Below are 55,834 nucleotides of genomic sequence, written 5' to 3' on the forward strand. Positions count from 1 at the left end.
TTGTTTGCCAGCGGCCTGGCACTGCTATTCGAAGCTGCGGTCTTGAAGCTTCGCAACCGCCCATTGGGTTTCTATCTGGGTGATCTCAGCGCTGTACTGACCGCCTTTCTGCTGGCGCTGGCACTGCCGCCCTATATTCCCTGGTGGGTCACCACCATCGGCATCTTCGTAGCGATCGTGATCGCCAAGCAGCTCTACGGTGGCCTGGGGCAGAACCCGTTCAACCCGGCGATGATCGCCTATGCGCTGCTGCTGATCGCTTTCCCGGTCGAAATGACCCGTTGGAGCGCGCCGGAAACCCTGCTGGAAGGCCCGCTGCCCGGCTTTGGCGACAGTCTGGCGATCATCTTTGGTCAACTGGCCCTGCCCGATGGCGTCACCCTGGCCACACCGCTGGAGACCTTCAAGCACAAGGGTGGCCTGACCGGTGAAGAGCTGTGGGCCAGCTCGACCCTGCTGAATAACTTAGAGCCCTGGCAGGCGATCAGCCTGGCCTACCTGCTGGGCGGGGTTTACCTGCTGGTCCGCAAGGTCTACACCTGGCATATCCCGGTATCGATGCTCGGCAGCCTGCTGCTGATCGCCGGCCTGTTCTATGCCGCCGATCCGAGCAACTACGCCCCGCCGCTGTTCCATTTGACCGTGGGCGCGACCATGCTCGGTGCCTTCTTTATCGCCACCGACCCGGTCACGGCCGCCACCAGCAACAAGGGCAAACTGATCTTCGGTGCCTCCATCGGCATTCTGGTCTACCTGATCCGCAACTGGGGTAACTACCCCGATGCGATCGCGTTCGCGGTGCTACTGATGAACCTGACCGCACCGTTCCTGGATTACTACACCCGCCCCCGCACCTACGGCCATAAGCAGGCCGAGCGCGGCATTGCGAGGAAGTGAGCATGGCTATCGTTACCGCCATTCGAAATAACGCCCTGGCGCTAGGCCTGTTTGCCGTGCTCACCGCCGGTGCCATCGCGCTGACCCAGAGCGCTACCCGCGAGGCCATCGCAGACAATCGCGAACAGGCGCGGGCCAAGGCACTGTTCCAGATCGTACCGACCACGGCGCACGACAATGACCTGGTTCGTGACCGTTACACCCTCAACCGAACTCAACGCCTTGGCTACGAAGGCCCGGTCGAGGTCTACCGGGCCCGCACCGACGGCCAGGTTCATACCGTGATCCTGCCCGCCATCGCACCAGACGGCTATACCGGCAATATCGACCTGATCGTCGGCGTCAAACGCGACGGTAGCGTCGCCGGTGTTCGGATTCTGCGCCACCAGGAGACCCCGGGGCTGGGTGACAAGGTCGATGTGAAGAAGTCCGACTGGGTTCTAAGCTTTAACGATCAGCGCCTCAACGGCGAAGACGATCCTGACTGGGCGGTGAAGAAAGACGGTGGTCGCTTCGACCAATTTACCGGCGCCACCATCACCCCGCGGGCGGTGGTCGGGGCGGTCAAACAGGCGGTGCTGACCTTTGAAGCCAACCGTGCTGCCCTGTTGGAAGACACCCCGCTCAGCAGCGCCGAAGAGAGCACTATAAAGACCACTGCAGGAGACGCCAATGGCTGATTCATCGCGCCCGATCGACTGGAGCAAGATCACCTACGACGGCCTGTGGCACAACAACCCGGCACTAGTGCAACTGCTGGGCCTCTGCCCGCTGCTGGCGGTTACCGGCTCGGTGGTCAACGCCCTCGGCCTGAGCCTGGCCACTATCGCGGTACTGGTCGGTTCCAACCTATGCGTGTCACTGATCCGCAACCTGGTACCCGACACGGTCCGTCTACCGGCCTTCGTGATGATCATCGCCTCGCTGGTAACCTGCGTCGAGCTACTGATGCAGGCACTAACCTACGAGCTGTACGAAATTCTCGGCATCTTTATCCCGCTGATCGTGACCAACTGTGCCATCCTCGGCCGCGCCGATGCCTTTGCCCGCAAAAACCCACCGCTACCGGCTGTTCTCGACGGGCTGATGATGGGCCTAGGTTTCAGCGCCGTACTGGTGCTGCTGGGAGCGATGCGTGAATTGCTCGGCACCGGTACCCTGTTCGCCGATATGCAGCTGCTGTTTGGCCCGGTGGCCGAAAGCTGGAAGCTGACCCTGATCGACGACTACCGCGGCTTCCTGTTTGCGGTGCTGCCGCCAGGCGCCTTCGTCGGCATGGGACTGATCATCGCGGTCAAGAATCTGATCGACGAGCGCCTGAAACAGCGCGCCAAGCCGGTCAGCTCCGAGCCGGCCGCCAACAAGCGTGTTCGCGTTACCGGCTAAGCCGGATAGCTATCCCGTTGATACCGAGTCCGATCGATGAACAAGCAAAAGCGACAAGAGATCTTTGCCCGGCTGCGCGATGACAATCCCAACCCCAAGACCGAGCTGAACTACTCCAACCCGTTCGAGCTGCTGGTGGCGGTCACGCTGTCGGCCCAGTCCACCGATGTCGGCGTCAATAAGGCCACCGACAAACTGTTTCCGGTGGCTAACACCCCGGAAGCGATCGTCGAGTTGGGCGTTGACGGCCTGAAGTCCTATATCAAGACCCTCGGGCTCTACAACGCCAAGGCCGAGAACGTCTACAAGGCCTGCCAGATACTGGTCGAAAAGCACAACTCCGAAGTGCCGGACACCCGCGAAGCCCTCGAAGCGCTGCCCGGCGTCGGCCGCAAGACCGCCAATGTGGTCCTCAATACCGCCTTCCGTCAGCCGACCATGGCGGTGGATACCCATATCTTCCGGGTTTCAAACCGTACCAAGATCGCCCCCGGCAAGAACGTGCTCGAGGTGGAGAAAAAACTGCTCAAGTTTGTTCCCAAAGAGTTCCTGCTCGATGCCCACCACTGGCTGATCCTGTTGGGGCGCTACATCTGCACCGCCCGCAAACCCCGTTGCGGCGCCTGCCTGATCGAAGATCTGTGCGAATTCAAGGACAAAACCAGCTAGACCGGCTACCTCAGCCAATGGCCGGGATATCAGGTCTAGCAGCCTAAAGCGTTGGCGTTATCTGCAGCCACACACTGACCCCTCCAACGTTCATCGGCACCGATGCCAAAGATCGGTACTCAACGAACCCTTCGTGACACTTTGGTGAAAAATCGAGCTAATACTATAGCCGTTGGCCCCCATTTCGGCGTATAAAGGGTTTTACGCATATAAATCACAGGGGTAGTGATATGCATAAAGCTGTAGCGGTCTTTCTGGTGGCCCTGGCGCTAGCACCACTTCAAGCCAATGCCGCAACCGATGTCTATAAGTGGATCGACAAAAACGGCGTTCCCACTTTCGGTGAACACCCGCCCGAAGGGGTGCCCTACACCAAGATGAAGTTTTACGGCGTCGCCCGACCGCCATCCCGGACGCAGCAACCGGCCAAACAAGCCTATAATCCGAAACCCAGTACCGGCCTGAGCGCGCAGCCCAAGGCCAAAGCCACACCGGCAACCGATCCCGGTTCAGGTGCCGCGGGACAACAAGCCAAACCCTGATCGGTTAGCCCCCCCCTAACCCGCGAATGAGACTCCCGTCCGGTTGACCGGGCCGCTATAATAGCGGCCCCATTTGCTGTCCCGGTATCCCGATTTGACCACCTCCTCTGTTGACTACGACGCCATCATTATCGGCGCCGGTGCCTCCGGCCTGATGTGTGCTGCCCAAGCCGGCTACCGCGGTCGCCGGGTACTGGTACTGGATAAAGCCCGCAAGCCGGGTCAGAAGATTCTGATCAGCGGTGGCGGTCGCTGTAATTTCACCAATCGCAGCGTCGATCCCAACAACTACCTGTGCAGCAATCCGCACTTCGTCAAATCGGCTCTGGCACGTTTCAGTGCGCAAGACTTTATCGACCAGGTCGAACGCCACGGTATCGATTTTGAGGAGCGTGATCACGGCCAGTTGTTCTGTATCGAATCGGCCAAACAGATTGTCGAAATGCTGCTGACCGAGTGCGACTGGGCCGGGGTCGAGATTCGGTTGAACACCGACGTGCAGTCGATCCAACGAATGAGCGAGCGCTATCCGGGCCAGCCGGGCTGGTTGGTGCATACCGGCGAGCAATACCTCAAGGCTGACAAACTGGTGATCGCCAGCGGCGGCCTGTCGATTCCGAAGCTGTCCTCCGCCTTCGGCTACCGCATCGCCGAGCAGTTCGGGTTAAAGATCCAGCCGACCTCCGCCGGCCTGGTCCCCTTTACCCTGCACACCGAAGACAAAGAGCAGTTCAGCAACTTCAGTGGAATCAGCCTAGCGGTGGAAATCAAGGCGCTGAACGGCCCCACTTTCATCCGCGACCTGCTGTTTACCCACCGAGGCCTATCCGGACCGGCGGTGCTGCAGATCTCCAACTATTGGCAACCGGGTGAGCCGGTTCAGATTAACTTTCTACCCCAGCAGGATCTGGATCAACTGCTGGAGCAGCAACTCGAAGCCCACCCGCAGCAATCGCTTAAGAATGCGCTAGGGCGCTACCTTCCCAAGCGGCTGGCCGAGCTGCTAACTGCACCGCTAGCCAGCGCCTCAGAACCACTCATCCAACTGCGTCGCGATGATCGTGAGCTGCTACGCCAACGGCTGCATCACTTCGAGCTAAAACCCAACGCCACCGAAGGCTACCGCACCGCCGAAGTCACCCGCGGTGGTATCGACAGCGACGAGCTCTCATCCAAAACCTTTGAAGCCAAACGCGAACCTGGACTGTTCTTTATCGGTGAGGTTATCGATGTCACCGGCTGGCTGGGCGGCTACAACTTCCAATGGGCCTGGGCCTCCGGACATGCCTGCGGGCAAGCTCTATAGTGTATTTATAAAATTAAAACGAAGACTGTTGTAATAAAGCGAAGACAATCTATCCGCTTTTTTCTAAGCAGAAACGAAAGTAGGCGGTCTCTAAGCTCGAATTGTCTTCGTTTTTACACTTCTAGAGAGCAAGCTAACCCCAGCCACCTCAATTTCAGGCCTAGATAGCTTTAGTTAACTCCATGTGGATAGCTCAGATCGGTATTTCGGCTTAGATATCCTTGAAGCAGTGAGCTTTGACTGGCTGCATTCACCCAAGATCGGACATTGGGGCAACACTTGTTAGGAGTCCCCTAACAACACTTTCCTGCCGCTGACGATCCATCTTCCTGGGACCTCCCGAATCAATCTTATTTTCTCGTAAGCAGACGTTGGTCCGCTTGAGTCTTCTGGACTGGACGTGCCAAAGCAGCCATCAGAGCCCTTGGCATTACTGTGTATGAATACAACATATCTAGCCGTTTTTGCTAACCGCGCTCGTTTTGTCGAAATTGGTGGCACGGTTTGCTCTGGCAAGTTTCCCTCAACTCCTGCATGATCAGTGCTTTAGGGACAGCAGGCACTGAGATACTGTGCCACCCCACCAAGATATATGCGCATGCTCGTTTTCATAGGAGGAAGATGACAGGTGTTTTCCAATTCTTCTTTTTATTCAGTCGTTTGCCAACCTGTATTCAGGATATCGATATGGCAAAACGAGCGCGCTCAAGAATAAAGCTGTTATGTGTAGAAATAAAGATGAATGAAGAAGCATCAAAAATAGTTATAGATTTAGCTAAGGAATTAATCTCCTTTGTTTCTTCTCAAGAATCGAATTGGAAGACAGCATATTTTCGTTTCCATATAAACGGAAGCAATTACGGTTCTAATGGTTCCTATGAAATATCTGAATCTATCAAGCTATTTGACCCATTCGAAGATGAGTCATTCTTTGACACAATGAACACGCAAGGAAAAAAGCTTCATAATATTCTTTCTAAAAAATCAGAGCCCTTTATAGTTATGCTACTTACAATTGATCACTCAGGTAACTACAAAGTACTTTTTGAAAACAAAGACGCTGATAAATGGAAAATTTCAAAAGCAAACGGGGGTACGGGTGTGCCTAACACATAACAAGCAAAGGCAGCATCGCCCTATGGGCTGGACGCGCTAACGCGCGCCGCTGCTTTGGGCGTTAAATTGCAAGGAGCGATACGCAAGTTGGAAGCAATCAACACAGTCGGAATAGTGGCAACGGTCCTCGTATTCACAGTATCCGTTGTTCTTGCGCCTATTGCTCTAGTGCGTATCGCCAAAAGCTATTTGCGTGTCTGTGCACATGTGAAGCCTTCCGCACTAGAAAGACATTCCACACTACGGTGGAATCGCTTCAACGCTTTGTTCTTTCCTGACGCACTTGATGAGGTCGGGGCTGCAGCCAGAAGATCTGTGCTACGAAACACAGCCATTTTCTTTACGTTAATCGGCCTTACAATGGCCCTGGCGGTTACAAATGGGCTTGCAACTTAACAAGGCAATCAACTTCAGCCCTTCGGGCTCGGAACTCCGCAAGCAAGCTTGCTCCGCCCCGTTATTGCGGCGTTATGTGGCATAGATAATGAAGCTAATACTCTACTTTCTTTTGACGATTTTTATCGCTACGGGGTGTACTGAAAAGCCGATAGATAGAGTTACCGGCTTACTAATAATTAATGAATCCGGGCAGGCTTCAATCAAGGAGTGTGGAACGGATCTCATGTTTACCTTCGGGCAAAAGCTGTCACCATCTTTCTATGTATTCCTACAAGATGGTAAGCAATTAGCTAAAGCCGGAAGTATTGTGGTTTCAGTAAGCGGGGTTATCAAAGATCAGGTCATACTCGAACCACAAGAGCATGACATGACCAAAGGAGTGTGCAGCAATGCCACATAACAAGGCCGTCAACGTTCAGCCCAACTACGTTGGGCACGGAACTCAGCTGCTACGCAGCTTCGTCCCGTTACGGCGGCGTTAGCGATACTGTGTGGAAGCCCCGAGTGCAAAAGGAAATATTGGTTTGGCCGCAAAGATCTTCACAGGTTTCATTACTCTGCTGCTGGTTTTAGAAGCTATCGCAGCATCAGTCTCCGTACCAAAGTATGAAAGTATCTTTACTGGTTTTGGTGCAAAGCTCCCCTTTTTCACTGAAGTCATCGTGGCTAGTACATTTTGGATTTGGCTGCTCCCCTTAGCTGCCTTAGGCATCATCTATCAGCGAATGCCTAAGGGTAAAAGCTACGTACTCCCAGTGCTGTTTATCTTTGTCCTGGGCGTGCTATATGTACCCGCAGCACTCTATGGTCTCTATTTACCAGTCTGGGAACTAGCGGAGGCTCAAGCCTAGTGATCGCTAACAAGGCAGTCAACTTAATGCCCAACTACGTTGGGCACGGAACTCCGCCGCTACGCGGCTTCGTCCCGTTACTGCGACGTTATGTTTCAAGGAGAGATCGTGCCTTACAAAATGAATGAGCAGCAGTTCCAAGCTGTGAACGATCTCTCAGACGATGAGCGTTACCGCCACTTCATTTCCAAGGTCGCCGACTGGCAGCAAGTTTGGGGTGTCCGGAATTCCGAGGGTTGGCTTACCCCAGCAACGCCTGACGATTTAGATTACTTCCCCTTTTGGCCTCATCCTGAATATGCTCAACGCATCGCTGACGAGCACTGGCCTGGGCATGAGGCCGAAGAATTTGATTATGAGTTCTTAATCACCGAAGGTCTTGAACAACTAAGCAACGACGGCATGAAAGTCGCTGTCTTTCCAAACCTCGGTTGGCAGTGTCTGGTTTTAGATGCCAAGCAGTTGCTAAACGACTTACTGATAGAGTCTGAGAGGTACAGTTGAAACATAACAAGGCATTCAACTTCAGCCAGCAAGCTGGCTCGGAACTCAAAACCGCTGCGCGGTTTTTCGTCCCGTTAATGCGGCGTTATGTGCTCTAATGGCTGATGCTCAAAGGTAAGGTGTAATGTTTTATCCAAGGGAAGCCAAACGTGATTTTTATTACACAAGCAGAATTTGGTCATTAATTCTTACATTCCCCTTTATTGGATTAATTCTTATATCAAAGAACAGCGCCATTTCCTATGCAGCAATAAATGCTTTCCCGGTAGAAGCAACGGCAAGTGTGAGTAGCGTAAAGGATTCCGCTACACGTAGAAAAAGCATTGTCATATATTATTCATTTAGTGACAGCTCGGGAAAAACTCAAGTAGGCCAGTACATCAAGTCATACAAAAAAAGGCACTTGAAACTATACAAAACAAAAGAAATATCAATTATCTACTCATCCTTGCTGCCTAAATTTAGTACAGCAAAAGAAGGAAGATATGATAACTCAATAAGTTTTTACATATTCCTAGGTGGCTCGATTGTAATAATTCTTTGTATTGTTTTTAATTTTTACAGCTTTTATAAAACAACAAAACTTAAAAAAGAAGATATTTACTATTAATAAACAAGTTTCAATTAATGCACATAACAAAGCGTTTAACTTTACGCACTACTATGCGGGGCGCGGCGTTATATTTCCTAGAGAGCACAATGGAATACGATAAATCGAAGTTTAAGAGTATGGATGTCTCATTCGGTTACACTGGGATAAAACTATTCGATCCTAGCGAATTAGATAAAGCTCAATTAGGGTACTCCGTACATCCAAATGGAGAACCCCTTACGGGCATGGAACAAGGCGACTGGCAAGAATCCTGGGTCGTAATTGGTCACATCACCGATTGTGGTGACCCAATATTCGTAGATATTTCAACTGATGATTTGGTGGTATTTACGGCTACCCATGGTCGAGGTTTTTGGGTAGCAGAATTAATCTCTAGTTCATACTACAGCTTTCTCGCTGTAATGGATAAGTTTTTAAAGCTGTCTCAGGACAGAAGTTTTCCCGTCGAATTAGAAAACAACCCAATGACACGGGCGGAGTATGACGAATTCGTTTCTTTTGTTTCAGACACCGCAAAAATATCTGATACTTTCTTTTGGGAGCTTTTGGTTTCGGATGAAGAGTCAGGCATTGGGCCTGAAATATAACAATTACAGACAATCGGACTTCCGCAGCTGCGCTGCTCCAGCCCGTTAAGGCGGCGTTATGGCGAACTCACCTACCCCGTTAGTGGCTAACAGGTGGCGTTAAATAGGCATTCAACGCTTCAGCCTACATCCAGATAAAGCGGCTTTCACCCAGTTCATCCCCCGTTCAACATACTACGATATAGTGAGTCTGCATCGACCATTGCAGTGCTTCGTCAAGCAAAGGAATTCTGAATCATGAATGCTAAATATCTACTTATCACACTCGCATTATCGGCTTCGGTGACTAGCCTTCCTGCCGTCGCTGATTCTCATAAAAAAGCGGAACGAGAGGCTCGCTTAGAGCAACAACGAGAGGAAAGAGAATACCGCTTAGAGCAACAGCGGGATAAGCGCGAATATCGGTTAGAGCAGCGAGAAGATGAACGTGAACACGCCATGCGTGAACGCGAGCTTGAGAGGGAAGAGCGCCTTCGCTATCAGGAACAGCAACGCGAAGAACGTAAAGACTATGCAGAGCGCGAACGCGAAGAGCGGAAGCTGAGTGAGGAGATGGAGCGTGAAGATCGGAAGCTGCAAAAGGAAATGGAGCGCGAAGAGCGCAAGCTGAAAAAAGAGATGGCTCGAGAAGACCGCAAACGCCGAAAAGAGAATGGCCGTGGTCGTAGTGAGTGATAAACCCCGTTGACGCAACAAAGCTCTATTTAATTTTTTAGAATGATTTGTCCGGCGATATTATCGGGCGATCTAATTCAAACAAAGAAAGCAAGGAAGATTGCTGCGTCTGAGTTTAAGATTGACGAAATGGCGGATCAGGCCTATCTTTTTCGCCACATCAAATTAAAGTAGATCCAACTACTTAGACGTTATACCCGTAGAAAAAGGCCCACTTATGAAAAAATGTTTTATGGCATGTGCACTGGCATTCTCGGCTGTCCTTTTACAGGGCTGTTCTCCTGAAGTAGGGAGTAAAGAGTGGTGTACAGATCTCAAGGAGAAGCCGAAAGGCGAATGGACCGCAAACGAAGCCAAAGACTTCACTAAACATTGCATTCTTTAAAGACTCGCCTTTAAACCACCCGGCCGCTGATCCTGTACTGCAGGCCGGGTGAGCTTCCTGCTCAACCACCTCACCGGCAACCTTCTGCGCCTCTTACCTCTGGGTTACCCAGCCTCTTAGAACCGTGCGACAGACGATAACCACAGCCTAGCCCCCAGCGGCCCGCTTGAACTCAACGATCGACTAATCGCTGCGGTCCTTATTCATTGGAATAAAGACAAAGATAGTGGCCACAACCAAGATAACGCCCCCAGCTATATAGCCGAGACGTTCCAAGCTAATCTCCGTCATCGCGTTGGCCTGAAAGAACAGATAAAAAGCCAAGCAGATCGATATAATTGCGCCGATTATCTTCATGTTTACTCCTTTGGTTTTGAACTTTTCATGTTATGACCGGGATCCTAACATTGGCTTATCATGCCCTATTGCCGAGGTTTTAAGGCTGATAAATCTGCGGACCAATCCTAGCAGGCGTCCATCGAGCCGAAAACCGCCTTGTCAGAAGCTCTGCCTCCGGAGCAAGACTCATTCATTGCTCCATCTTCTTGTCTTTTATCTGCTCTTGCACTATCCCGTTAAGATAGCCGTCCACTATTCGCTGTCTACTAGAGATTTTTTGGCCTGATCTACCAAGAGCTGAAGTGACGCCTGAATGGCGTCCCACGAAGCAGGCCAGCAGCCCTCTAAACGCATTTGAGGGCTCTCGTGCTCTTTGTTCTCTTAATGCTGCAGTAACGAATAGAGAGGTTACCCATCCTGACAGAAGCGTCGTAAGCAGTGCCTCTGGATTGCCCACAAGAGGTGATTGATATGAGCTATCTGAACCTATTCCCAAACCGAGTGTTCTACGTAGGTGTCATTAGTGCGGCGCTACTGACCGGCTGCCATCTGCATTTCGTCAAAAATGACAACCCCATCTACCCTAATGTCAGCCCGGATCCGAACCGATTCGAGCTGAATTTCACCGTCAAAAACGGCACCAACAAAACCTATGAAGTCGGTGAACTGATCGCCAATATTGATGTGGTTTTCAACACCGATCATGCCGCACACTCCTGTATCTTCGAGTACGAAGTACCGCTGAAGCGGTTGGAGCCTGATCAGCAAGTGGTGTTTGAGGGCTTCAGTATTGATGACAATGCCGCCCCCGGTGATCCCTGTCGCTGCCTCAAGGGAAGCTGCGCCGGGCGCGTGGTGTTAAGCCTGAAAACGGCAGGAGGGTCGGTATTGAGCGGTACCGGCAAACGCTATCAGGTTACCTGGCAGAAGTCCGGCAAGCTCGAGGATGTCAGCGTCGTCCATCAGGGTTGAAGGGTCAACTGGACGCGCGCCAACCGCAGGCGGTGACCGCCACGGTCTTTGCCTTCGTCCCCGTGGCTAGTCGGCAGCGTCAAAAATCGGCGCTAGTTGGCTGAAGGTTTCAAGCTCCACAGCGGGAGAGAACAGGAAACCCTGGCCGTAATCACAGTTCGCGGCGATCAGCAGCTCCAGTTGCTGCTCGGTTTCGATCCCTTCCGCGATGACCTTGATCCCGAGTTTATGGGCCATCACGATGATCGCTTCACAAAGCGCATAGGAGTCGGAGTCGGCAGCCAGATTCTTAACAAAGGCTCGATCGATCTTGATGTAATCGATGTCATATTCCTGAATATAAGCCAGCGAAGAGTAGCCGGTGCCGAAGTCATCCAGCGCCACCTGAATTCCCCCGTCTCGGAACGCCAAGAGCTTTTCCAGACTGGCGGCATCGCTGTTCATCAGCATGCCTTCGGTGATCTCCGCCACGATCGCACTGCCGTCCAATCCCTGTTGCTGCATTTTGGGCAGCCAGTGGAGCAGATTATGGTCCGCATCGGAGAACTGTGCCGGGGAGAGATTAACGCTGATCTGAAAACTCTCCCCATATTGGGTTCGAAGGACCTTGACCGCCCGACAGGCCTCTTCGAAGACCCAGCCACCAATCGCCGAGATCAAGAAAACTTCTTCGGCCAACGGTATGAATGCATCAGGCCTGATCAACCCCTTGTCCGGATGATTCCAGCGTATCAGCGCTTCGGCTTTATGCAGGCGGCGACTCTTCAAGCAGAAAATCGGTTGGTAGTTAAGGCTGAATTGGCCCTCATCCAGCGCGATCCGTAGGTCTTTGATCATTTCCATTCGATGAATGGCACGATCCTGCATCTCCCGGGTAAAGCAATTGAAGCGATTGCGCCCGCCGGCTTTGGCGGCATACATGGCCTGGTCGGCAGACTTGATGAGTTCATTGCTGTCAGTGGCATCATCGGGATAAAACGCGATTCCGATGCTGACCGATACATAGATATTGTCCTCATCGATGCGGAAGGGTTCGCTAAGCAGTTCAATGATGGTTTCAGCGACCCGCTCGGCCGGCGCTATCGATTCGATATCCCCCATCACGATCGTAAATTCGTCGCCGCCCTGTCTGGCGACCGTGTCCTCTTCTCGAACGGCGCGAACCAGTCGTTGCGCGACCTGTTGCAGCAGCAGATCACCCTTATCGTGCCCCAGGGTGTCATTGACCTCCTTGAACAGGTCCAGATCAAGAAACAGCAGCGCCACCGAACTACCGTTGCGATGGGCCTTTTTGATCTCCTGATCGATGCGATCGCCGAGGGTATTTCGGTTAGGCAGCCCGGTCAGGTCATCGAAGTGAGCCTGACGCCATATCACCTCGGCCGCCTTCTTTTGCTCGGTGATATCTCGATACAGCGCCACATGTTGGGCAGGCTCACCGTACTCATCAAAGATCGTGTTAATGCTCAGCCATTCCGGGAACACTTCACCATTTTTCTTACGGTTAAAGATCTCACCCTGCCAGCGCCCTTCCGTTTTCAGGACGCCCCACATCTCCCGGTAGAAATCTTTGTCATGTCGGCCGGATGACAGTGCGCTGGTCTTGAGCCCGATCACCTCCTCTTTTCCATAACCAGTCACCCGGGTAAAAGCGGGATTAACGTTCAGAATGATGCCGTTTCGATCGGTGACCACCATGCACTCGCTGCTGTTATCGTGGACCAGAGCAGCCAGGCGCATGGAGCGGTCCGCTTCTTTTTGCCGGGTAACATTCCGGATCACCAGCACCGCATCATCCGAGTTATTGATGGAGCTGACCCGGGCCTCGAAGTACAGCTCCTGACCATCGATAAGCAGGGGATATTCCCAGCTGGTGAGCTGCTTGGTCTTGAAGTGCTCGGTGAGTTTGTCTTCGAACAGCTCAGCCGTGCCGGGCGGCAAGACGTCGACCATCCTGTTGCCGAGAAACTTGTCCGAACTTGTGTAGAGCTCGTCAGGGTTGTTGGCCTTATAGTCGAGGATCACCCCTTCGATATTGAGCCTGAAGTACAGATCCGGCAGAGCATTAAAGATCGAATCCAGCTCCTCGCGTTGACGATTGGATCGACTCTCGGCGGTGAGTCGTGCTCGTGCCATGGTTTCGAAGTGGGTACTGAGATCCTGGATCTCGCGAACGCCACTGAGGACCGGCTGGTGGCTGAATTCGCCCTGTTCCAGCTTCGAAGCCGCAACTGTCAGTCTTTGTAGCGGGCTGATGATACTCAGGTGCATCGCCCGGGCAGCGATCAGGGCCACAACGACCATAAACAACGCGAAATAGGACAGACTCTTATAGAAAGCGATATCGGCCTGCTCCAGCGCCTGATCGATCGGTATCCCGATACTGACGTTAACCCTGCTGCCGTCTTCCTTGGCGTAGAGGGTGTTATGGATAAACACCCGGTTGCCATCCTGGGTCTGGATAATATCGGCGCCCAGGGCGTAGTCGGTGGCGCTGTCGATTGATACGCCGTAGCTACTGGCGGGCTTCCCCTGGCGGCCCAGTTCCGGCGGGTAATTCGCCACCACCAGCCCGGTGGAATCGGTAATAAAGGCGACCGTTCCCTCAGGCAGCTTGTGTTCGGACAACTGCCGGCTCCACCAGTCCAGTGAGACCACGGCAACCGCCACCCCCGCAACCTGGTTATCGGGATCAATCACGGGATAGGAAAAGTTGACGCTGGTTTTTCCGGCCGCACGATCCAACTGATAGTTTCCGATGGCAAAGGTTCGCTTGGTCAGACTCTGCTGGAAATACTCCCGATCGAAGACGTTAACCTTTTTAGTCAATGGCAGAGCGTTACAAAGCAGTTCACCATCAGCACCGGGGACGCCGATATTGATGTAACTGGGATTGAGCTTCAATACTGAGCTCAGAAAATGGCCACAGCGTGGATGGGAAGGATTTTGTACCTGGATGGAGGAAGCGAGAAACCTAAGGTAATCGCGGGTTTCGTTGATGATTTTGGTTTGTCTGATGGAGAGATCTTCAGCCGTTTCTATCGCCTGTCGTTTACTCTGGGCAATAATCGACTGCCGCTTTTCGACAGCCGTTTGCTGAATCGTGAAAACGCCCGGTAGCGCCACCAAACAGAGTAAAAGAAATAATCGCGACTTCAGAGAACTGAGCATATGCACCGTAGCAACCCGTTACTGAATCGGGTCAGTATCGTCCATAACCCCAGCTATCTCAATGCCGCCAAGTTGGTGATTTTTCAAACCTTGTAAGCGATACTGTGGCGCTGATAAGGCGCTATTGACCTATACTCCGTGCAGGCCTTGAGGAATGAAATCCGGCGTAGCAGCTGTGGCTTCCATCCTGCACCAAGCTCAGACCCAGCAAGTGTATGATTCGATCTGATGATGAGATCTCGTATTAATATCCGTACTCTGGTGCAACAGCCACCCATGAATCCGCGCCTGCTGGGGTTGTCGCTGTTGTGCTTGGTGATACTGTTGGTCGCGCTCTCCTACCCTGCCCGGGCAGCCACACCGTCGGAACTGCTATGGCAGCAGCAACCTTTCTTCGGTGATCTGGATAAACTCCGAGAACGCCAAACCCTAAGGATACTGGTTGCCTATAGCCGCAGTAATTTCTTCACCGATCGGGAGCAGATTCGCGGCTTTGAATACGAGCATATGGAAGCCTTCAAGGATTTCTTGAACGAAAGCGATCCAACCAGGCCGGTCAAGTTTGACTACATTCCGGTGCCTTTTGCCCAGTTGATTCCGTCGTTGTTGGCAGGCAAGGGAGACCTGATCGCCGCCAACCTGACGATTACCGAACAGCGCAAGCTGCAACTCGCCTTCTCGACCCCTTACCTCAACAACGTCCAGGAGGTGCTGGTCAGTCACCGTTCCAGCCCCGCGATCAAGCAACTCGCGGACCTGGCCGGTAAATCAGTTTATGTCCGTGGCAACAGCAGCCACCTTCAACGGCTTAGCCAGCTGAATATCGACATGACCCGCCAGGGGCTGGAACCGATCGATATTCAGATCGCCGCTCCCCACCTGGCCGCCGAAGACCTGCTGGAGTTGGTCAACGCCCAAGCTATCCCGATGGTGGTGGCCGATAACCATATCGCCGAGATCTGGCGCTCGGTGTTGGAGGGGCTGCAGGTTCATAGCGCCTTCCCCCTGCTGAAAAACGGCAAGATCGCCTGGGCTACCCGTTACGACAATCCCAAACTGCTGGAGAAATTGAATCAGTTTGCGGTTCAGCTAGAGCGCAATAACAACAGCGAACTGTTCCAGCGTTACTATCAGGACACCCGTTGGATCGCCAGTCCACTGCAACCGGATAATCTCGAAACGCTCGGCCATCTGGTGGACCTGTTCACCCGCTATGCCGAACGCTACAACCAGGATTGGATCTCCCTCGCCGCCCAGGCCTACCAGGCCTCCAATATGGATCACTCTAAGCGGGGCCGCGAAGGTGAGATCGGTATTATGCAGATCCCACTCGCCTACCAACGTCGATCCGATCTGCAGGTCGGCAACACCCACGATCTGGAGAATAACGTTCACGCGGCAGCCAAGTACCTGGATTATCTGCAGCGTAGCTATTTCGCAGATCCGGGAATCTCAGAACAGGACCGGCTATTTTTCAGCTGGGCGGCCTACTTTGCCGGCCCCGATAAGATCCGCCGGGTTCGCCGCCTGGCGGAACAGCAGGGGTTGGATCCGAATCGCTGGTTCGACAATGTCGAGCTGACCACGGCTCGCTCCCTCGGTCGTCAACCGGTGGATTATGTCCTTGGCAGCTACAAGTACTACATCAGCTATCGACTCCATCTGGACTCGATCCAGCTCCAGCCGAACGACCTGAAGGGCATTCAACGGGCACTGACCGCCGGTTAAGGAACCTGCGAACAAGCCCTTGCATAGGCAATAAAAAAGGCCGCCAATCAGGCAGCCTTGGTTTTAGAGATTGTGTCGTCGATATTCAACGGCTAGCAGCTATTGCAGCCCTTCGACTATGCGCTGTGATCCCAGCCATGGTTACTTCGGCGGCTTACCTTTTTCGAACTCGTTGACCATGGTCAGAATATCGCTGCAACTCAGCATCCCGACCAGCCGCTCTCCATCCATGATCGGCACCCCATGATGCCATTGCCGCTCCACCAGCATCTCCGCCACATCGACGATGTCGTCGTCAGGACCGGCGGTTACCAGCTCGGTCTGCATAAAGTCACCGATCTGACCGCCCACTTCTTCGAAATAACTGCCATGCACCAGACTGCGCAAACAGCACCACTGTGACAGCATTCCCACCAATCGACCGTCCTTGTCCAACACCGGCGCACTGGAAACATCTCGTTGGCGCAACCCTTCGATCGCCCGGTACATGTCATCCGTCGGGCTGAACTTCAGGACATAGTCGTTCATGTAATCTTTCACTTTGATGGACTTCATGATACTTCCTCCCAAACCTTCAGATCAGTCGTCACCAGGCTCTACAGGCGCCTGAAGGCGATAGAATCTCAGCCTAATCCCAGAGCCAACAGTAAGTTTTATGGCTTCGGGAATAACCACGATTCTGCCTATAAGCCTAGCCTGAATTTTCGGCAAAGTGGCACTAATCACTCATCCGAAGCCGCACATTCCAGCAATGGCTTTAAACGCTCAAACACCTGCGGCTGGTCCGCACAAAAAGCCGCGTTGAAGCGCAGCCAGGGAGAGATCGACTGTTGCGGACTGAAGATATTGCCAGGCGCCAACATCATTTCGCTCTCCAGCGCTCGATGGGCCAGCTCCGCCGCGTTCCATTCACAGCCCGACGGTAATCGGGTCCAGAGGAAGAAGCCGTATTCCGGCTCGGCATAGAGCCCCATTCCCAGGCTTTCCAACGGCCCGATCGTCTGCTCGCGTGCGCGCTCCAAGCGGCTACGCAATCGCATCATCGATTTACGATAATGCCCTTCACTCAATATCTGATGAATCAGTCGTTCGCTGGTTTCACAACTGGTCAATTGGGTGAGCAACTTCAAATCCACCAGTTCCTGCGCCAGATCCGGATGGCAGGCCAGGTAGCCGACTCTAACGCTGGCCGAAATCGTTTTGGAGAAACTGCTGACATAGATAACCCGATTGAGTTGATCCAGCGCCGCCAGTCGGGTCGCCCGCCCGCCATGGAAGTCACCGTAGATATCATCTTCGATAATCATCAACTGGTACTTCTCCGCCAGTTGCAGCAAGCGATAGGCGACCGCCTGACTGATGCAGGTACCGGTCGGGTTATGCAGCACGGCGGTGGTAATCATCAGTTTGGGATGATGCTGCTGGATCAGTTGCTCCAGTTTTGCGGTATCGGGTCCATCCTGATTACGCGGCACGCCGATCAACTCCGCACCCAGCAGCTTCAGAGGACCGAACAGGTTGAAATAAGCCGGGTCCTCCACCAACACCTTATCGCCGGGGCGGATAAAGTAGCGAAACAACAGATCGAGCGCTTGGGAGACACCGTGGGTCGTTACGATTTGATTCGGCGATGCCGCAATCTCCAACTCCCCCAGCCGCTGCTGCAGGTCCTGACGCAGCGGCAGATAACCAAACGCATTGCCGTACTCGACCAAGGCGCGACTACGCCCCCGCGCCAGGGTGCGTAACCCCCGCTGCAAAGCACTGGCATCCTGCCACTCGGGGGGCAGCCAACCACAGCCGGGCATCAATTCGAATTGGCGCTGCTGCATCGATTGCCGCAGCAACCATAGGATATCGACGGCCCGATCCAGATCACAGGCAGCCTCATTCGCCGCTACCGCATCCACCGGCTTGCTGACGTAAAACCCGGAGCCCTGACGGGATTCCAGATATCCCGCCGCCACCAGGCGATCGTAGGCCTGCACCACGGTGAACCGGCTGACCCGGTGGTCGTTCGCAAACTGACGGATCGACGGCAAGCGAGCCCCCTGCCGCAGTACCCGTTCATCGATCTGGCGGCTGACTCCTCGAACCACCTGCTCCACCAGCGGCAGCTCATCCTGCTGGTTAATACTGATCATCACCATGGTAGTTGCCCTGTCACTTGGTCCCGACGACTGTACCGGCCACTACACCAGTACAGTTTTCAAACTTATCTTCAAAATTGTACATGTATTGTCAGATCCAGCAATCCTAGACTGCCAAGTCATAAGGAGCAAAGCCGGCGGCAACCCACAGGACATCGACCATGAACAGCATCACTCTCTACCTCACCACCGTCATGATCTGGGGATCGACCTTCTACGCGATCAAGTTCCAGCTCGGCATGGTCGATCCGCTGGTCTCGGTGGCCTACCGCTTCCTGCTTGCCGGACTGTTGCTGCTGGCATTCTGCAGATTGACGGGAATGCGTCTGTCGTTCAGCCGCCGTGAGCATCTGTTTATGCTGCTGCAGGGTCTCTGTCTGTTCGGAATCAATTACTGGCTGATGTACCAGAGCACCGCCCATCTGACCTCGGGGCTGATCGCGTTGACGTTTTCCACCATCGTGATGATGAATATCGTCAATGGCGCCCTGTTTCTGGGCCAACCGGTGCGCAAAGAGGTCGTGATCGGAGGTCTGCTGGGACTGCTCGGGATCATGCTGGTATTCCAACCGGCCGAAGGCAGTTTTGATTTCAGCGGCCCTCAGTTTCAGGCGTTGCTGATCGTTCTGCTGGGGACCTACTGTGCGTCCTTGGGCAATATCTGTTCGGCCCGCAATCAACGCAGTCAGTTACCGGTAATTCAAACCAATGCGTTCGGCATGAGTTACGGCGGCCTGGCGATGCTGGTGATCGCACTGCTGAGCGACAAGCCGTTGGTGTTTGATACCGGGCTGCCTTACCTGGCCTCGTTGGCGTACCTGACGCTGTTTGGTTCCATCGTCGCGTTCGGCTGCTATCTGACCCTGGTGGGACGTATCGGTGCCGACCGGGCAGCCTACGCCACCCTGATCTTCCCGATCGTCGCATTGCAGATCTCCACCTGGCTGGAAGGCTATCAATGGAGCCCGGAAGGGCTGGTGGGTATCGCGCTGGTACTGCTGGGTAACCTGATTATTCTGGTATCACCCCAACAACTGCGGCAATGGCACCGACGCTGGCTGGCCCGCAGCTGCTGATGTTGAATGAGTGAGGGAGTTAGACGTCGATTAGCTGGATTCTGCCTTGGGGCGATCGTTCAACCCTTTGCTCAGGCCTTGAAACCAGCGTTACTCACTTAGCAGTTCAAGCCAGTCATCCTCAGCGTTCAATCCGATAGCTATTGGTTGAGATCCAACCCTCCCTCTCGACCGTATACACCTGTGAAACGACCAAACTATATGAGGTTAGGGTCAACAATCACTCGGCTAACCGCTGAGTTCAGAGGGTAGTACCATGAAACTTCACTTATCCGATCTCCAAGCCCTGCAACCGATCCATAAGGTTGTGATCCATGCGTTTGAGCAGATGACTTATCAGGTATCGGTAACCCAAAATGACCAGGTCAGCCTGCTGTACTATGGCGACACCCCCTACTGCAGCCGTAGCCTGACGGAAATTCGCGAGCTGATGGAATCGCTCCAGGTAGAGCAATATGTTTTGCGCCATGATGGGGTCTATGAAGAGATGATCGGCATGCCGAATCCCACCGGTGATTCCGCCTTGGAAATTCCGCTGGGTTGGCATTCACGCGCTCACTGAGCACGATTGGCCTCTACTAGTATCAGCGGCGCTCGCTGGTATCGGCGCTCAGCCATGACGTAATCAGGCGGGAGTTCAGAGACGGTACTCCCGCTCGACCCGCGAAATGCGCACACTGAAGTCGGCATACCAGCGCTCTCGCCCCAGAATCTGGGCTTGCTGATGTTCGGCGTTGGCTTTCCAAGCCTTGATCGCGTCCAGATCACGCCAGTAAGAGACCGTGATACCCAGTCCGTCACGGACCGATTCCACTCCGAGAAAGCCCGGTTGCTGGGCGGCCAGCTCGACCATCCGCTCAGCCATCTCGGCATAGCCGTTATCCCCGTCGGTGCGGGTACTGGTAAAGATCACCGCGTAGTATGGCGGTTTCGGTGTCGATGCGATCTGGGTCATGACAGTGCGGCTATGCCTCTGGATGGGTGATACCTGTTTGGTCGCAAAACCGGTTGAAGCTTTGCTCAACCTGCTGCAGCTCATGGCGAACCCAGCTTTCGAAGCGCTTCACTTTCGGGCGGTTGAAATGCCGTTGCGGCGCGACCAGGTAATAATCGTAGGCACAGCGTAGCAGCATCGGCAGCGGACAGACCAGCTGACCGCGCTCCAGCAGCTCGTAACAGAGACTGTAGCGCAGCATTCCGAACCCCTGGGCACTGAGTAGCGCCTCCACCAGCATGGTGGCATCCGACACCAACAAGCGGCTGGAAGCCCGGTCCACATCGACCCCGATCTGCTCCAACACCTCCTCTCGGATATGCTCCATCTCCGGCGCCACATCCGACAGCAACGGCAGCGCCTGCAACTGCTCCGCGGCGGGTCGATCCAGATCGATCAGGGAGGGGTGGCACACCGGCAGCAGGTACTCCTTGAGCAGCAACCGTGATTCCAGCCCCGGGTACTGTCCCTGGCCGAATCGAATCGCCAGGTCCAGCTCGGTACCTTCGAAATCGGCCACCGTCAGACTCGGCGACAGCTGCAGGCTCAGCTCCGGGTTTTGCTGCTGAAAGCTACCCAGCCGGGGCACCAGCCAACGCCCGGCAAACGAGGGCAGCACGGTCAGGTTCAGCAACTCCGGCCTGGGATCCTCCCCCAGCCGCTCCACTCCCTGCTCCAGCGTTTCAAAGCCTCGACTGACATAGGGCAGCAATTGGCGTCCGGCGTCGGTCAGCACCACCTCCCGGGTTAGCCGGGTGAACAGCGTCACCCCCAGAAATTGTTCCAGCGTCTTGATCTGTTGGCTGATCGCCGCCTGGGTCACGTGCAGCTGATCGGCCGCCTGCTTGAAGCTCAGCTCCTCGGCCGCAAAGCGGAATGCCTGCAGCGATTTCAACGGAGGTAGACGTTTCACGGCGGCCCCTATGGATAAATTTTTCTTAACCATAGAGCAAAATTAGTCGTTTGTCAGATCTCGCCAATATCCAGAATATAGGCCTTGTCATCAAGACAAACGGAGATCAACACCATGCACAGCAACAACATATGCTTAAGAGAACATCTAGCAGCTGATCGTACTGAGAATGCCGTCAGCAGGGCTTGCAACCGGCGCTCACTGTCACTGACCTCTTTGCGCCTGCTGTTGCGGCACTGGCATCAGAACTGGCGCACAAGACGCCAACTGGCCCAGCTGGACAGCCATCAACTGAAGGATATCGGTGTCAGTATCGGAGACGCGCAACAGGAAGCAGACAAACCGTTCTGGCGTGATTGACCGGCCTCACTTTAGCGGCTTGATCAGCGATAACAGATCGGACAGCACTCGGAGCTCATGGATACGCCCGCTGGCATCCACAACTGGCGGCAGTTCAAGTCCTTGCGGGTTCAGCCAGCACACGGTCAAACCGGAGGCCAGTGCTGGCTCAACATCCTTGGACAACGAATCGCCAACCATCACCACATCAGCGCCCTCACACCCCAGCCGGGCCAGGATGCTGGGATAATAGTCGACCGAGTCCTTACCCAGACCCAGGTTCTGACGGCAGAAATAACCACTCAGGTAGCTATCCAATCCCTGGCGCTCGAACTCGGTTCGTATTTCCGTTTCGCTGGAATCCGCTGCACTGGTGGCCAGGTAGAGCTCCGCCCGGATCGATAAGGCCGCCAGCACCTGACGGGCACCTTCGACAAGATCCACCTTCGGCCAGTCGGCCATCTTGCCCTGGAATCGCTGCGGGTCGATGCGCGAGTGATCCACCATCAGGGTGTCGCCCCAGTCGAACAGGAATACCGGTTGGTTGAGCATGGCCATCGGGAAAGCTCTCGACGTTATCCGACTGTAAACGACAGCAGCATACTGATATGGCTAACCGGGCGGCCACTTTGCTGCTGCCAGGTGTTGAAGGCATCCTGCACCTTCTGCAGATCCCGCTTGGCGGTCGGCGCCTTATCAATCACCCCCTGCGCCTTCAGCGCGGCGATAACGTCATGACTGAGGCGGAAGGTATCTTTGCCCACCATGCGCAGGAACGAAGCCCCCGACTGTCCCCCCAACTGGGCTCCGCGCTTTTTCAACAGCGCCCAGAGGCCGATAATATCGTCCACCGGCCAATCGGCGATAAAGCGCCCAAAGCCGTCATGGGTCTGCGAGAGCTCATGCACCATCAACGCATTGGTTCGGATCGACTTGATCTTGCCCCAATGGCGAATGATCGCCTTGTTCTGCATCTGCGCCTCAAGCTGTTCGTCGCTCATATAGGTCAGCTTCAGCGGGTCAAAGCCGAAAAACGCCGTTTCGAAGGCTGGCCATTTACTGTCCACCAGCGAGTGTTTCAACCCGGCACGGAAGACCCGCCGACACATATCCGACAGATAGCGATCATCACTGATCGCTATCAGCTGTTCCGGGGTCTTGACCTCAGGAAGGCGGCTGAACGCGTAGTCAGCATCTTCCCGGTTGCTGACATGCTCCAGAATCCAGTCAAAGTTTTTCATCGTGCCCAGCCCTGCATCTAAAGGTCGACACTTTAGCGCCGCTTGGCTTTCGACGGCAAGGGATCGACCATAGACAGCAGGAAGTTCGATCCTGCCGCCAGTATCGACAAGCGCCCCTCTACACTCCTGCCCTGCTACAGCTGCTCGGCCAGAAACTCGCTGAATCGCTTCCAGGATTGCTTATCGGCCCCTTCCCGATAGCGGGGCGAACCAAACACGGTAAACGCATGGGGGGCACCGCTGTAGGTGATCATCTCATGGGGGACCGAACTGGCTTCCAGTTGTTCTCCCAGCGCGGCAAACTGGCTCAACGGAATGGCCGTATCGGCGCTGCCATGCATCACCAGCACCTTGGATCGAGTCGCGCTGTAGTTCTGCCCTTCGGGGGTTTTCAGGCCGCCATGGAAGGTCGCAAACCCCTTAAGATCAACCCCGGAACGAGCCCACTCCAGCACTGCCGCTCCACCGAAGCAATACCCAGCTGCCACCGCCTGAGTCACGTTCGCGCCCTGGCTACGAGCCACCTCCATCGCGCCGTTCATCAAGGCTCGCATCTTGGCGCGATCCTTATACAGCTCCCCGGTATGCTGACGCTTATCCTTCACTTCGGTCGGTCGAACCCCTTTACCAAACAGATCCATCGCAAACACGGCGTATCCCTGCGCCGATAGCATCTGCGCCCGTTTGACTTCGTAGTCGGTCAAGCCGTCCCAGTCATGGATCAGCAACACCAGCGGTGCGCCGTCCGATGGACTGATGTAATAGCCTTCGTAATCCTGACCATCGACCTGATAGGTCAACATGCCGCCATGATGCTGGGCCATCAGCGGCGCACTGGTTGCCAACAGCAACGCTGCCAGCAGGGGTCCGATCGTTTTCATGGGTGCGTCCTCAATTTTTTAACTCATCTGTAATCCGATCAAACTGCTCAAGCATTAAGTGTAGTCATTAGCGGGCGCTTTACTGCGGCATGATTCCAAGGCCCATCAAAGCCCCAGAAAGCCCGTACTTTGTACCTTTGCCCACTTCCCCGTCCCCAGAGCGACACGTATGATTGGAGCTTTGTACGCCAAACAGCCGGAACTCGGGATAAAGGGGAAAAGATGTCCGTCGTCAGGAAATCCAACAAGCTGATCAACGTTTGCTATGACATTCGTGGACCTGTACTGGAAGAGGCCAAACGTCTCGAAGAGGAAGGTCAGCGGATCATCAAGCTGAATATCGGCAACCCGGCGCCGTTCGGTTTTGACTCCCCCGAAGAGATCATCCAGGACGTGATCCATAATCTGCCTGCGGCCCAGGGTTACTGTGATTCCAAAGGCCTGTTTGCGGCTCGCAAGGCGGTGATGCACGAAACCCAGCGTTTGAAGATCCCCGGCGTTACCATCGACGACATCTATCTGGGCAACGGGGTCAGCGAGCTGATCGTGATGGCGATGCAGGCGTTGATCAACGACAACGATGAGATGCTGATCCCGGCGCCGGACTACCCGCTGTGGACTGCCGCCGTGAGCCTGGCCGGCGGCAATCCGGTTCACTACCAGTGCGACGAGCAGGCCGACTGGTACCCGGATATCGACGACATCCGCAGTAAGATCACCGATCGGACCCGAGGCATCGTGGTGATCAACCCCAACAACCCCACCGGGTCGGTCTACCCGCCCGAGTTGCTGGAGCAGATCATCGAACTGGCGCGCCAGCACAACCTGATCCTGTTCGCCGACGAGATCTACGACAAGATTCTGTTCGACGATGCCGTTCACACTCCGATGGCCTCACTGAGCGATGATGTGCTGACCCTGACCTTCAACGGTCTGTCCAAAACCTACCGCTCGGCCGGTTTCCGCTCCGGCTGGATGATTATCAGCGGCCCCAAGCACCGCGCCCGCGACTATGTCGAAGGGCTCGACATGCTGTCCAACATGCGACTCTGTGCCAATGTCCCGGCCCAGAACGCCATCCAGACCGCCTTGGGTGGTTACCAGAGTATTCAGGAATTGATCGTGCCCGGCGGTCGACTGCGAGATCAGCGTGACGCCGCCTACGAGATGCTGACCGAGATTCCCGGCGTCAGCTGCGTCAAGCCAAAGGGTGCGATGTACCTGTTCCCGAAACTGGATCCCAAGATGTATCCGATCCACAACGACGAAAAGCTGGCGCTGGACCTGTTGATTCAGCAGAAAATCCTGATCGTACAGGGATCTGGCTTCAACCTGCCGGATACCCAGCATTTCCGGATCGTCTTTCTCCCCCGAGAGGACGATCTGCGAGACGCCATCGGCCGGATCGGCACCTTCCTGTCCAGCTATCAGCAATAAGAATGCCCAGACGGCGCCCGCTTGCCGAGCGCCGCTTTACTCACTAGGATGGGCCTAACTTATGGAAAGTGGAGCTTCCTGATGGCACGAATCGTGGTTTTGCTACTGGCGCTGTTGTCGTTCAACAGCTATGCCGAAACCCCCAATAATATTGCCACCCTGTGCAAATCACAGTGGCCCGGCAATAAAGGGATGCAGACCTTCTGTATCAAAGAAAAGCGTAACTACCAAGACTGGATGAAGTACGTGCGCAAACGGGTTTATCGCGATGTGAGTGAGCGCGAAAAGATCGATGAATGTATCCTCGACCACAAACCGGACTACCGCGAAGCTTATGATTGCTACTTCAACGACGGCGTCTTCAACATAAGCTTCTTCTAAACGAGTGTCTGCTAAACTCGAAGAGTCGATCCAATGGATCGGCTTTTTTTTACCCCGTCAAATCTGCCTCGTAGTAACTCGATGATACTTGCTGCTGTCTTATACCGTCGTTTATTGCCGCTTGGGTTCGCCCTGATGACCGGGCTGCTGTCCGTCGGCGCCCAGGCCGACCCGATTCGAATAATCGCAAATCAGGACTTCAAGCCCTTCACCTGGTGCCAGGACGGCAAGCCCAAAGGGATCGACATCGATATTATTCAGGTCCTGTTTGAGCGGGCGCAACGCAGCTACACCCTGGAATGCCAGCCTTGGAAACGCGCCCTCAACCTGATCAAAACGGGTAGGGCCGAGATGCTACTGTCGGCCTATAAGACCGACGAGCGGCAGAAATTCGCCTACTTCTCCGCCCTGCCGATCCACCTCAGCAGTTTCCATCTGTTCACCAACCGGGGCCAGCACTTCAACTATACCGGCATCGAAAGCTTGCGCGGCCGCCGAATCGCTATCCCGGCCGGTTACAGTCTGGGCCCGGATTTTGACGCGGCCCGCGAGGCCGGCGCCTTTCAAGTCACCTTCAACTACAACACCGAAAGCGGCCTGTTGATGTTGCTCAACGGCCGCGTTGAGTTCTACATCGACGCTAAGCAGGTGGTCAACTATACCGCCAAGCAGCTGGGGCTGAGCGAAGCGATCAGCATGGTTCAGCAACCGCTGAACAAGCCCCGCCCCGCCTTCTTTATGTTTTCTAAGGCTGCGTCGGTGGCTCAGAAGCAAAGCCTGTTGTCTGTGCTCGACGAATCTCTAGCCCAGGTTTGGGCTGACGGAACCATGGAACGGATCGTCAATACCTACACGCACCCTGATCCGCATCAAGGAAGTCACCTTTTTAACTCGCTTTTACCCCAACTCTCCCACCATACTTACGCCCCGCTGATGTTCTACTAAGGTAGGATATAGCAGCGCGCCCTCGATAGGGGGCATGGCCCTAAAACAATACTTATAAGGTAGGTCAGGACCAGACCTCCCAACCTCACATAGCAAGGACACTTGAGTTAGACGTTCGTCCGTGTTGGAAATGCGGATCGGGAGAGATACATGCAAGTTACCCAAAAAGTTGCGCTGGTGGCCTCCACCATCGTGGCACTCGCCTTTACCCTGTTTTCCTGGCTCCAGTACCACTCGGTACAGCAAGCCCTTTACGAGAAAACCGAGAACAGCGTTGCTGAATCCTCGGTTGTGCTTTCACACCAGATCACCAACTGGCTTAACGGCAAGCTGTCACTGATCGACATGATGGCCGAGAGCATCGACGCTAACTTCAGCGGCGATCGCATCCAGCGGGTATTTGATACGCCGATGCTGAAGGATGAATTTATCCTGATCTTTGGCGGCCTCGATACCGATGGCGCCCGTATCACCAATGACCCCAGCTGGAATCCGACCAACTGGGATGCCCGCAAGCGTCCTTGGTACCCCTATGCCCGCTCCAACAAGCAAGCGGTGCTGACCGACCCCTACCCTGATGCCGCCAGCGGTGAGATCCTGATCTCCGCGGTGGCCAACTTTACCGACAACGGTAAGTTTATGGGTGCCTTCGGTGGCGACCTGAGCCTGAAGACCGTGTCCGATGCGGTCAACACGCTGAACTTCAATGGAACCGGCTACGCGTTCCTGTTGAATGCCAACGGCGGCATCATCAGCCACCCCGATGAAACCCTGAACGGCAAACAACTCAACGAACTGTTCAGCGGCCAGCAACCGCAGCTCAACGGCACGCTGCAGGAGCTGGAGATCAATGGCAGCAAAGTCCTCACCGCCTACAAATCTCTGGACAACCTGCACGGTAGCCAGTGGCTGATCGGCGTGGTGTTGGAGAAAGACAAAGTGATGGCAGCCGCCAACGCCTTCGGCACCCGCGCCATCATCGGCACCGTAATCAGCGTGCTGGTCTGTATCCTGGTGCTCTACTTCACCATGGGCCACCTGCTGAAACCCTTAACCGGGCTGCGCCTGTCGCTGCAGGAGATCAACAAGGGTGAAGGTGATCTGACCCGTCGACTGGATGTCAGCAGCAAGGACGAGTTCGGTCTCCTTTCCGGTGACTTCAACCAGTTTATCGAGCACCTGCAGAGGCTTATCACCGAGACCAAAGAGGTGTCGCAGGAGATCCGCAGCAACACCGATCAAACCACCGAGTCCGCCAACAGCGCCGCCGGCCTGCTGCAACAACAACTGCAGGAGCTGGATCAGTTGGCCACCGCGATGAACGAGATGGCCTCTACCGCCCAGGATGTTGCCAGCAACGCCCAGCTTGCGGCCGACTCGGCCAAAGCCGCTGACGGTGCGGCTGAGCAGGGTGTGAGTGTAGTTTCGCGCACCACCGAATCGATCCAGAAGCTCAGCACCGATATGAACGAGGCTGTCAGCACCATCAGCGAGCTGGCCAACTACAGCAACAATATCGAATCGATCCTGACGGTCATCACCGGCATTGCCGAACAGACCAACCTGCTGGCCCTGAATGCCGCCATCGAAGCGGCCCGTGCCGGCGAGCAGGGACGTGGCTTCGCGGTCGTCGCGGACGAAGTACGGGCGCTGGCATCCCGTACCCAGGAATCCACGGAAGAGATTCAGAAGATGATCGAGCAGCTGCAAAACGGCGTTCGCAAAGCCGAACATACCATTAACGAATCTCGCCAGATGGCCAGCGATACCAACGAGGTTGCGGCGGAAGCCAACCTGGCCCTAACTGAAATTCGCGAAGGTATCCGCCAGATCAACGATATGACGATTCATATCGCCACGGCGGCGGAAGAACAGAGCGCCACCAGCGAAGAGATCAATCGCAATACCACCAATATTCGCGATATCTGTCAGAACGTTTCCCATAGCGCTGAGCAGCAATCGAACCTCTGTGGAACCATGATGGAGTTGACCCGCAGTCAAGACCGGACCCTGAACCAGTTCAAGGTCTAAGGAACCTACGAATAAGTCCTTGCTAGCTTCTGGCTGTCAGCTTGGTTCGCAATCCAGACGCAGTTTTGAAGCAATGTCTAGACCTTGCGAAAAGCTGCAACGCAGGGTGCGGATCAAGCTGACAGCCCCGAAGGGCAAGGCCTGAAGTACACAATCTCGTCGTTGCAACCTTTACTAAGGGCAACGGCCATTAGCTGCAGCTTGCGCCTAGAGCTTGCACACTTCAGGCGCTTGCAGAAGCTGCAGGGACTTGTTCGCAGGTTCCCAAGCGTTACAGCAACTCGTCAAGCCCAACACCCCGGCCTTTGTGCCGGGGTGTTTTCGTATGGGGCGGCAGATTTGCCCCTGATTCAATATCATGCTGATTTTTGTCAAAAGCTTATATCTGTCAACAAAATTACCTTAATTTTCTGGATTTTAACGGCTTTGGTTGCATAGCGGTCGAGCCGATATCCCCCTAGTATTCGAACCAATAACCACAACGGATATGGGTCGATGACAACAAAAATCAAAGTACAAAAACCGCTCGTTATCCTGCACGGCGATGAGATGGCGCAGGTCGCGTTTGAGCAGATCCTGGAACAGTTTATCCACCGCTATCTGGAGATCGAGCTGGTCGAGATCGATCTGACCGCCGAGAATCGTCTGGTGACCAACGGTGACGCGGTACGCGATGCCATCGCGGCACTGAAAACCCACGGTGTCGGGATCAAAAACGCCGGCATGACCGTCAACCGCTCCCAGTTGGACGACCTGCTGGCCGAATACCCACACATCGATGAGAGCCAACTCGATAAGCTGGCCACCAAATCCCCCAATGGCGCGATCCGCAAAGGGATCGGCGGCAACATCACCCGTGAAGATATTCAGTTTCGCAACCTGCAGCAGAATCCGCCGAACTGGATCGACCGCGATATCGATGTCGACACCATGGAACATGGCGGCAACAAACACAGCGCCAACGCGCTCTCCAAGGCCACCGGCATCGTCAAACTGATGTTCGTCGGCGCCAGCGGCGATCCGGTCGAACTGCACCGGCGCAAAATCAAGAAAGGCGACCCCTGGTTGCTGTCCACCAACGATCTGGATGCCGTCCGCCGCTGGGCCCACCGCTTCTTCCAACGCGCTCTGGATGAAAAACGTGACGCCTACCTGGGACTCAAGGACACCGTTATCCCGGGCTACGATGGGGTGATGCGCGAAGCGATCGAAACCATCTATTTCGAGCAGTACCAAGCCCAATTCGAACAGGCGGGTCTGAATTACCACTACGAGCTGATCGATGCCCAGGCGGCCCGGATCATCGCCAATCCGCCCGAGCGGGCACTCTGGGGCGTGCCCGACAACACCACTGGTCGGAAACTGTTCAAACTGGTGCGGGAGCTGAAGAAATACGGCATTCCCAGCCGCGACTCCAACACCTCCATCTCGCGGATGAGCGCCGGGGGCGGCGACCAGTACGGCAGCTTCAATATGCCGGTTCCCGAAGACGGGATCGTCAAGGTAGTGATCGACGGCGTCGAAAAACACGCCCGTGAGGTCAAGGCCGGTGATCCGATCCTGTTGATGAGCAACGACCGTCGCGCCATCAAAGACTGGGTCCGGCAGGTGTTTGAGGATGCCTCGCGCAACAGCAAGGAGGTCTACTTCGGCCTCAAGCGCGAATACATGGAATACGATGACGTCTTCAGCGACGTGATCAACGAGGTTCGCACCGAGCTGGCCGCCGACAACACCGCCCCGCCCTCTTTCATGATCATGCGCCCGTCAGCCCAGCTGAAAAAGATGATCGCCGACCCGGCCCGTAGCGCCATCTACCCGGCGTTGAACCTGGACGGGGATATCTTCTCCGATATCTCCGCCGCGTTGGGCGGCAGCCTGGCCACCGCCAGTTCGATCATCCTCAGCAAGGATGGCACCCTGCTCTACGAAGCCCCCCACGGCACCGCCCACGACCTCTACCTGCGCTACCAGGAGACCGATGGCAAAGAGGCCAACTTCAACTCTTCGGCGCTGCTCTACGCAGTTGCCAACGCTCTGGAGACACTGGGGGATCGGGAGCAGAACCAGCCGCTGATCGACTACGCGCTGGGGCTGAAACAGGCTCTGATCGATACGGTTGGTCAGGGCACCATCACCGGCGACCTGAAAGGCAAGACCCTGGAGCCCGACAACGAGAAGATTGTCGACCTGTACGGTTTCCTGGATGCGATCGAAGCCAACCTGGCGTCAAGCCACTGACCGGTGCTCTGCCGGTAACGCCTCACCGGAAGCCAGCGGCAACCGGTGAGGCAGTCCGTTAACGCGAATCCTCTTCCCCATCGGGTGAGTCGATCCGATTCATCCGATTCAAGTCCGCCGCGATCGCCGAGGTGGTGGCCGCTGCAGCCAGCTTGGGATCGACCGGCGCCGATTGAGCGTCCTGCGTGCCCGAATGCCCCTCGACCTGCGCCTCCGAGTTTTCCGGCTGCGGCATCAGCACATGCACCGCCCGGTGGGCAAAGTGAATGCCGTTGGCTTCCAGTCCCTCTTTTACCCGGCGGTAGGCTTCACGCCGGATGATCCACTGCTCTCCCGGCTTGGAGGTAAATTTCATCCGGAAAATCAGCGCCGACTCCTCCACCCGCATCACCCCTTGGGACTTCAGCGGCAGGATGATATTGGGCCCCATCTCCTCATCGTCCATCATCGCCAGACCGATCTTCTTGATGATCTTACGCACCTTCTCGACATCGGTATCGTAGGGCAGTCGGAACTCCAGCTTCATCGTGACCCAGTCACGGGAGAGGTTTTTGACCGTGGCGATCTCACTGTACGGAATCGTCTGCACCGCCCCCAGATGGTGGCGCAACCGCATCGAGCGGATGGAGATATTTTCCACCGTGCCGCGCATACTCGCCGCCTCGATATATTCCCCCCGGCGGAACGCATCATCGAGCAGAAAGAACACCCCGGAGATCACATCCGCCACCAGCTTCTGAGCCCCGAAGCCGACCGCAATCCCCACAACACCGGCGCCGGCCAATAACGGACCGATCTCCACTCCCAGCGAACTCAGGATCGACAGCACCACCGTCACGACCAGGATGGCGAGGATAAAGGAGCGCATCAGCGGCAGCAGGGTTTCGGTGCGGGTCGCTCCGGCACCACCGCCCTCGCCCTCCGGAGTTTCGCTGTCCTGCTCGGGTGGCTCCGGAAGCCGTCGCTCGATCGCCGACTGAATCAACTCCCAGGCGATAAAGGCCACCAGGATGATCACCAGCATATCCACCAGCGCCTGCAACAGTTGCCGTATCCAGCCCGCCTCCATCATCGCCATGGTCTTGTAGCCCCAGCCTTCGGCCAGGAAGAACACCGCCAGCGCCAGCAGGATCAAGCGCAATCCATTTTGCAAAATGCTGCAAAAACGTTTGGCACGAAGCTCAAAGCGCGGACTCTGCAGCAACCGGATCGTCACCAGGTTGGCCAGTAATGCCGCAAACAGACGGTCTGCCAACGGGAACAGCAACGTGATCCACCAACTGATCGACAGCTGTTCGGCGGCCTGTCGGTCGCCGACGAAGATCGTATAGCCCCACAGCATCCACAGGCTCAGCAACCAGATACTGGCCAAGATAGGCCAGGACTGAACCACGACCTGCTTGAGGTTGGTATCACGGGAATCCGGATTGCTGAACATCTGGGTAATCGTGGCCCGCTGATTCCAGACGAACGCATTCACCAGCAAGTTGAGCAACAGACCTGCACTCGGCAGCAGCAACTGCACCATCACCGGCTCCATCCCCAGCGACACGGCCAGCCCCGTACCGTTGACCAGCGCCGCATAGTAGAGACTGAACGCGAATACCCACCAGTAGATGGTTGCCGCCTGCTGACAGTGCAATGCCAGCGGCCGGATCCCCTTGGCCCGTGGCGCCAACACCGCCTGTGCCAGCACCATTACCAGCCTGACCGTGACCAGCATGCTCAGTATCGCCAACAGCGCCGAGCGCCATGGCGTTTGTGCCTCGGTAACCAGCAAGGCCAACACCAGCGCTCCCAGCCCGAAGACCGCAACGCCAATCAGGTTGAATACCATCCGCAAGCTCAGGTAGCTGAGGGTGGTAACCCAGTTACTGGAGTTTTGGTGCGAGATATTGTCCGCCAAGCGCAGCAATCGCCAACCGAACAACTTCTCCGCCAACACCCCCGCCAGCAGCATCGCACCGACCAACAGCAACAGCTCGCCAATACCCAGCCAGCCCTGCTCGGCGCTGAGATTCTGCCAGATCAGCTGCTGCTGTTGGTCCCAGCGCTCGATACTGGACTTCAACAGCGCCAGACTCTGCTCGAACCGGCTGGATGACTGCTGCACCTGCTCAAGCATACTCGACGAGTCAGCGGCGGTACTCTGGGCTCCCGAACCGGAGTTTTCGTCCGGCGTTGTCATCATCTGCATCAGGGTTTGCCGCACCTCGGCGTCGGTCATGTGGGAGATGTCCGCCTCTTCAGCCACGCTGAAGCTGGAGAACAACAGCAAAACACTCACCAGTAGCCAGATAAGCGGATCGGTCAGGCGGTTGCAGCAGGGCATAGAACGTCCTCGGTACGCAATAGATCAACGGACAGGCAGTCAACAGATTCCAAAAAGTGTAGGGGCGCAGCTGCTCGGAATCAATCAGATACTTGAATAGCAGGAACCCCGAAGCACTCAGGAAAGCCAACTAAAACAGAAACCTGGAAGGCCTTTACACAGAGGAGCCGACACCCGGCATGGGAAAGAAGCTGATCAAGCCAGACGCTTGCAGCTGAGTAATTTAAGCCGCTGTCAGGCTAGAGTGGAACCGTCAATGATCACCAATCCAGATCGCGACGATCAAATTGCGACCCTGCCAATGGCTGCTGACGATAGTATCGACAGAGTCCATCGACCAACTGCTGTGCCCGCTCGCTGAGCCCCTGCTCCAGATAACGCAGAACCTGAGCGTGGACATTATCTTTGAAGTTGCTGGTGTCGGTCGCTTCACCGTTGAGGTTGTCGCAACTGATGCGGAAATGGAAACCACAGGCCCGGGCGATGATCCACTCCAGCGCCTGGGGCTTGACCTCAACCCGCTCAAACTCGGCCTGCTCGTCGGCGGTGCGACCATCGGGTCGATACCAATAGCCGAAATCTTCCAATAAGCGCCGTTCAGGCCCGGCGATCAACCAGTGACTGATCTCATGCAGCGCACTGGCAAAGTAGCCGTGGGCGAAGATGATCCGGTGGTGGGGATGCTCGGCATCCGCCGGCAGGTAGATCGGTTCATCATCGCCGCGCACCAGAACGGTGTTCTGGGTGTCGATAAACAGGCCATTAAACAGCGCGATCAGCTCGTCACAATCATGCTGAGGTGCGACAGATAGCGGCTCTTGGCTGTCGGCCACCCGAGGCTGGCACATCAGAAAGGTTCCCACTGATTGTCTTTGAGCCACCAGGAGATACCGTTATTGCGGTCGATACGAGCCGCCACAAAGCCTTTGATATCGTTAGGATTAGGTTGCATCACCACCTGGTATTCGGAGGCCGGTAATACGCCGACCTCTTGGATCTCGAGCCAGTCTGCACCGTCAGCTTTCCAGGTTGTTCCGCTCAGGCGATCCAGTTTCAACAGAATCCATCCCTTGCTGCTGTAAACCGACACCAGTTGGTACGGGGCCTGATCCGTGGTGGCGGAAGCGCTGACCGACTGCTGGGAGGACTCGGCCGACATCTGCTCGAGTCGAAACACCAGTTCGGTTAACTGATCCAGCGTCGAAGGACCGGAGTTCTGCTCCATCTGCCGCTGTACCTGCTGGGTCTGCAGCTGCTGCAAGCGCTGCAAGCCGGCCAGCTGCTGGCCGCCCTGAACGCTGAGCCGTTCGATCCGCTGGTTCAGTTCGATCAGTTTTTCCTGCATCAACACGATGCGTTGTTCGACCGACTCGAACCGCTCGGCATTGGCATCATTAACACGCTGGGCCAGCTCCGCTGCGGCTGCCGGCTGAGATGCGACAGCAGCCGCCGGTTCGGCGCTGGGCTGCACCGCATTGGCCTGGCATCCGGCCAGCCCCAGCAGGGCCATCATCATTAACAGCGGTGAAAATCTAGCCATCATCGTCTTCCATTAAACTCGGTTCGCCAGAGTCTATCAGAGCGACAGGATATCCAGCAGCTCCGGCGGCTGGGTTTCGTCGTCCGTCGCGCCTGCCAGGGTGAAATTGTCAAAATCGAACAGCTGATTGTCTACCAGATGGGACGGCACCACGTTCTTGAGACTGCGGAACATCACTTCGATCCGACCGGGGAAACGCTTATCCCAATCCTGCAACATCGCCTTGATCGCCTGGCGCTGTAGGTTTTCCTGTGAGCCGCACAGGTTACACGGAATGATCGGGAACTCGCGCAGTTCGGCGTAGCTGACAATATCTTTCTCGCGACAGTAAGCCATCGGTCGGATCACGATATTTTTGCCGTCATCGCTACGCAGTTTCGGCGGCATGGTCTTGAGCTTGCCGCCGTAGAACATATTCAGGAACAGGGTTTCCAGAATATCGTCTCGGTGATGCCCCAGGGCGATCTTGGTAAAGCCGTGCTGCTGGGCAAAACGGTACAGGGTGCCACGTCGCATCCGTGAGCAGAGCCCACAGGTGGTCTTACCCTCCGGCACCACCTCTTTAACCACCGAGTAGGTATCGCGCTCGATGATATGGAACGGGATACCCTGGCCGCTCAGGTACTCGGGCAGCACATGCTCGGGGAAGCCGGGTTGCTTCTGGTCCAGGTTGACCGCCACCACTTCGAAATTGATCGGAGCACTCTTCTGCAAGTTCAGCAGGATATCGAGCATGGCGTAGGAATCTTTGCCGCCGGACAGGCAGGCCATCACCTTATCGCCCTCTTCAATCATCGAGAAATCATCGATCGCCCGACCGACTTCTCGACGCAGCCGCTTCTGCAGCTTGTTCAGCTGAGTCTTCTGCTTCTTGCTGACGGCTTCCGGGCTATCTGTTTCCGAGCCGTTCACTTCGACAGCGGGTTCCGATAACGCCGTATCAGCGGGCTCAACGATCTCGATCGCTTGAGCGGGAATATCAACAACATCGGGGGCTTGGGGGTCAAAGGTCTGGGTCGACATTACTACGAATCCGAAACGGGGCAAACGACCCGTCAAGGAGGGCCGCCGCCAATGGCTATAACAGGCGCGCGATTGTACGCCAAAAGGGACATCCCAACCAGACAAAACGGTTAAAAAACAATCAACACAGCGGCCCGATCAAGGGCAAAATTGATCGGGGGCAAATTGAACCCTGCCGCACCGATCCTAGTGCAACTCAGAGACCCAGATAGGCCCAGGAAAGCAGTAGATAGCGCCCCAGCTTACCGGCAACGATCATCAGCGCGCAGAGCCAGAACGGCTGCCGCAGCCAGCCGCTGATCAGGCATAGGGGATCGCCGATCAGCGGCAGCCATGACAGCAGTAAAACCGGGCTACCGTGACGCTGCAGCCAATTCAAAGCCTGTTGCTGACGCGGTTTCAACGGCCGCGACGGAAAGCGACGCCCGAGCCAGTAGCCCATACCCCAGGTCACCAGCCCGCCGAGGCTGTTACCGGCACCGGCGGTCAGCACCAGCAGCCAGACCGGGTGTTGAGCCTGCTCCAACAGATAGAGCAGCAGCAGCTCCGAACCGCCGGGTAGCAGCGTCGAAGCGATAAAACCGGAGCTGAACAGCCCCCACAGCGGCAGCAAATCCATGACCTATTCCTGCAGCAGCCCTTACAACCGCTGCTGGCGTTGCAGCTCAAGCCGAACGCAGTGCAGCAGCGCCGGCTCGAAGCGATGATCCAGGCTTTCGGCCACCTGCTTCAGGTCCCGAACGCCGGCATCATGGAAGTGCAGCAATGCGGTTTCGATCTGTTGCTGCTCGGTATCGGTAAGTTCTAGCAGCTGTTCCAGCGGCACACCGTCGCGCTCAACCAGTGCCGCAATCTGCCCCATCACCTCGGACACCCCGGCCCCCAACCGCGCCGCTGCCTGCTGCGGCGTCATCCCGGCCTGCAACAGACTCCGCAACTCTGCGCGCTGCTGCTCAGCAGCCTCGGCGCTGTTGTCGGCGCTGAAATCCTGCAGCAGTTCGAGAAAATCATCGCCGTAGCGTTCCAGCTTGGTTCGACCAACCCCACTGATATGGGCGAACTGCGCCAACGTGGTCGGCTGCTGCTCAACCATCTCCATCAGGGTGGCGTCGTGGAAGATATAGAACGGCGGCACGTCCTGCTCGTCGGCCAGCCGTTTTCGAAGCTCACGTAGTGCGTCCCAGAGTTGCTGTTGCTGCGGGTTCAGACGCTGATGACTGGCCACCCGTACCTTGCGCGACTCCACCGCCCGGGCGGCACGTTTATCCTTGCGCAGCTGCAGTTGTTGCTCCCCACGCAGCACCGGCCTGCACCGCTCGGATAAACGCAGCGCGCCATAGTTATCGTGATCGACATCCAGCAGCCCATGGGCCACCAACTGGCGGAACAGCGAGCGCCACTCCTGCACGTTAAGCTCGGCACCGATACCGAAAGTCGACAGTTGTTGGTGGCGATACTGGCTGATCTTCTCGGTCTGCTTGCCGATCAGAATATCGATCACATGGCTGACCCCAAAGCGCTGACCACTGCGGTATACCGTCGACAGCGCCTTGCGCGCCGCTTCGGTGCCGTCCCAGGTCTCGACCGGTTCCAGGCAGGTATCGCAGTTGCCGCAGGGCTGGTGATCCTGCTCACCAAAATAGCTCAACAGCGCCTGACGGCGGCAACTGGTGACTTCACACAGCCCCAGCATCGCTTCCAGCCGCTGCCGCTCGACCTGCTTCTGCAGCTCCTCGGCGTCGGAGCTTTCCAGCATCTGACGCAGGAAGATCACATCCTGCAACCCATACACCATCCAGGCATCGGCCGGCTCGCCGTCGCGGCCGGCACGACCGGTCTCCTGGTAATAAGCCTCGATACTCTTGGGCAGATCCAGGTGGGCGACAAAGCGCACGTTAGGCTTGTCGATCCCCATCCCGAAGGCGATGGTGGCCACCACGATCACCCCCTCCTCGGTCAGAAAGCGGTGCTGGTGCTGGGCCCGGGTTTCGGCCGGCAGACCAGCATGGTACGGCAGCGCCTGCCAGCCCTCGGCGCACAGAAAAGCCGCGGTTTCCTCAACCTTCTTACGCGACAGACAGTAGACGATACCGGCATCGTTGGGGTGCTCGGTCTGCAGAAACTTCTTCAGCTGCTGCCGGGCGCTCTGCTTCTGGGCGATACGGTAGCGAATATTGGGGCGATCAAAGCCCTGCACGAACACCGCGGCCTGCTCCAGCGCCAGCCGGCGGATGATCTCCTCCCGGGTGCGTTGATCGGCGGTAGCGGTCAGTGCGATTCGGGGGACCTGCGGAAACTGCTCGTGCAGCACCGACAGTTTCAGGTATTCAGGGCGGAAATCATGGCCCCATTGAGAGACACAGTGGGCCTCGTCGATCGCAAACAGCGATAGTTTGACGCTCGACAGCATCCCCAGAGTGCGCGGCTGCAACAGTCGCTCGGGGGCGATATAGAGCAGCTCCAGCTCCCCATTGAGCAGCGAGTCCTCCACCCCGCGAGCCGCTTCCGGATCCAAGGTCGAGTTGAGGTAGGCGGCCCGTATCCCAAGTTGGGACAGGGCCTGGACCTGATCCTGCATCAGCGCGATCAACGGCGAAACCACCAACGCGGTGCCTTCTCGGATCAGCGCCGGCAGTTGATAGCACAACGACTTCCCGCCACCGGTCGGCATCAATACCAGCGCATCCCCTCCCTGCAACAGGTTATCGATCACCTGGTCCTGGGGGGGGCGAAATTGGTCGTATCCGAAGGTGGCGCGCAGGCGCTCAAGGGCAAGATTTAGCATGGCGGCTGATTATCCGGGATCGGCCTGCCGCTGCAAACTATTTCGTGATCCAATCGACGCGGAAACCGGGTTTTTCCGTTTCCTCAAAGGACGGTACCTTCCACCGCCCCCAACGAGTACAATGGCCGCTGTTTTCCGATCCAGGCCCTAAGAGAGACGCCATGACCGAACTAGCCAATGCCAGCCCCCTCGACGAAGCCGAAATTGATGAGCTGGAGGCTTTTCTTTTCTCAGACTCAGTTTCCGAAGAAGCGCTGGATTACCCCAGTCTCCACGGTCTGCTGAGTGCTGTCTCGATCTGTCCGTCAGCCATCGCGAAAGCCGAATGGCTTGAGGCGATCTTCGACGGCCAGCCCCGCTATGAGAACAGCGATCAACAGCAACGTATCGAGCTGCTGCTTCAACGTGAGCTGGACGGGATTCGGGCCGAGCTGGATCATGAGGAGCCGCCGGAGCTGCCCTGTGATCTGGAATTGGATGAAGACTCGCTGCTGACCCCGTGGAGCCAGGGCTTTATGGAAGGCGTCTTTATGCGTGAGGAGGACTGGTTCGGAAGCAATGAGGAGCAGGTCGCCGAGCTGCTGCTGCCGATCATGATCGCTTCCGAGCTGTTCGACGACGATGCCGAGCTGCAACAGATGCGCGCCAATCCGAAGCTGATTCAAGGTCTCTGTCAGGAGATTCCCGATCTACTGACCGATCTCTACCTGCTGTTCCGGGTACCGGAGCAGGGACAACCCAAAGGCCCCAAGGGTAAAGGCGGAAAAGCCAAATCCGGTCGCAGACGCTAAACCCGATTCCGGGTTTCGGCTAAGACGAGCGTTACTGCGGATCCGGGCAGCGTACCGGACTCCGCAGCCAGTAACAGATAGGGTTCTATACCGAGTTGCGCTGTTTGATCTTGGCGACAACCAGACCCAACACCATGCCGCCACCAAAAGCGCTTAACAGCGGCCACATTCCCCAATCCAACGCCAACACAGCCAGTGCGGCCACCAGGGCCAATACAAAGGCGATCCATTGCGCCGCCAAAAACCGCTTCGAAGGCGCCGCATAGTAGGCACTGAGCACGCCTGCCAAACCGGTCAGACCGGCAACCAACAGGAAAATCGCTTTCTCCACCGCCAGCAAGTCACCGCTGTAGCAACTACCTTCAAAGCGAGCCTGATCTGGACAGGCAATATCGAGAAACAATAGATAGCTGCCGGTACCCAGCGCCATTACCAGAGCGCCGACCGCAGCAACCACCAGAGGCAGCGCCATCCAGCGCCAGACCGAGCCTTCAGACATGTTATTCCACTCCTGAGACACTGTGAAAAACCTGCCCGTATCTCCACGTCAGGTTATGTAGCGGCAGGGTATACCAGCAACGAAGAAGTCGAATTGATATGGGTCAGAAGCCGAACGGCTTTGCAGCAACCGGGCCACATTCGCAGAGCAGATGCTCACCGGCTCTACGAGTCGGGGTCTTTCTCGGGTATCAGCTGCAGCGCCTTGAGCATCATCCGCCGACCGGTCTCCCACTTCTCCTCAGGGCTCATATCCGCGCGCTCCAGACTGATCTGGATCGAGTATGCGGCAATCAGCGCCGCTTTACAGAGCATCCGGTTGGGTTTGAGGTATCCCATCGACAACAACGGCTGCTCCAGCAGGTCGAGAATAAAATGGCGATAACCGCGGGAGTAGTCCCTAAGCTCCGGCAACCGATCCACCTCCACCAACAACGACGGTAAGCGGGAGCCCTGATCCAGAGTTAGTTTCAGGTGCGCTTCGATGGCCGCGCAAAAGAGTTCATCCGGAGAGGAAAACTGCTTACCGCTGATCGCCTCACGTAAAGCCTGGGAAGTGACTTCCACTTCGGTCTCCAGCAAACGCTTGAGAACCTCTTCCTTGCTCTTAAAAAAACGGTAGAAATGGGTTCGAGAGGTATTCGAGGCGGCCAGAATGTCCGCTACCCGACAGTCGTGATAGCCCAAGTCTGCAAAGGCCTTAGCAGCGCCCTGTAGAATCGTTCGATCTGCATTGCTGCCACGGGGCCGTCCCCGCTTTCGCTTTACCGGCAAATCCGTCGTTTCCATCTTTTGGTTCATGCTCCTTATGCCTCATCTTGCCAAGCCTGCCGGTTCCATCCGACGGGGAAAGTTGGATCTTGCTCAGCGCTGCAACGACAAGTCAGCCTGCCAATCTGCTGCACCGAACATATTAGGTAAATCTAAATGAATTATAGCCTTATCGGCTTGCTAAAGAAGCCTCTAATCGGGTGATTCGAGGGTGGCATATCTTATCCATCCGATTCCATGCTATCAAAACACTCACTTAACAGGCGGTATGGGGTATTCACCCTATTAACCTTAGAAAACGTGTGTTTATACCTTATATCCCCGGGCTCAGTAAACAGCGATAGGGGCATCTTTAGGTGAATATGGGATGGATCGACGGGATCCTGATCCCGCGGATCAGGACCGTTCAGGTTTGGATCGACAAAGTGTCGATCATTGCGTTACAGCTAGAGTCGGTTAGCCAATCCCAATCGGGCCGGATAAGGCTGCAGGTAACGCTGCGCCCGGATATAGTCGCTACCGTGTAGCTGAACATAGTGTTCCAACATCGCCAACGGTGTTGCCAGATTCACTTCACCCAGACGATAACGTTCGATCAGGTTCAAGATCTGGTGTCGAGCCTGTTGCTGCACCGAACGTTTCAGATAACCGAAGATATGCAGCAACACATTACAGTGGTTGCGACGGCTGGCAGGCTTCGCTATCGCCTGCATAAAACGATGATGATACTGGTCACGCAGCTCGGTGAGCTGGCCCGCACTGGCTTGCGCCAACAGTCTGCCTAACGCGCGATACTCTCTCTGGTTGTGCGCCATCAGTACGTACTTGTAGTCACGGTGAAACGCCATCAGGCGACCCAGGCTCAACTGACCATCGACCTGCATCCGGAAATGGTGGTGAGCATAAACCCGCAGGATAAAATTCTCCCGCAGCCGATCATCGTTGAGTCGCCCCTCCTCTTCGATCGGCAGATCCGGATAGCGCTCCTTCAACGCCTGGGTAAATAACCCCATGGTTCTCTGAGTATGGGGATGACCATTGGCCTGATAGACCTTGACCCGCTCCAGCCCGCAACTGGGAGAGTTCTTCATCAGGATGTAACCATCCAGTTGTGCCAATGCCCCCAGCATAGGTGTCACCGCTTGCTTAAAGCGATCGGTCACATCCTGCTGCTGGTCATTGGAAAATACCATTCGCGGGGAATCAGGGTCCCCCACCAGGCGTAACGTAGGACGAGGTACGCCCAGCCCGGTGGCGACTTCCGGGCAGAAACTGCGAAAGTTGAAGTGTTCCGCCAGCACGCGGGTACAGAGTTTGGAGTGACTATGACCGCCGTTGTAACGCACTTCATTGCCAAGTAGACAGCTACTGATGCCCACCGAAATTGCGCCATCATTTACTGTTGTCGCAGTGAGAGTCTCGGTGGCGGAGTTTGAGGTAGCGATAAGCTTCATCGGGCGGCCCTCCAGGAGGTAGTGGCGGTAACTGGCCCGAGCATTAGCTGCACGGCCAACTTCAATCTAGGCCACATGTTTGATTTTGTCTAAGACAAATACTACCTTTATCGATGAAAATAATTAATACTCCGGTAAACTTTAGATCTATGAACTCCCTCCCTACTGCACCTATGACAATCGATGAAGTCGCCCGCGATAGCGGCCTGGGTAAGGACACACTTCGGGTTTGGGAGAAACGCTATGGCTTTCCAGATCCGTCCCGCTCAGACAATGGCGAACGCAGCTACCCGGCCGAGCAGGTGCAACGGCTTCGGTTGATCTGTCGCCTGATCAACCAGGGCAGGCGTCCCGGGGCCGTTGTCCCCTTGCATCCCGAACAACTGGAAGTGATAGCCAGAGAAGCTCAACAAACGGCCAGCCAGGAAACCGATCCTCAAGTTGAAGCCCTGGTGGCACTGTTGCAGGCGGGAAAGACCGATCAGTTCCGCCAAGAACTCGCCCTGCGGGTTGAACAACAGGGCCCCCAGGACTTTATCCATCAAACGGCCGAACCGTTGCTGAGGCTCACCGGCACCGCCTGGGCTGACGGGCAGATCCCGATCTATCTCGAGCACTACATCACTCAGCAGCTGACCACATCGATCAATCTCGCCCTCAGCCAGGTGGCGGCACCGGCAACCGGGTTACGTATATTGCTGACCACCCTGCCCGGTGAGCCTCACGGTATGGGGATCATGATGGTCGAGCTGCTGCTGCGGTTACAGGGTGTCGAAACCATTAACATCGGCCTGGAAACCCCGATCGATCAACTCCAAGACGCTTGCCAACTCCTGCAACCCCATGCGATCGCGCTGTCGTTCAGTGCGATCCAAAAGCGCCCGCAGACCCTCAGCCAGCTGCAGGAGCTGGAGCAGAATATTCCCTCCTCGATCGCGATCCTGGCTGGAGGTCAGGGTATCACCAGGCTTCGGGCGCTTCCTGGGCGGATCCAAGTGGTCAGGCAGATGACTCATTTGAAGAAGGCGCTCAAGCCACTGCTGAAGCAGTTGAACGAGTCGCATACAAGCTGATTGGCAACCCGCCCCCCATGACAAGGAGCCGCAATGAACAGCATCAATCCCAGCAAGCTCCTCCTGTCAAAATGGACGGCGGTCAATCCTTCGGATAATGAAAAACACTTCCAGGTCACTCGGGTTTTCCCGACCGCATCACGAAATCTGATCCAGATCGAACTGCTGGCGCTCACCTCCAGTAGAAAACGCCGCATGGTCTGGACCGAACTCAAAGACGACCAACAGTGGCAGCCGGGCTGGCGCTAGTCGAATACCCTCTCCACCCGGTCTCACTGTTTTATCGCCGCAAAAGCCGCCAGTGCCTCGGCCCGACTGAGTTTCAAATCCACCATCGGACGGGGGTAATTTGTCCCCAGTTGGACGCCGGACTTTTTGAGCACGCTGACCGGGGCCTGCCAGGGGCTGTGCAGATACTTATCCGGTAGCGCCGCCAACTCCGGACAGAAGCGTCGAACATAGCCCCCCTTGGGATCAAACTTCTCTCCCTGGGTGACCGGATTGAAGATCCGGAAATAAGGCGCCGCATCCGCCCCGGATCCCGCCACCCACTGCCAACTGGCGCTGTTGTTGGCCAGGTCCGCATCCACCAGCGTATCCCAAAACCACGCTTGCCCACGATGCCAATGTTGGCGCAGGTTCTTGACCAGAAACGAGCCGACAATCATCCGTACCCGGTTGTGCATATAACCGGTCTGCCACAACTCACGCATCCCCGCATCCACCATCGGGATTCCCGTACGTCCCTGCTGCCACGCCCGGAGCGACTCGGGATCATCGGACCAGTCAAAGCGATCAAACTTGGGCTGAAAGTTGCTCTGCGGCAGTTCGGGCCAGTGATACAACAGGTAGTGGCTGAATTCCCGCCATCCCAACTCGGCCATAAAACGCTCTCGATCCGGCTCACAGGCTCGCGGCAATTCGGCGTGCCGGGCCACATACCAGATCTGATTGGGGGAAAGCTCGCCAAAATGTAGATGTGGCGATAGCCTCGACGTGGCATCCAATCCCGGATGGTCGCGACCCCGCTGGTAACTCGCCAGTCGTTGCTCGACAAAGCTCGCCAACCGATCGCCGGCACCGGGCTCTCCCGGCTGCCACTGCCGGGCGATCTGTCGGTACCACGGAGAGTCAGGCAATAACTCCAACTGCTGCAATGACAGCCCGTTCGGCGCCGATGACATAGTTTTGATCGAAGGCGGCGCGGGCAGTGGATAACGTGGTTCAGGCTGTTTCAAGCAGCCATGTCGAAAAAAGGGGGTATAGACCCGGTAGGGACTGCCATCGGATTTCAGTACCTGCGTCGGTTCCCATAACAACGAGGCGTTGAAGGTTGTTACCTGGATACCCTGTTGTTCCAGATGTTGCTGCAACCGCCTATCCCGCTGCATCTGCGCCGGTTGAAAGTCCCGATTCCAGTAAACCTTTTTGATGCCTGTCTGATGCAACAGTTCTGGTATCAGCTCCAGCGCCTCTCCTTGGAAGAGTCGTAACGCCCCACCCAATCGCTTCCCCAAAGAATCCAGCGAATGGTGAAGCCACCAGCGACTGGCTGCACCGGGAAACCAGCCGTCCTGCTGCGCCGCTGGCAGGATATAGACCGGTAAAATCCGGCCCTGTTTCGCTGCCTGATAGAGCGCCGGATTGTCATTCAGGCGCAGGTCCTGTCTAAACCAGACCAGTACTGCCTCATCAGCCATGCTTAATTCCACCATTCAAAGACTACCAATCCGCCCCGACAGAACCCTGCCCGGACACACCTCAGACAAAACCAAAACAAAACACGATTTGTCTATGACAAATATAGACAAAAACAAATAAATCTTGCGGAAAAATGATCTATTTGGCAGCACCGGGCGTACTTCTAAGTAATCGATCACTACGGAGGAATGAAGATGTCCACTCACACAGAAACCCAACACGCGGACTTTGCCCGCTGTCTACCCTGCAATCAGGTCGACACGCTCGCCGCTTTCCACTGGCTCAAACTGGCTTGGAACGATCTACGGGCCGCACCGCTGGTCAGCTTGATCTACGGGCTGGTGTTCAGCCTGATTCCGGCAACCATCCTGTATATGACTATCAACTCGGGCACACATCTGGTGATCCTGCCGGCCATCGTGGCGTTCGCTTTGGCCGGTCCTGTGTTCGCCGTGGGGCTATACGATGTTGCCTGGCAACTGGAGAAAGGCCAGCGCCCCACCCTGCTGCATAGCCTGCGATCGATGTTCCGCAACCCGGTGGGAGAATGGGGCTTTGCCATCGTGCTGACACTGGTGATGATCGCCTGGATGCGGTTGGCTACCCTGCTTCATGCGCTCTATCCCACGCTGGGACAACCCAGCCTGCTCGATATGGCACCCTTCCTAGCATTCGGCAGTCTCGTTGGCATGGTTTTGATGGTGGCCGTTTTCGCACTGTCGGCCTTTACGCCGCAGATCTGCCTGGAACGAAAAGTTGATCTGATGACCGCTATCGTCTCTTCGGTCCACGCGGTGCGCACCAACTTTCCCGCCATGCAGGTATGGGCTGCCACCATCCTGGCACTGGTCACCCTTGGGTTCGCCACCTCGGCGCTGGGCTTCATCCTGATCATGCCACTGCTGAGCTTCGCCAGTTGGCACGCCTATATCGCCGTTATCAAGACACGCACCCAACGTCACTACGAATAGGCGACGGAAATTGAAACCAGCGGCTCGGGCTTAACCGATCAGGAGTTCCCATGACCACCAACAATGCCATCATCAACATCAGCAACCTTCGGCTCAGAACCTATATTGGTTTCAACACCGAGGAGAAACGCAAACAGCAGGACATTATAGTCAATGCCGAGATTCATTATCCCGTCACACAGCAATGCCTGTCCGACCATGTCGACAACGCGCTGAACTACAAGACGTTGACCAAACGCATCATCGCCCATATCGAGCAGGGCCGTTTCCTGCTGCTGGAGAGACTGGTGGCGGACACCCTGGCGATCTGTACTGACCACCCCTGGGTGAGTTTCGCCCGAGTCACCATCGATAAGCCCCATGCACTGCGTTTTGCCGACTCGGTGTCGCTGACGTTAGAGCAGCAGGTGCAACAACCTGCGTCCCCTGAACAGGAGTGACCCTGATGATTTCACCCGAAGCAGAACGGGTCCAAGCGGCCCTGATCGAGCACCACCTGGAAACCCCGCTGGTAGAAACACCCTACACGGCCGAACAGAAATACGAGCGCATCCGGGGGCTGTTAACCGAAGTGGTCGCCACTTTAGGGCTCGATCTTGACGATGACAGCCTGTGTGAAACCCCACACCGGATCGCCAAGATGTACGTTCATGAAATTTTTGCTGGGCTCGATTACGACAACTTCCCCCGGATCGCCGTGATCGAGAATAAGATGGGGGTGGATGAGATGGTCAAGGTCAAGGGGATCGATCTGACCAGCACCTGCGAGCACCATTTTATAACCATCGATGGCTCGGCCCGGGTCGCCTATATCCCGGCCCAGAAAATCATCGGCCGTCGAAGATCAACCGCATCGTCCGCTTCTTTGCCAAGCGCCCCCAAGTGCAGGAACGGCTGACCCAGCAGGTTCTGGTGGCCCTTCAGACGCTGCTGGAAACCGACAATGTCGCCGTGTCGATAGAGGCCACCCACTACTGTGTCAAAGCCCGCGGGGTCAAAGATGTGAATTCATCCACCTCCACCACCGCCCTGGGCGGCATTTTCAAGACCAACCACCACACCCGAGCCGAATTTCTCAGCTAGACCCGGTGGGAGAATGTCATGCATACACTACAACGTCGCAACCAGGTCCAGGTTTACAGTTGGTTGGGAGTCGTGCCCTTCATCTTATTGGGAGCCCTGTTACCAGTCTGGCCCGCATCGATGCAAAGCCAAGCGATCGAGTCTTTCGGTGCCTATGGCGCAGTAATTCTGGCGTTTATGGCCGGTGCAATCTGGCTACCCGCCATCCTGACCGAAGAATCTAAGCCGCTACCCACCACCAGTATCGCGGTCCTGTTGTCACTACTGGCGTTTTTGGTGGTGTTGCTGCCGATCGAGCTGGGGCTTGGACTCAGCGGCAGCGGCTTCTTACTGTTGCTGGTCACAGAGATCCGGCTGCGCTGGAAGCTGCGCTACCCCAACTGGTACTGGTCGATGCGGATCATGCTGACGGCCACGGTGACCCTTTGCCATCTGCTCGCCGGGTTGTGGCTATGGCTATAACCGCTCTGGTAAATGGTGCCAACGGCGGTATTGGTCTGGCATTGACTCAACGGTGGCTGAGCCAAGGCCGACAGGTGGTCGCCGTCAGCCATAACGCCTCAGCAGAGCTGCAACAACTCACCCTACAGCACCCCGATCTAAGGCTCTACACGACCGCCAGCAAAGGAAATTACCAGGGCTTTGCACGATGGCTGAACCAACAGCAGCTCAAACCCAGCCAGCTGGTCTCTTGTTGTGGCCTGCTGCACCAAGGCTCCCACTCACCGGAGAAGCAGCTACGTCAGCTCACGGAGTCGTTCCTATTGGATAACATCCGGGCCAATTGCCACAGCGCTATCTCCATGGCCCAGGAGTTGGAACAGCTCTACCAACGCAAGGATACCTTCCGATTCGGGGTGCTATCCGCCAAAGTCGGCTCGATCGGCGACAACCGTCTCGGGGGCTGGTACAGCTATCGGATCAGCAAGGCGGCGTTGAACATGTTTGTTCGCACTCTGTCGATCGAATGGCGCCGCAACCTCCCCAACGCCTGTGTCGTTGCGATTCATCCAGGCACAACCGACACCGCGCTTTCCCAGCCGTTCCAGCGCAACATACCGGCCAACAAGCTCTATTCGACCGGATTAACGGCCGAACGGATCGGTCAACTGATGGACAGGGTCGGTCTGATCAACAGCGGGGAGTTTTTCGGCTGGGATGGCGATCCGCTACCCTGGTGAATCAGGAACAGGGTAAACCAAGGATCAAAAGACAGATCTGGAGTTGAGCAGATCCCTCCCTCCAGCGGTAGGAACGGAATCTGCTTCAACGGAGCGTCGCGAACATCACCCGGGCGGGCAGGTCCGCGACTAAGAGGAGCAATTAAGCGGGGCGGGATTCCAGGCAGCGGGCGTAGACCGCACCAACACGGCAGCCGTAAACACCAACTTCGCCTTTCCAACGCATCCAAGTAATGAAGTCTTCAACCGCCAGCAGGGCTTTGCTCAGCATGGAAGGCTCGTCGGCCTGGGCCTGATCATAGGCGCCCATGGCCTGCAGTTCAGCCTCGATACGGCGATCATCGTTAGCAATACCGGTATAAACATTGGTGTTCATTGATCAGCTCCAAATGCTTAAAAATTAGACTTAAGCATCATACACCCATCTTCGCAGCGCACAATCCAGATGTTCAAAAAAACAGCAGATTCCGCTTGATCAAATCTTGATCGGCGTCAAATTAGCGTCTGATTTACCAAACCCGCAGTTTTTCCTCAACCATTGCTGTCGCCAAACTGCTCGATCAACCACTCGGCAACTCGACGGTTTTTCGCCAGCTGTGCCTTGTGAGCCGGCACAATCAGGTAGTAACCGTAACCACTGCGAAAACTGCTCTCCAACGGGTTAACCACATCACCCCGGTAAAGCGCGGCGGCGGCCATAGAATCCGGTACCAGACCGAATCCCATTCCATGCAGTACCGCTTCCAGGGTCATATAAAAATGCTGGAATCCGGCGCCAAACTGAAACCCGGCCGGAGAATGCGACGCCGATTCATCGAACTGTGCGGCCAAAAAAGCGCTCCATAGTTGCGGCCGGGTCAGATGAGGAATCAGGGTCTGGGCTGACAACGCCTCCATGGTACGTAGCGGGGCTTGCCGTTGTTGCTGGGCATTGGCAATCAACAGCAATCGCTCCTCAGCGATCAGGCGGGCTTCGGCGTAGTTACCCAGCGGCAGACAGCGGATCGCGATATCCGCATTCAGGGTCTGGGCACGGATATTGCCGTCACCAACCTGAATATCCAGATGGATATCACCATGACGGGCGTTGAAATCGGCAAGCCGGGGTATCAGCCAGAGTGAGCTCAGCGACGGCGAGATATCCAACGACACCACCTTGCTGATATTGCCGGCCTGACTCAGCTGAGCGGTGCTGGCCTGCAGGATGTCAAGGGCCTGGCAGACCGGCGGATAGTACAGCTCGCCGGCGGCGGTGAGCTGAATCCCGGTCGGTAAGCGTTCGAACAGGCTTTGATCCAAGTAATGTTCGAGCTGTTGCACCTGCTTGCTGACCGCCCCCTGGGTCAGAAACAGCTCTTCGGCCGCACGGGAGAAGCTTAAACAGCGGGCCGATGCCTCAAACGCTTTCAAGGCAGCCATTGAGGGTAGATTTCGTTGCATGGCTGTTCTCCCCGAACCCGATCAGATATTCCATTTGGTAATACCTGCTCAGAATAACTCGTTTGTCGCCACGATTAAACGGGCGTCTAATTCGCCCAAATCACGCGGACTTCAACCCCAACGACTCACTGACGCACCGAGACTAAAAATGAGCCAGGTATTCCACCGCCACTGCCACACCCCACTTCGCACTGCCGTTCGCGGCGAAGGGGTTTACCTCTTTGACCAGCACAACAATGCCTATCTGGATGCCTGCGGCGGTGCTGCTGTTTCCTGCCTGGGTCACAACCATCCTGGCGTTCGTCAGGCGATCAACACCCAGGTCGAGCAACTGGCGTACGCCCACAGTGGTTTCTTCACCTCCGAAGCCTGCGAGCAGCTGGCCGAGCAGTTGGCCGCCAAGGCTCCCGGTGATCTGAACCACGTCTATCTGGTCAGCGGCGGCTCCGAAGCGGTGGAGTCGGCGCTGAAACTAGCACGGCAGTACTTTGTCGAGATCGATCAGCCACAACGGGTCCACTTTATCTCCCGGCGCCAGAGCTACCACGGCAACACCCTGGGGGCGCTGGGCGTGGGCGGCAACCTGTGGCGTCGGGCACCGTTCGATCCGATCCTGACCAGCGCCGAGCATATCGCCGCCTGCTACGCCTACCGTGACAAACATGCGGGGGAAACCGACTACCAGTACGGCCAGCGGGTTGCCAACGAGTTGGAGCAGAAACTGCTTGAGCTGGGACCGGAAAACGTCGCCGCCTTTATCGCCGAGCCGGTGGTCGGCGCCACCGCCGGCGCCGTTCCGGCGGTCGAAGGTTACTTCACCCGGATTCGCGAGATCTGCGACCAGTATGGCCTGTTGCTGATTCTCGACGAGGTGATGTGCGGCATCGGCCGCACTGGCACCCTGTTCGCCCAAGAGCAGGAGCAGATCCAGGCCGATATCGTTACCGTCGCCAAGGGGCTGGGCGCCGGTTACCAGCCGATCGGGGCGATGATCGCCAGCTCCCGACTCTACAACGCAGTCGCAAACGGCAGCGGCTTCTTCCAGCACGGCCACACCTACATGGGCCATGCCACCGCCTCGGCGGCTGCGCTGGCGGTGTTGCAGGCATTTGAGCAGGATCAGCTGCTGGCGCAAGTGCGTCGTCAGGGGCAAGGTCTGGCCGAACGGCTCAACCAGCGATTCGCCAGCCATCCCCGCATCGGTGATATCCGCGGCCGGGGACTCTTTATGGGGTTGGAGTTGGTGCAGGATCGTGACAGCAAGCTGCCGTTCGCTCCGCACACAGCACTGGCAGCCCGGATCAAGCAGACCGCAATGGACAACGGCCTGATGTGCTACCCGATGGGCGGCACCATCGACGGGGTACAGGGCCACCATGTGCTGCTGGCACCGCCCTACATCATCAGTGACAATCAACTGGACGAACTGGTCGATAAACTGTCGCTGAGCCTGAATCAGGTATTCCACTCTATGGCCAAGGAGGCCGCATAATGAGTACCCCCTGTCTGATCATCGTTGCCCCCAACGGCGCCCGTCGCACCAAAGCCGACCATCCGGCGCTGCCGATCAGCCCGGCCGAGATGGTCGATGAGGTCGCCGCCTGCGCCGAAGCCGGCGCAGCGATGGTGCATCTGCATGCCCGCGATGCCGAGGGTCGGCATAGCCTGGAGATCGACGACAACGCCGCCATGCTCAAACAGGTAACCGATCAGCTGGGCGATCAGGTGATCGTGCAGCTGACCACCGAAGCGGTCGGGATCTACCAACCGCCGCAGCAGATGGAGTTGATCCGCGAGCTGCAGCCAGAAGCCGCCTCCTTTGCCCTGCGCGAGCTGATTCCCGATGACAGCTGGCTTGAGCAGGCCGCCGACTTCTTCGGCTGGGTCAGAAGCCGCGGCATTCTGGCCCAGTACATTCTCTACAGCGCCGATGACTTGGCCCGATACTACCGCTTGATCGATCAGGGCGTATTGCCGACCGACCATCATCACCTGCTGTTCGTGCTCGGACGCTACAGCCAGGGTCAGCAATCCAATCCGCAGGAGCTGTTGCCGTTCCTGCAGCAGCTCGAACAAAGACAAATCCCGACGGTTCCCTGGGCGCTGTGCGCCTTCGGTCAGCGCGAGCAGCAGTGCCTGGCGGCCGCCTGCAGCTTCGATGGCGATGCCCGGGTCGGGTTCGAGAACAACCTGCTGCGCAGCGACGGCACGCAGGCTAACAACAACGCCGAGCAGGTGGCTCAGTTACGCCAAACCATACTGAGTATGGGACGGGAGTTACACAGCGCCGCCAGTGTCCGACAGCACTACAAAGCAGGCTGACTCAGACCATCTTGATCAACCCGCCAGCATCGCCGACGGGGCGGTGCCGAACTGGCGCTTGTATTCGCGGCTGAACTGGGCCGGGCTGTTATAGCCGACCCGGTAGCCCGCCTCGCTGACACTGTGTCCGGCCATCAGGTAGGTCTGGGCTTTGTTGAGGCGGATCAGCTTGGTGTACTGCAACGGTGACAGATGCATCACCTCTTTGAACTTCTTGTGGAACCCGGACACGCTCATATTCACCGTCGCGGCCAGCTCGTCCACGGCGATCGTCTGATCCAGGTTTTCGTGCAGGTATTCCACCACCCGGGAGATCTGCTGGATCGGCCCTTGCTGACGTAGCAATACCTTCAAGGCACCGCCACGTTCATCGCTGAGAATCCGGTAGTAGACTTCATCGATGATCGACTCGCCCAATACCGACGCCTCGGCGGGATCATCCAGGCACTGCAACAACCTCAGCGAGGTCTGCATCAGCTTGTCGCCGATCGGAGCCGAAAAGACCGCCGAACTGTTATCGACTTCCGGCATGTCATGCTGGGGCTGTACCTGCTCCATTTTCAGCAGCAGGCTGGCTAAACGATGTCGATCCAAACAGATCGCCATCCCCAGCATCGGTTGATCCGGGCTGGCACCCACCACCTCACACTCGAACGCCATCGGAGTAAAAATCGCCAGCAGTTGACCGGCGCCATAAGCAAACTGCTTACCCTCCAGATACAGGAACTTCTGCCCCTGGGCCGCCAGAATCAGCATCGGCTCATACATCGTCGGCTTGCCCCGATAGGACTCACTGCCTCTGAAAGTCACCAGCTGGGAAATCGGCGTTTCGTTCAAGCCCTCATGTGGAGCATGGCGATCGATCAGATCGCGTAACTGCGTCAAGGGAGAAGCGGTCTCTGCCATACGGGGCTCCGGATTTCATCGATTCAGTAACTTACCTGCCCACCTTAACAGCCGTTCGGCAGGCACCAAACGTCTCTCTTGGCTTTTAGAGTTTTGTGCAAGTGATAGGCAGTTTAGTGCATTCGTTTGACGCCAACCCCGACCTATATTGTCAGGACCGATCTCAACCAAGTCGTCTCCTTCACCCCTTCGCTTGGTCGTATCCATCAAGAAATGAACCAACCCGGGAAGTCCGGGTTGCCACTAATAGCGCAGTTCCCAAGGTTAAGAAACAACAGGCACGAGGCAATCATGGCGATTCAACTGACAATCAATGACCAGCTGCACCATCTGGATGTAGCTCCCGACACCCCACTGCTGTGGGTTATCCGTGATCAGCTGGAGCTGACCGGCACCAAGTTCGGTTGCGGTGTCGCTTCCTGCGGCGCATGCACGGTTCACCTTAACGGCACCCCGATCCGCTCCTGCGTCACCCCGATCAGTGTCGCCGCCGGGGGCGAGATCCGCACCGTCGAAGGCCTCGAAGGCAGCGGTGATCCGATCGCCGAAGCCGTCCAGCAAGCCTGGGGCGAGAAGGATGTGGTCCAGTGCGGCTACTGCCAGTCGGGACAGATCATGTCCGCCGTGGGGCTACTCAAAGAAACCCCCAACCCCAGCGATGAGCAGATCGACAGCTACATGTCCGGCAATGTCTGCCGCTGCGCCACCTACGTTCGCGTCAAAGACGCGATCAAAACCGCATCCGACAAGCTGGAGGGCTGATCCATGAGTGTTGCTATCTCTCGCCGTAATTTCCTCAAAGCCGGCGCCAGCGGTGCCGCTGTGTTGCTGGTCGGCATCAATCCGCGCGGTGCGCTGGCCGCCGGTCAGCAGAGCACCGAGTTCAACCCCTTTGTTCGTATCGATGCCGACGGCATGGTCACGGTGATCATCAAGCACTTCGAGATGGGCCAAGGAACCACTACCGGCCTCACTACCCTGGTGGCCGAAGAACTCGACGCGGACTGGAGCCGGGTCAAACCGCAATTTGCCCCATCCGATAACGCCAAGTACAAGAACCTGGCGTTTGGCTCCCAAGGTACCGGCGGCTCCACCGCCATCGCCAACTCCTTCATGCAGTACCGCCAGGCCGGTGCCGCGGCCCGTGAGCTGCTGGTCAAGGCCGCAGCCCGGGTATGGCAGGTTGCCCCGCAACAGATCAGAGTGGAAAAAGGCGTGCTCAGCGCCGGTAACCACCGAGGCAGCTTCGGCGATTTTGTCGAGCTGGCCGCCGGGATGGAACCCAATCCGGAACCCATACTGAAGTCCCCGGAGCAGTTCCAACTAATCGGCAAGCAGAAGCTGCCACGCAAAGATTCCAAAGCCAAAACCAACGGCAGCGCTCGCTTCGCGATGGACGTGAAGCTGCCGGGCATGCGCTATGTGGTGATTCTTCGCGCCCCCAAGTTCGGCGGCAAACTGATCGACTTCGATGCCAGTCAGGCAACAAAGATCAGCGGTTTTGTCGATGCCAAGGCACTACCCAACGCTGCCGGTGTGGCGGTTTATGCCGAAAACACCTGGGCCGCCCTCCAGGCTCGAAATGCGATCCAGGCCCAATGGGACCTATCCGGCGCCGAACAGCGTAGCAGCGATCAGCTGGTGGCGGATCATCGTGCCGTCAACCAATCGCCCCAGCATCAGGCCAAGTCCGACGGCACCGAGCAAGTGGCTGCGCTGGTCGATGCCGCGCCGAGACGCATTGAGGCCGAATTCAGCTTCCCGTTCCTGGCCCACGCACCGATGGAACCGCTGGTATGCGTGTTTGAACCGACCGCCAACGGTGTCCGGGTCCTCGACGGCTGTCAGTTCCCGGCGATCGCCCATGGCACCATCGCCGCGGTACTGCAGCTCAAGCCGGAACAGGTCGAGATCGAAACCCTCTATGCCGGTGGCTCTTTCGGCCGTCGTGCCACCCCCACCGCCGACTACCATGTCGAAGCGGCACTGGCCTATGCCCTGCTGGGACAGAAGCTACCGGTCAAACTGATCTGGAGCCGTGAGGACGATATCCGCGGTGGCTACTACCGTCCGATGGCACAGCACCGGGCCAGCATCGGCCTGGATGAGAACGGCCAGATCATCGGCTGGGATCACCGCATCACCGCCAAATCGATTCTGATCGGCAGCCCGTTCGAGAGCGTGATGGTCCATAACGGCATCGATCACACCACCATCGAAGGGGTCGCCGATAGCCTCTACACGCTGCCGAAGATGTCGGTCGGGGTGACCAATTTCGAAACCCCGGTACCGGTGCTCTGGTGGCGTTCGGTAGGTCACACCCACAACGCCTATGTGATCGAAAGCCTGATCGATATGCTGGCCCACGAAACCGAACGGGATCCGGTCGAACTGCGACTGTCGTTGCTCGATCGCAGCCATAAGGAGCAGGCCCGTCTGGCCGGCGTGATCGAGGCGGCACGGGATCTGGCCGATTGGAAACCGGGCCAAAAACGCGGTTTCGCGGCCCATTACTCGTTCAACACTTTCGTGGCTGTGGTGGCCGATGTCAGCGCAGACGGTGACAAGGTGCATGTGGACAAGCTGCATATCGCGGTGGATTGCGGTGTTGCCATCAACCCCGACGTCATTCGCGCCCAGATGGAGGGCGGTGCCGGGTTCGGCCTCGGTGCCGTGATGCGCAACGCCATTACGCTGCAAGACGGTGAGGTGGTCCAGAGCAACTTCCCCGATTATCAACCGCTGCGGATGGCCGACATGCCCGCCATCGAGGTCCGCATCGTCAGCTCCAACGAAGCGCCCACCGGAGTGGGTGAACCGGGCGTTCCGCCAACCGGCCCAGCGGTGGCCAATGCCATCTTCGCCGTCACCGGCAAGCGGATTCTGGACCTGCCGATGACCAACAGTGGACTGAGCTTTGTCTGATTTCGATCTGATTGTTTCCGATCTGATCGCAAGACCGAGAAGCCGATTGAGAAGGAGCCTACAATGAGCAACCAACTCTCCCACCTGCTTAGCGCTTGGCAGGCATCGGATACCGAGGAGTGGGTGCTGGGCACGGTCTACAAGACCGAAGGCTCGGCCTACCGCAAGGCCGGTGCGATGATGCTGATCAACGGACTGGGGCAACAATACGGCCTACTGAGCGGCGGTTGCCTGGAATCGGATATCGTCCGCCAGGCCCGCCGGGTGAT

Annotated in this window: 58 protein-coding genes and 1 pseudogene (2 of these 59 only partly in view); 37 read left to right on the forward strand and 22 right to left on the reverse strand. The window is 56.5% G+C overall.

The genetic code is table 11. From position 1 onward, the window contains the following. The 14 genes from rsxD to DV711_RS11370 form a co-directional block, all read left to right on the forward strand. Positions 1 to 897 carry the 3' portion of an electron transport complex subunit RsxD gene (gene rsxD, locus DV711_RS11310; protein WP_114695818.1) on the forward strand. The gene continues 141 nt to the left of window position 1, outside the view, so 897 of the gene's 1,038 nt are visible here — the last part of the coding sequence; its start codon lies beyond the left edge, outside the window; the stop codon is at positions 895 to 897. Positions 898 to 899: 2 nt separating this feature from the next. Continuing rightward, positions 900 to 1,577, forward strand: a complete 678-nt coding sequence (gene rsxG / locus DV711_RS11315; protein WP_114695819.1) for an electron transport complex subunit RsxG — start codon at positions 900 to 902, stop codon at positions 1,575 to 1,577. Further along, a complete protein-coding gene (locus tag DV711_RS11320) occupies positions 1,570 to 2,283 on the forward strand; it encodes an electron transport complex subunit E (RefSeq protein WP_114695820.1) in 714 nt (237 codons plus the stop codon). Before rsxG ends, DV711_RS11320 begins: the two co-directional genes overlap by 8 nt. A 36-nt stretch (positions 2,284 to 2,319) precedes the next feature. Continuing rightward, on the forward strand, positions 2,320 to 2,952 hold the full coding sequence (gene nth, locus DV711_RS11325) for an endonuclease III (protein ID WP_114695821.1): 633 nt from the start codon (positions 2,320 to 2,322) through the stop codon (positions 2,950 to 2,952). A gap of 230 nt (positions 2,953 to 3,182) precedes the next feature. Then, positions 3,183 to 3,494 carry a DUF4124 domain-containing protein gene (locus DV711_RS11330; RefSeq protein WP_114695822.1) on the forward strand — a complete coding sequence of 104 codons (312 nt, stop codon included), beginning with the start codon at positions 3,183 to 3,185 and terminating at the stop codon, positions 3,492 to 3,494. A gap of 94 nt (positions 3,495 to 3,588) precedes the next feature. Then, the gene (locus DV711_RS11335) at positions 3,589 to 4,800 is read left to right on the forward strand and encodes a BaiN/RdsA family NAD(P)/FAD-dependent oxidoreductase (protein ID WP_243633802.1); all 1,212 of its coding nucleotides are present in this window, start codon (positions 3,589 to 3,591) and stop codon (positions 4,798 to 4,800) included. Positions 4,801 to 5,421: 621 nt separating this feature from the next. Then, positions 5,422 to 5,916: a hypothetical protein gene (locus DV711_RS11340; protein ID WP_114695823.1), complete on the forward strand. Its 495-nt coding sequence runs from the start codon at positions 5,422 to 5,424 to the stop codon at positions 5,914 to 5,916. Between the two features lie 484 nt (positions 5,917 to 6,400). Then, positions 6,401 to 6,715 carry a hypothetical protein gene (locus DV711_RS11345; RefSeq protein ID WP_114695824.1) on the forward strand — a complete coding sequence of 105 codons (315 nt, stop codon included), beginning with the start codon at positions 6,401 to 6,403 and terminating at the stop codon, positions 6,713 to 6,715. A 124-nt stretch (positions 6,716 to 6,839) separates the two neighbouring features. Further along, complete coding sequence (locus DV711_RS11350) at positions 6,840 to 7,166, forward strand: hypothetical protein (RefSeq protein WP_114695825.1); 327 nt, start codon at positions 6,840 to 6,842, stop codon at positions 7,164 to 7,166. A gap of 108 nt (positions 7,167 to 7,274) precedes the next feature. Continuing rightward, positions 7,275 to 7,670 carry a DUF2750 domain-containing protein gene (locus tag DV711_RS11355; RefSeq protein ID WP_165840090.1) on the forward strand — a complete coding sequence of 132 codons (396 nt, stop codon included), beginning with the start codon at positions 7,275 to 7,277 and terminating at the stop codon, positions 7,668 to 7,670. Positions 7,671 to 7,794: 124 nt separating this feature from the next. Further along, entirely contained in the window at positions 7,795 to 8,280 is a 486-nt protein-coding gene (locus tag DV711_RS19350) for a hypothetical protein (RefSeq protein WP_133297447.1), read from the forward strand. 89 nt (positions 8,281 to 8,369) lie between these two features. After that, positions 8,370 to 8,870 (forward strand): hypothetical protein, encoded by a 501-nt coding sequence (locus DV711_RS11360; protein WP_114695827.1) that lies wholly within the window; start codon positions 8,370 to 8,372, stop codon positions 8,868 to 8,870. A 237-nt stretch (positions 8,871 to 9,107) separates the two neighbouring features. Continuing rightward, entirely contained in the window at positions 9,108 to 9,545 is a 438-nt protein-coding gene (locus DV711_RS19355; RefSeq protein ID WP_133297448.1) for a hypothetical protein, read from the forward strand. A 232-nt stretch (positions 9,546 to 9,777) separates the two neighbouring features. After that, positions 9,778 to 9,930: a DUF3012 domain-containing protein gene (locus DV711_RS11370; protein ID WP_243633823.1), complete on the forward strand. Its 153-nt coding sequence runs from the start codon at positions 9,778 to 9,780 to the stop codon at positions 9,928 to 9,930. A gap of 183 nt (positions 9,931 to 10,113) precedes the next feature. Here the strand turns inward: DV711_RS11370 and DV711_RS19490 are convergent, their stop codons facing one another. Beyond that, positions 10,114 to 10,287 (reverse strand): hypothetical protein, encoded by a 174-nt coding sequence (locus DV711_RS19490; protein WP_165840091.1) that lies wholly within the window; start codon positions 10,285 to 10,287, stop codon positions 10,114 to 10,116. Between the two features lie 453 nt (positions 10,288 to 10,740). Between DV711_RS19490 and DV711_RS11375 the strand changes: the two genes are divergently transcribed. Beyond that, positions 10,741 to 11,241 (forward strand): hypothetical protein, encoded by a 501-nt coding sequence (locus DV711_RS11375; RefSeq protein WP_114695830.1) that lies wholly within the window; start codon positions 10,741 to 10,743, stop codon positions 11,239 to 11,241. Between the two features lie 66 nt (positions 11,242 to 11,307). Here the strand turns inward: DV711_RS11375 and DV711_RS11380 are convergent, their stop codons facing one another. Beyond that, positions 11,308 to 14,412 (reverse strand): bifunctional diguanylate cyclase/phosphodiesterase, encoded by a 3,105-nt coding sequence (locus DV711_RS11380; RefSeq protein ID WP_114695831.1) that lies wholly within the window; start codon positions 14,410 to 14,412, stop codon positions 11,308 to 11,310. A 231-nt stretch (positions 14,413 to 14,643) separates the two neighbouring features. Between DV711_RS11380 and DV711_RS11385 the strand changes: the two genes are divergently transcribed. After that, entirely contained in the window at positions 14,644 to 16,140 is a 1,497-nt protein-coding gene (locus DV711_RS11385) for an MltF family protein (protein ID WP_165840092.1), read from the forward strand. A 141-nt stretch (positions 16,141 to 16,281) separates the two neighbouring features. Here DV711_RS11385 and DV711_RS11390 read toward each other — a convergent pair whose 3' ends face one another. Together DV711_RS11390 and DV711_RS11395 are read right to left on the reverse strand one after the other, a co-directional pair. Further along, positions 16,282 to 16,695 carry a CBS domain-containing protein gene (locus DV711_RS11390; RefSeq protein WP_114695833.1) on the reverse strand — a complete coding sequence of 138 codons (414 nt, stop codon included), beginning with the start codon at positions 16,693 to 16,695 and terminating at the stop codon, positions 16,282 to 16,284. 167 nt (positions 16,696 to 16,862) lie between these two features. After that, entirely contained in the window at positions 16,863 to 18,290 is a 1,428-nt protein-coding gene (locus DV711_RS11395) for an aminotransferase-like domain-containing protein (RefSeq protein WP_114695834.1), read from the reverse strand. Between the two features lie 161 nt (positions 18,291 to 18,451). Here DV711_RS11395 and DV711_RS11400 point away from each other — a divergent pair, with 161 nt between their 5' ends. After that, complete coding sequence (locus tag DV711_RS11400) at positions 18,452 to 19,366, forward strand: DMT family transporter (RefSeq protein WP_114695835.1); 915 nt, start codon at positions 18,452 to 18,454, stop codon at positions 19,364 to 19,366. Positions 19,367 to 19,622: 256 nt separating this feature from the next. Next, the gene (locus DV711_RS11405) at positions 19,623 to 19,928 is read left to right on the forward strand and encodes a DUF6482 family protein (RefSeq protein ID WP_114695836.1); all 306 of its coding nucleotides are present in this window, start codon (positions 19,623 to 19,625) and stop codon (positions 19,926 to 19,928) included. Between the two features lie 75 nt (positions 19,929 to 20,003). On the opposite strand, the gene DV711_RS11410 is transcribed toward DV711_RS11405, so the two are convergent. After that, complete coding sequence (locus DV711_RS11410) at positions 20,004 to 20,321, reverse strand: antibiotic biosynthesis monooxygenase family protein (RefSeq protein ID WP_114695837.1); 318 nt, start codon at positions 20,319 to 20,321, stop codon at positions 20,004 to 20,006. Positions 20,322 to 20,331: 10 nt separating this feature from the next. Next, a complete protein-coding gene (locus tag DV711_RS11415) occupies positions 20,332 to 21,273 on the reverse strand; it encodes a LysR substrate-binding domain-containing protein (RefSeq protein ID WP_243633803.1) in 942 nt (313 codons plus the stop codon). Between the two features lie 114 nt (positions 21,274 to 21,387). On the opposite strand from DV711_RS11415, the gene DV711_RS11420 reads away from it, so the two are divergent. Further along, positions 21,388 to 21,633, forward strand: a complete 246-nt coding sequence (locus tag DV711_RS11420) for a DUF1127 domain-containing protein (RefSeq protein ID WP_114695838.1) — start codon at positions 21,388 to 21,390, stop codon at positions 21,631 to 21,633. Between the two features lie 6 nt (positions 21,634 to 21,639). On the opposite strand, the gene DV711_RS11425 is transcribed toward DV711_RS11420, so the two are convergent. The 3 genes from DV711_RS11425 to DV711_RS11435 form a co-directional block, all read right to left on the reverse strand. Continuing rightward, entirely contained in the window at positions 21,640 to 22,170 is a 531-nt protein-coding gene (locus tag DV711_RS11425; protein WP_114695839.1) for an HAD family hydrolase, read from the reverse strand. Positions 22,171 to 22,187: 17 nt separating this feature from the next. Next, complete coding sequence (locus DV711_RS11430; protein ID WP_114695840.1) at positions 22,188 to 22,853, reverse strand: DNA-3-methyladenine glycosylase I; 666 nt, start codon at positions 22,851 to 22,853, stop codon at positions 22,188 to 22,190. A gap of 134 nt (positions 22,854 to 22,987) precedes the next feature. Continuing rightward, positions 22,988 to 23,734: a dienelactone hydrolase family protein gene (locus DV711_RS11435; protein ID WP_114695841.1), complete on the reverse strand. Its 747-nt coding sequence runs from the start codon at positions 23,732 to 23,734 to the stop codon at positions 22,988 to 22,990. Positions 23,735 to 23,956: 222 nt separating this feature from the next. On the opposite strand from DV711_RS11435, the gene DV711_RS11440 reads away from it, so the two are divergent. From DV711_RS11440 to DV711_RS11460, 5 genes are all read left to right on the forward strand, one after another. Then, entirely contained in the window at positions 23,957 to 25,171 is a 1,215-nt protein-coding gene (locus tag DV711_RS11440; protein ID WP_114695842.1) for a pyridoxal phosphate-dependent aminotransferase, read from the forward strand. Between the two features lie 81 nt (positions 25,172 to 25,252). After that, positions 25,253 to 25,552, forward strand: a complete 300-nt coding sequence (locus DV711_RS11445; protein WP_114695843.1) for a hypothetical protein — start codon at positions 25,253 to 25,255, stop codon at positions 25,550 to 25,552. Between the two features lie 135 nt (positions 25,553 to 25,687). Beyond that, entirely contained in the window at positions 25,688 to 26,497 is an 810-nt protein-coding gene (locus DV711_RS11450) for a substrate-binding periplasmic protein (RefSeq protein ID WP_165840093.1), read from the forward strand. Between the two features lie 150 nt (positions 26,498 to 26,647). Beyond that, positions 26,648 to 28,528, forward strand: coding sequence for a methyl-accepting chemotaxis protein (locus DV711_RS11455; protein ID WP_114695845.1), 1,881 nt, complete (start codon positions 26,648 to 26,650; stop codon positions 28,526 to 28,528). A gap of 495 nt (positions 28,529 to 29,023) precedes the next feature. Further along, positions 29,024 to 30,769, forward strand: a complete 1,746-nt coding sequence (locus tag DV711_RS11460) for an isocitrate/isopropylmalate family dehydrogenase (RefSeq protein ID WP_114695846.1) — start codon at positions 29,024 to 29,026, stop codon at positions 30,767 to 30,769. Between the two features lie 58 nt (positions 30,770 to 30,827). Here DV711_RS11460 and DV711_RS11465 read toward each other — a convergent pair whose 3' ends face one another. The 6 genes from DV711_RS11465 to recQ form a co-directional block, all read right to left on the reverse strand. Continuing rightward, a complete protein-coding gene (locus DV711_RS11465) occupies positions 30,828 to 33,101 on the reverse strand; it encodes a mechanosensitive ion channel family protein (protein ID WP_114695847.1) in 2,274 nt (757 codons plus the stop codon). Positions 33,102 to 33,361: 260 nt separating this feature from the next. After that, positions 33,362 to 33,949, reverse strand: coding sequence for an elongation factor P hydroxylase (locus DV711_RS11470; RefSeq protein WP_114695848.1), 588 nt, complete (start codon positions 33,947 to 33,949; stop codon positions 33,362 to 33,364). Further along, positions 33,949 to 34,641: a hypothetical protein gene (locus DV711_RS11475; RefSeq protein WP_133297449.1), complete on the reverse strand. Its 693-nt coding sequence runs from the start codon at positions 34,639 to 34,641 to the stop codon at positions 33,949 to 33,951. Before DV711_RS11475 ends, DV711_RS11470 begins: the two co-directional genes overlap by 1 nt. 36 nt (positions 34,642 to 34,677) lie before the next feature. Further along, entirely contained in the window at positions 34,678 to 35,664 is a 987-nt protein-coding gene (gene ttcA / locus DV711_RS11480) for a tRNA 2-thiocytidine(32) synthetase TtcA (protein WP_114695850.1), read from the reverse strand. A 196-nt stretch (positions 35,665 to 35,860) separates the two neighbouring features. Further along, the gene (locus DV711_RS11485) at positions 35,861 to 36,283 is read right to left on the reverse strand and encodes a YqaA family protein (RefSeq protein ID WP_114695851.1); all 423 of its coding nucleotides are present in this window, start codon (positions 36,281 to 36,283) and stop codon (positions 35,861 to 35,863) included. 21 nt (positions 36,284 to 36,304) lie between these two features. After that, entirely contained in the window at positions 36,305 to 38,449 is a 2,145-nt protein-coding gene (gene recQ, locus DV711_RS11490) for a DNA helicase RecQ (RefSeq protein ID WP_114695852.1), read from the reverse strand. A 161-nt stretch (positions 38,450 to 38,610) separates the two neighbouring features. On the opposite strand from recQ, the gene DV711_RS11495 reads away from it, so the two are divergent. Continuing rightward, positions 38,611 to 39,240 carry a YecA/YgfB family protein gene (locus DV711_RS11495; protein WP_114695853.1) on the forward strand — a complete coding sequence of 210 codons (630 nt, stop codon included), beginning with the start codon at positions 38,611 to 38,613 and terminating at the stop codon, positions 39,238 to 39,240. An 85-nt stretch (positions 39,241 to 39,325) separates the two neighbouring features. Here DV711_RS11495 and DV711_RS11500 read toward each other — a convergent pair whose 3' ends face one another. The 3 genes from DV711_RS11500 to DV711_RS11510 form a co-directional block, all read right to left on the reverse strand. Beyond that, positions 39,326 to 39,739: a hypothetical protein gene (locus DV711_RS11500; protein ID WP_114695854.1), complete on the reverse strand. Its 414-nt coding sequence runs from the start codon at positions 39,737 to 39,739 to the stop codon at positions 39,326 to 39,328. Between the two features lie 164 nt (positions 39,740 to 39,903). Continuing rightward, positions 39,904 to 40,527, reverse strand: a complete 624-nt coding sequence (locus DV711_RS11505; protein ID WP_165840094.1) for a TetR/AcrR family transcriptional regulator — start codon at positions 40,525 to 40,527, stop codon at positions 39,904 to 39,906. 428 nt (positions 40,528 to 40,955) lie between these two features. Further along, on the reverse strand, positions 40,956 to 41,963 hold the full coding sequence (locus DV711_RS11510; protein WP_114695856.1) for a YbgA family protein: 1,008 nt from the start codon (positions 41,961 to 41,963) through the stop codon (positions 40,956 to 40,958). 173 nt (positions 41,964 to 42,136) lie between these two features. Between DV711_RS11510 and DV711_RS11515 the strand changes: the two genes are divergently transcribed. Next, positions 42,137 to 43,036: a MerR family transcriptional regulator gene (locus DV711_RS11515; RefSeq protein ID WP_165840095.1), complete on the forward strand. Its 900-nt coding sequence runs from the start codon at positions 42,137 to 42,139 to the stop codon at positions 43,034 to 43,036. Between the two features lie 33 nt (positions 43,037 to 43,069). Then, positions 43,070 to 43,285, forward strand: a complete 216-nt coding sequence (locus DV711_RS11520; RefSeq protein WP_114695858.1) for a TIGR02450 family Trp-rich protein — start codon at positions 43,070 to 43,072, stop codon at positions 43,283 to 43,285. Positions 43,286 to 43,308: 23 nt separating this feature from the next. Here the strand turns inward: DV711_RS11520 and DV711_RS11525 are convergent, their stop codons facing one another. Continuing rightward, positions 43,309 to 44,736, reverse strand: coding sequence for a cryptochrome/photolyase family protein (locus DV711_RS11525; protein WP_114695859.1), 1,428 nt, complete (start codon positions 44,734 to 44,736; stop codon positions 43,309 to 43,311). 195 nt (positions 44,737 to 44,931) lie between these two features. Here DV711_RS11525 and DV711_RS11530 point away from each other — a divergent pair, with 195 nt between their 5' ends. From DV711_RS11530 to DV711_RS11550, 5 genes and pseudogenes are all read left to right on the forward strand, one after another. Then, entirely contained in the window at positions 44,932 to 45,708 is a 777-nt protein-coding gene (locus tag DV711_RS11530) for a DUF2189 domain-containing protein (protein ID WP_207802624.1), read from the forward strand. 50 nt (positions 45,709 to 45,758) lie between these two features. Continuing rightward, positions 45,759 to 46,148, forward strand: coding sequence for a dihydroneopterin triphosphate 2'-epimerase (folX, locus tag DV711_RS11535; RefSeq protein WP_114695861.1), 390 nt, complete (start codon positions 45,759 to 45,761; stop codon positions 46,146 to 46,148). Between the two features lie 5 nt (positions 46,149 to 46,153). Next, a pseudogene (gene folE / locus DV711_RS11540) lies at positions 46,154 to 46,791 on the forward strand (GTP cyclohydrolase I FolE). A gap of 18 nt (positions 46,792 to 46,809) precedes the next feature. Continuing rightward, positions 46,810 to 47,253, forward strand: coding sequence for a DUF3429 domain-containing protein (locus DV711_RS11545; RefSeq protein ID WP_114695862.1), 444 nt, complete (start codon positions 46,810 to 46,812; stop codon positions 47,251 to 47,253). Further along, complete coding sequence (locus tag DV711_RS11550) at positions 47,244 to 47,972, forward strand: SDR family NAD(P)-dependent oxidoreductase (RefSeq protein WP_114695863.1); 729 nt, start codon at positions 47,244 to 47,246, stop codon at positions 47,970 to 47,972. The genes DV711_RS11545 and DV711_RS11550 overlap by 10 nt, the downstream gene beginning before the upstream one ends. A 142-nt stretch (positions 47,973 to 48,114) precedes the next feature. On the opposite strand, the gene DV711_RS11555 is transcribed toward DV711_RS11550, so the two are convergent. Both DV711_RS11555 and DV711_RS11560 read right to left on the reverse strand, forming a co-directional pair. Beyond that, complete coding sequence (locus DV711_RS11555) at positions 48,115 to 48,348, reverse strand: hypothetical protein (RefSeq protein WP_114695864.1); 234 nt, start codon at positions 48,346 to 48,348, stop codon at positions 48,115 to 48,117. A gap of 155 nt (positions 48,349 to 48,503) precedes the next feature. Continuing rightward, positions 48,504 to 49,412 (reverse strand): LysR substrate-binding domain-containing protein, encoded by a 909-nt coding sequence (locus DV711_RS11560; RefSeq protein WP_114695865.1) that lies wholly within the window; start codon positions 49,410 to 49,412, stop codon positions 48,504 to 48,506. 148 nt (positions 49,413 to 49,560) lie between these two features. Between DV711_RS11560 and DV711_RS11565 the strand changes: the two genes are divergently transcribed. Next, a complete protein-coding gene (locus DV711_RS11565; protein WP_114695866.1) occupies positions 49,561 to 50,904 on the forward strand; it encodes an aspartate aminotransferase family protein in 1,344 nt (447 codons plus the stop codon). After that, the gene (locus DV711_RS11570) at positions 50,904 to 51,734 is read left to right on the forward strand and encodes a beta-keto acid cleavage family enzyme (protein ID WP_114695867.1); all 831 of its coding nucleotides are present in this window, start codon (positions 50,904 to 50,906) and stop codon (positions 51,732 to 51,734) included. Before DV711_RS11565 ends, DV711_RS11570 begins: the two co-directional genes overlap by 1 nt. A 15-nt stretch (positions 51,735 to 51,749) precedes the next feature. Here the strand turns inward: DV711_RS11570 and DV711_RS11575 are convergent, their stop codons facing one another. Further along, positions 51,750 to 52,640, reverse strand: a complete 891-nt coding sequence (locus DV711_RS11575) for an AraC family transcriptional regulator (protein ID WP_114695868.1) — start codon at positions 52,638 to 52,640, stop codon at positions 51,750 to 51,752. Positions 52,641 to 52,931: 291 nt separating this feature from the next. Here DV711_RS11575 and DV711_RS11580 point away from each other — a divergent pair, with 291 nt between their 5' ends. The 3 genes from DV711_RS11580 to DV711_RS11590 form a co-directional block, all read left to right on the forward strand. Further along, positions 52,932 to 53,402, forward strand: coding sequence for a (2Fe-2S)-binding protein (locus DV711_RS11580; RefSeq protein WP_114695869.1), 471 nt, complete (start codon positions 52,932 to 52,934; stop codon positions 53,400 to 53,402). 3 nt (positions 53,403 to 53,405) lie between these two features. Continuing rightward, positions 53,406 to 55,565: a xanthine dehydrogenase family protein molybdopterin-binding subunit gene (locus tag DV711_RS11585; RefSeq protein WP_114695870.1), complete on the forward strand. Its 2,160-nt coding sequence runs from the start codon at positions 53,406 to 53,408 to the stop codon at positions 55,563 to 55,565. A gap of 63 nt (positions 55,566 to 55,628) precedes the next feature. Next, a protein-coding gene (locus DV711_RS11590) for an XdhC family protein (RefSeq protein ID WP_114695871.1) crosses the window boundary here: on the forward strand, positions 55,629 to 55,834 show its 5' end (the start). It continues 778 nt past the right edge of the window; 206 of the gene's 984 nt are visible here — the first part of the coding sequence; its start codon is at positions 55,629 to 55,631; its stop codon lies off the right edge, out of view.

Source organism: Motiliproteus coralliicola (assembly GCF_003345655.1).
Lineage (GTDB): Bacteria > Pseudomonadota > Gammaproteobacteria > Pseudomonadales > Balneatricaceae > Motiliproteus > Motiliproteus coralliicola.

What these genes read in the sequence shown, in the direction of transcription:
- DV711_RS11560 (WP_114695865.1), bottom strand. Translation starts at nt 49,412, where the DNA reads ATGCAACGAAATCTACCCTCAATGGCTGCCTTGAAAGCGTTTGAGGCA.
- DV711_RS11455 (WP_114695845.1), top strand. Translation starts at nt 26,648, where the DNA reads ATGCAAGTTACCCAAAAAGTTGCGCTGGTGGCCTCCACCATCGTGGCA.
- DV711_RS19350 (WP_133297447.1), top strand. Translation starts at nt 7,795, where the DNA reads ATGTTTTATCCAAGGGAAGCCAAACGTGATTTTTATTACACAAGCAGA.
- DV711_RS11515 (WP_165840095.1), top strand. Translation starts at nt 42,137, where the DNA reads ATGACAATCGATGAAGTCGCCCGCGATAGCGGCCTGGGTAAGGACACA.
- DV711_RS11530 (WP_207802624.1), top strand. Translation starts at nt 44,932, where the DNA reads ATGTCCACTCACACAGAAACCCAACACGCGGACTTTGCCCGCTGTCTA.
- DV711_RS11565 (WP_114695866.1), top strand. Translation starts at nt 49,561, where the DNA reads ATGAGCCAGGTATTCCACCGCCACTGCCACACCCCACTTCGCACTGCC.
- DV711_RS11475 (WP_133297449.1), bottom strand. Translation starts at nt 34,641, where the DNA reads ATGGCTAGATTTTCACCGCTGTTAATGATGATGGCCCTGCTGGGGCTG.
- DV711_RS11570 (WP_114695867.1), top strand. Translation starts at nt 50,904, where the DNA reads ATGAGTACCCCCTGTCTGATCATCGTTGCCCCCAACGGCGCCCGTCGC.
- DV711_RS11340 (WP_114695823.1), top strand. Translation starts at nt 5,422, where the DNA reads ATGACAGGTGTTTTCCAATTCTTCTTTTTATTCAGTCGTTTGCCAACC.
- DV711_RS11500 (WP_114695854.1), bottom strand. Translation starts at nt 39,739, where the DNA reads ATGTCTGAAGGCTCGGTCTGGCGCTGGATGGCGCTGCCTCTGGTGGTT.
- DV711_RS11580 (WP_114695869.1), top strand. Translation starts at nt 52,932, where the DNA reads ATGGCGATTCAACTGACAATCAATGACCAGCTGCACCATCTGGATGTA.
- DV711_RS11585 (WP_114695870.1), top strand. Translation starts at nt 53,406, where the DNA reads ATGAGTGTTGCTATCTCTCGCCGTAATTTCCTCAAAGCCGGCGCCAGC.
- DV711_RS11555 (WP_114695864.1), bottom strand. Translation starts at nt 48,348, where the DNA reads ATGAACACCAATGTTTATACCGGTATTGCTAACGATGATCGCCGTATC.
- DV711_RS19355 (WP_133297448.1), top strand. Translation starts at nt 9,108, where the DNA reads ATGAATGCTAAATATCTACTTATCACACTCGCATTATCGGCTTCGGTG.
- DV711_RS11400 (WP_114695835.1), top strand. Translation starts at nt 18,452, where the DNA reads ATGAACAGCATCACTCTCTACCTCACCACCGTCATGATCTGGGGATCG.
- DV711_RS11545 (WP_114695862.1), top strand. Translation starts at nt 46,810, where the DNA reads ATGCATACACTACAACGTCGCAACCAGGTCCAGGTTTACAGTTGGTTG.
- DV711_RS11410 (WP_114695837.1), bottom strand. Translation starts at nt 20,321, where the DNA reads ATGACCCAGATCGCATCGACACCGAAACCGCCATACTACGCGGTGATC.
- ttcA (WP_114695850.1), bottom strand. Translation starts at nt 35,664, where the DNA reads ATGTCGACCCAGACCTTTGACCCCCAAGCCCCCGATGTTGTTGATATT.
- DV711_RS11440 (WP_114695842.1), top strand. Translation starts at nt 23,957, where the DNA reads ATGTCCGTCGTCAGGAAATCCAACAAGCTGATCAACGTTTGCTATGAC.
- DV711_RS11460 (WP_114695846.1), top strand. Translation starts at nt 29,024, where the DNA reads ATGACAACAAAAATCAAAGTACAAAAACCGCTCGTTATCCTGCACGGC.
- DV711_RS11520 (WP_114695858.1), top strand. Translation starts at nt 43,070, where the DNA reads ATGAACAGCATCAATCCCAGCAAGCTCCTCCTGTCAAAATGGACGGCG.
- DV711_RS11425 (WP_114695839.1), bottom strand. Translation starts at nt 22,170, where the DNA reads ATGGCCATGCTCAACCAACCGGTATTCCTGTTCGACTGGGGCGACACC.
- DV711_RS11550 (WP_114695863.1), top strand. Translation starts at nt 47,244, where the DNA reads ATGGCTATAACCGCTCTGGTAAATGGTGCCAACGGCGGTATTGGTCTG.
- DV711_RS11375 (WP_114695830.1), top strand. Translation starts at nt 10,741, where the DNA reads ATGAGCTATCTGAACCTATTCCCAAACCGAGTGTTCTACGTAGGTGTC.
- DV711_RS11495 (WP_114695853.1), top strand. Translation starts at nt 38,611, where the DNA reads ATGACCGAACTAGCCAATGCCAGCCCCCTCGACGAAGCCGAAATTGAT.
- DV711_RS11380 (WP_114695831.1), bottom strand. Translation starts at nt 14,412, where the DNA reads ATGCTCAGTTCTCTGAAGTCGCGATTATTTCTTTTACTCTGTTTGGTG.
- DV711_RS11470 (WP_114695848.1), bottom strand. Translation starts at nt 33,949, where the DNA reads ATGTGCCAGCCTCGGGTGGCCGACAGCCAAGAGCCGCTATCTGTCGCA.
- DV711_RS11465 (WP_114695847.1), bottom strand. Translation starts at nt 33,101, where the DNA reads ATGCCCTGCTGCAACCGCCTGACCGATCCGCTTATCTGGCTACTGGTG.
- DV711_RS11395 (WP_114695834.1), bottom strand. Translation starts at nt 18,290, where the DNA reads ATGGTGATGATCAGTATTAACCAGCAGGATGAGCTGCCGCTGGTGGAG.
- DV711_RS11360 (WP_114695827.1), top strand. Translation starts at nt 8,370, where the DNA reads ATGGAATACGATAAATCGAAGTTTAAGAGTATGGATGTCTCATTCGGT.
- DV711_RS11525 (WP_114695859.1), bottom strand. Translation starts at nt 44,736, where the DNA reads ATGGCTGATGAGGCAGTACTGGTCTGGTTTAGACAGGACCTGCGCCTG.
- DV711_RS11575 (WP_114695868.1), bottom strand. Translation starts at nt 52,640, where the DNA reads ATGGCAGAGACCGCTTCTCCCTTGACGCAGTTACGCGATCTGATCGAT.
- DV711_RS19490 (WP_165840091.1), bottom strand. Translation starts at nt 10,287, where the DNA reads ATGAAGATAATCGGCGCAATTATATCGATCTGCTTGGCTTTTTATCTG.
- rsxG (WP_114695819.1), top strand. Translation starts at nt 900, where the DNA reads ATGGCTATCGTTACCGCCATTCGAAATAACGCCCTGGCGCTAGGCCTG.
- DV711_RS11390 (WP_114695833.1), bottom strand. Translation starts at nt 16,695, where the DNA reads ATGAAGTCCATCAAAGTGAAAGATTACATGAACGACTATGTCCTGAAG.
- DV711_RS11370 (WP_243633823.1), top strand. Translation starts at nt 9,778, where the DNA reads ATGGCATGTGCACTGGCATTCTCGGCTGTCCTTTTACAGGGCTGTTCT.
- DV711_RS11385 (WP_165840092.1), top strand. Translation starts at nt 14,644, where the DNA reads ATGAGATCTCGTATTAATATCCGTACTCTGGTGCAACAGCCACCCATG.
- DV711_RS11320 (WP_114695820.1), top strand. Translation starts at nt 1,570, where the DNA reads ATGGCTGATTCATCGCGCCCGATCGACTGGAGCAAGATCACCTACGAC.
- recQ (WP_114695852.1), bottom strand. Translation starts at nt 38,449, where the DNA reads ATGCTAAATCTTGCCCTTGAGCGCCTGCGCGCCACCTTCGGATACGAC.
- DV711_RS11510 (WP_114695856.1), bottom strand. Translation starts at nt 41,963, where the DNA reads ATGAAGCTTATCGCTACCTCAAACTCCGCCACCGAGACTCTCACTGCG.
- DV711_RS11430 (WP_114695840.1), bottom strand. Translation starts at nt 22,853, where the DNA reads ATGAAAAACTTTGACTGGATTCTGGAGCATGTCAGCAACCGGGAAGAT.
- DV711_RS11420 (WP_114695838.1), top strand. Translation starts at nt 21,388, where the DNA reads ATGCACAGCAACAACATATGCTTAAGAGAACATCTAGCAGCTGATCGT.
- DV711_RS11485 (WP_114695851.1), bottom strand. Translation starts at nt 36,283, where the DNA reads ATGGATTTGCTGCCGCTGTGGGGGCTGTTCAGCTCCGGTTTTATCGCT.
- DV711_RS11345 (WP_114695824.1), top strand. Translation starts at nt 6,401, where the DNA reads ATGAAGCTAATACTCTACTTTCTTTTGACGATTTTTATCGCTACGGGG.
- DV711_RS11505 (WP_165840094.1), bottom strand. Translation starts at nt 40,527, where the DNA reads ATGGAAACGACGGATTTGCCGGTAAAGCGAAAGCGGGGACGGCCCCGT.
- DV711_RS11435 (WP_114695841.1), bottom strand. Translation starts at nt 23,734, where the DNA reads ATGAAAACGATCGGACCCCTGCTGGCAGCGTTGCTGTTGGCAACCAGT.
- nth (WP_114695821.1), top strand. Translation starts at nt 2,320, where the DNA reads ATGAACAAGCAAAAGCGACAAGAGATCTTTGCCCGGCTGCGCGATGAC.
- DV711_RS11445 (WP_114695843.1), top strand. Translation starts at nt 25,253, where the DNA reads ATGGCACGAATCGTGGTTTTGCTACTGGCGCTGTTGTCGTTCAACAGC.
- DV711_RS11330 (WP_114695822.1), top strand. Translation starts at nt 3,183, where the DNA reads ATGCATAAAGCTGTAGCGGTCTTTCTGGTGGCCCTGGCGCTAGCACCA.
- DV711_RS11405 (WP_114695836.1), top strand. Translation starts at nt 19,623, where the DNA reads ATGAAACTTCACTTATCCGATCTCCAAGCCCTGCAACCGATCCATAAG.
- DV711_RS11450 (WP_165840093.1), top strand. Translation starts at nt 25,688, where the DNA reads ATGACCGGGCTGCTGTCCGTCGGCGCCCAGGCCGACCCGATTCGAATA.
- folX (WP_114695861.1), top strand. Translation starts at nt 45,759, where the DNA reads ATGACCACCAACAATGCCATCATCAACATCAGCAACCTTCGGCTCAGA.